Source organism: Bacillus sp. MSP13 (assembly GCF_000815295.1).
Lineage (GTDB): Bacteria > Bacillota > Bacilli > Bacillales > Bacillaceae > Bacillus > Bacillus vallismortis.
Genome location: NZ_JXAQ01000002.1, coordinates 115,344 through 171,773, shown reverse-complemented (window position 1 = coordinate 171,773; position 56,430 = coordinate 115,344). Strand labels below are relative to the sequence as shown.

Sequence of the window (56,430 nt, the reverse complement as noted above, 5' to 3'; positions counted from 1 at the left end):
GATTGAGCGACAAATATTGGACATGCCGCTCGTCAAAAACAGTTTGCTTCTCAGGCCAAGCTTGTGTTTCTTGAATGGTAAAACCGTTCATCTCCCCGGCTTGTTCAGAAAACACAAACTCCACTCGATCCAAAAAGGGCCGTCCCTTGAAGTAGCGCTCATTGGCTTCAAGCACCAGCATCCTGCCTTGATGCTGCATCACCCGAAAAGGCCCTGTTCCATTGATCCCGCCGCCCTGTTCCGCCGGCAGAATGGACAGCCGTTCATCACAAAGAACATACGGCAAAAGCTCGTTCGGCTTATCAAGCATGAGCTCCACACAATAAGGGCCTTTTTCTGAGACTTGTTTCACGCCATGTAACAGCCATTTATACGGGTTGTCAGCCTGTGTCAAAAAGCGCTGAAATGTAAACGCAACATCCCGCGCCGTCAACGGCTGCCCGTTATGAAAAAACACACCCTTTCGTAGAAAAAATCTCCATCGTTTTTCCCCTGCCTTTTCCCATCCATGAACCAAATGAGGCTTTGGCTCCCTTACAGCCGGATCAAAAGCGAGCAGTGTATCAAATATTTGTTTGACAAAATGCCCCTCAGACCGCAAAAAGATGCGGCACGGGTCCAGGCTGCTGACAGCTTCAGGAGCGATGAACAGCCGGAGCACATCTTTTTCTCCATCCCCGCCGGTCTCTGTCACAAAGCCGAACACCTCCGAAAACCACCTGTCATATTCGTTTTGAAGCCCGGGAAAGGAGGAGTGATACTGCTGAATCAGTTCCTTCGCCTTTTTTAGCTTGCCAGCCATTGTATATTCCTTTGCGGTTTGAAAAAGCAGTTCCTCAGGCCGTCGCAGAAACGCGATTTGGGATTTGCGGCCGCGTCCCGCTCCGCTTTCTCGTTCAATCCAATTCTTCTTCTCCAGCTTGTGTAATATAAGCTTTGCATTTCTTTCTGTACAGCATAGACTCTCAGCCATCTCAGTGAGCGTCATTTCATTCATTTGCCCATAAGCAGCGCGTCCAGTTTTTACAAGTGCCACGTAGTGGTCGATCAGCTTCAATCCCCGCACACCTCCCGACAAAAGGGGAAACTTTTTCTCTTCTTTTCTTCACTTTTTGGGGCGACTTCCCTTCTATACACTACTACTATATCAAAATGCGAAAGGCGGCGAACACATGTTATCCAGTTTTCAATCTATTAAATCGAGATACACCGCTCCCATTTGGCTCCGCTTTTTCGGTGAGATGCTGACAAGCCTGACAGGTGCAATGATGGGCCCTTTTATGGTGCTGTATTTGCATGAACAATTAAACGGGAGTGTCATGATTCCCATGTTGATCATCAGCCTTCAGCCATTTGCCGATATTTGCCTGACGCTCGTTGCAGGACGGGTGACAGACCGGCTTGGGCGGCGCACCGCGATCCTGATCGCATTGCTTCTGCAATCAGCCGCCATGACGGGGTTTGTGTTTGCTGAGCATGCGTATGTTTTCGCCATCCTCTATGTCATGAATGGTATCGGGAGATCATTGTACATTCCCGCCTCCCGCGCCCAAATTGCCGAAAGCACGCCGGAAAGCAGACGTTCAGAAGTGTTTGCGGTCATCAATGTGATCTATTCAGCCGGCCTGACGGCAGGGCCTGTGCTGGGAGTGCTGCTGTACAATCATAACCCCGTGTGGATATTCGCTTTAGATGCCGCGGCATTGTTCATCTATTTTCTGATCGCAGCATTGAAACTGCCGGAAACAAAGCCGACCATAACAGCTGGTGCATCGGCGTTTTCCGCGAGCTTTACGATATACAGGCCTGTACTGCTTCTTTTGCTGCTTTCTCTCCCCATCAGCATGTTATATGCGCAAACAGAAACAACTTACAGGCTGTTCAGCAAAAACATGTTTTCCGACTATCTATCCATGCTGACCATTTATTCGGCGGCCAAAGCCTTATTCAGCTTTGTTCTCCAGGTTCCCCTTGTCAAAGGAACCGAAAAGTTTTCAATGAAAACGATCCTTTTGATTACTTATATTTGCTATTCCCTTGCAGCCGTCGGCTTCGCAAGCTCAACCTCCGTGACAATGCTTTTGGTGACGGCAGCGGTGATGACGGTTGGCGAAAGCATTGGATTAACCCACATCCAGACCTTTATTTCGAAATTGGCACCGCCTCATCTGCTCGGCCGATTTTATGCGGTATACGGCCTGCATTGGGATATCTCCCGCTCAATTGGCCCCCTTGCAGGAGGGCTGTTCCTGACTTCGTTTGGCGGAGAAGTGATTTTTTATACTCTGGCCGTTTGTTTGCTGGCAACAGGTTTATGCCTGACTTACACAATAGAGAGGCTCGAGCAGAAAGTCATAAGAAAAGCGAATGAATAATAGCAAATATTTCATCATTTCTTTATCAACAAAAATATACTATAGTAATCATACATTCACTACATGAACAATCGGAGTGTTACGCGAAAAGGAAGAAGGGTTTTACATTGAAGAAAGACGAAAATCTCCTCAAAGATCTATGGTTTATCGCAATCAGTGCAGCCGGGGGATTTATGCTTTCATTAACCGGGATATCGATCGGGTGGATGATCGGAACGCTGATAGTCGCCTGCTGCCTTGCGATGATACGGCCTGCATGGCTGATGATGGCTCCGGACCAAAAAGGAATTAACCGCCGCTGGCTCGCTCTCGGACAGGTGATTCTCGGCATCGAATTGGGCCAAAAACTGAATATATCCGTTCTCTCTGTCCTCAAAGACCATTGGTTTTCAGTCGGCGTTATGCTGATATTGTCTATCCTTATGGCCATGCTGTCGGGATATGTGCTTTGGCGTTTCAGTAAAACGGATATGATGACAAGCTTCGTCGGCACAGCTCCCGGCGGGCTGTCCGCCATGCCCAGCATCGCACAGGAGGTCGGCGCCAACACCGCCATTGTCAGCCTCATTCAAATGATGCGTGTGCTGCTCGTTGTGCTATCCATCCCGTTTTTGGTCATCCTCATCTATACAAAACAAGATCGTTCCGCAAGTGCCGCAGCAGAAACGCTTTCCTCGGCAACGACGGATTTTAGGCTAGCTTCCGTTTTGTGGACCGCCGTTCTGATTCTCGCTGCCTGGGGCGCCTGCAAAGCTGCGAAATATTTAAAATTTCCAGCGCCATGGCTGCTCGGCAGCATGCTCGGTGTGGCACTTGTACATGTTGGCGGCGCTGCGGTGACAGGGCACGATTTGACGGCTTGGTGGCCGTCACAAGCCAATCATGTGTCGCAAGTATTTCTCGGGGCGACGATTGGCTCTAAGATGTATAAAAGCATGTTTGCCGGCGTCACCCGCATCATTATCGTCGGGTTTGTCTCGTCCGTCGGTTTAATTGCAGCTATGTTTTTGAGCGCCGTGATCGTTTCCAAGCTGACAGGCATCTCGCTCATCTCTTCTGTTCTGGCATTTGCCCCCGGCGGCATTGCAGAAATGGCGACAACATCTGTTACCTTGCATGCCGATTCCACCTTTGTCGTTGCGGTTCAGGTCATACGCGTCATCCTTGTCATTGCCCTTTTGCCTCCGTTTTATCGTCTGCTTCACCATCTCCATGGTGAAAAAAAAGGCAAAGAAGGCTCGATCAGCGGCAGTAATGCCTAATTGGAAAAACCATCCTCCCATGCTACACTTAAATGGGAAGGAGTGACTCTTTTGCTGCGCAACAATCCCGAGAAGGCAATGCACTTATATTATGGAATATGTTTAGCCATCTGGCTGATTTATAATGTGGTGACATCCGGCTCCCCTGGACTGCCGCTTATCATTTTAGCCGGAGGAAATTTGATTTACCTGACAATCTTGAAAAAGAAAGAAGAAACGTGAAAAAAACACGCGCCCTGTGCGTGTTTTTTTATTCAAAAACGCCGTGTATACCTCCCTCTATTTCTTCCGAGGACGGATACCACTTTGTCACCAAATCCCTCAACAGCCGTTCCGCAAATAAAATTTCCTCCTCTGTGTACCGATCAAAAAATGACAGAAAACGTTGTTCGACCTTCTGATGATAATATTTGTGCAGCCCATGCAGTTTTTTCCCGGCCGGTGTCAAACGGAAGTAGACCTCCTTTTTATTATCGCTGAGCTGTGTCCTGTGAAGGAAGCCTGCGCCGAGTAATTTTGTGCTGATGCGCGATACTGTTGCTTTTGTTGTGTTCATTCTAGATTTTTTCTCAACACTTTTATCCAAACCAGAAACAAAAAAGACGCCTCTTCAATTGGCGTCTTCTTTATTCATCAGCGGAAATCACACCGACAATCTTTTTATCTCTAATCGGCCCAAAGTGCCGGCTGTCGAAGCTGTATATGCGATTATCTCCAACGACAAAATATTGTCCTTTCGGCACCTTGCTTGTTCCTGTCACATCTTTCAACGTAAAATCACCCGTTACATGGCTTCCGGCAGAAACAGATTTCAAATGCTTCAAAAATGGCTCAGCAACCTGTTTTCCGTCCACATACAGCTGATCATCTTTATATTTAATCGATTCACCGGGCAGGCCGATCACCCGTTTAATCAGCACTTTTTGATCAGGGCCTTTAAAAAGGACGATATCAAAACGATGGATGGTTTTAAATCGGTGCGAGAATTTATTGACCAACAGCTCGTTCCCTTCCTGAAAGGTCGGGTTCATACTGACGCCTTCCACCTTGTAATCAATAAAGACGGCATTTTTCACCTGAATCGCGAGAACGACGGACACTACACCGGCAAGAAACCAAAACCGTTTTTTCATGTTACTGTCTCCCTCCATCATGCTCACGCTGACTGGCTCTCACATGCAGATACCGCTCTACCTTTTTGCCGACATACCATAATACAGCGATCACCAATACGGCAATGACCGTTCGAATCGGCTGTGTGATCAGCGCGTGCAGATCATATCCGATAAAGCTGATCATAAAAATCATGACAAGCTTCCCCGAGGCTGCCGCTAAAATAAACGGCCACGTTCCGATCCTTGACAAACCGGCAACAACATTCACCGCGGCTGACGGTGTAAATGGAAAACAAAGCAGAAGAAACATAGGGCCGAATCCGTGCCTCTCCACCCATAACATTAGCTTTCTAACCGATGGATGGCTGCGGATAAATCCAAGCAACCTTCTTTGCCCGTATTGACGGACAATCAAAAATACAAGTATAGATCCAGCCGTTGATCCGGCCCAGGACAAGATAAATCCTTCCCACAGGCCAAACGAGTTCGTATTCGCCACCACAAACACGATCAGCGGCAAAAACGGGAGAAATGCTTCAACTAAAGGAAGCAGCACAGCAATGAGCGGACCGAAAGCCCTATAGCTTTGAAATAATTCAGTTAGGTTTTCTTGTGTAAAATAGGATAAAAAATGATCCAACATTTATACTCCTTACCGGGTTTGTCTATCCTTATTCTACACATTATCAGCAAAAAACTAAAAAGTTTTGGCGATTTTTCTGTATTGAAACATTTCATCAGCCGATATAGAATAAAATAAGAACAAACGTTCCCGTCAGAAAGAAGGAGTCAGCATGCCGAATCTGCAAGAGGAAATATACGATTTCATTGAACGGGCTCTCTTTTTGCCCATGGCCATTACGATTTTAAATCGTGATCTCGCCGGAATTGAACAAAGCACATTAAAATTGAAGCTTCCTTATAAACAGCTTATCAGCGAATCATTAAAAATAGCACAAAAGGATTTGATTGAGGTTAGAAAAGAGCTGAGGAAAAGAAACATTACAATCCACGAGGCGGAACGTGATGAAGCCTTTACGCTTTATGTATTTGTGATTGATGGTTATGAAGAAAAGCACCGTTATTTTAATCCTAGAATCCGTGAACAGGTTAGCGATTTATTAACGTTTTATCTATTTGCGCCGGACAGGCCATGAGTCTTTTGAATCATTCTGCACTCCTCCGAGTCTGTCCCTTCCCTTTTCGGGCAATTCCAATAATAAAATTCAGACAATTCACACTATACAAACAAAATGATTTTATTTATAATTCGAACCACAGCCTTTCATCCCAAAAAATGACATGAACCCCATATTTGCGACATCATTTTCATTACGCTCGGGCTTGCACACCCCACCTTAAAACAGAAGGAGGATTCTATGAAACTGATTCACGTTCTCGCCGCTTTGCCCTTTATCGGAATCTTGCTCGGCATCCCTTTTGCTAATAAAGTGACTCCCTATGTGTTCGGCATGCCGTTTATTCTTGCCTATATCGTGATGTGGGCTCTTTTAACCTCTGCGTTGATGGCGCTTGTATATGTCCTCGACAACGAAAATAAAAAGGGGGAAGCGGAATGAACGCAGCTCTCATCATCATTTTCGGCGTCCTGCTATTGAGCATTTTTCTCGGCATACGCGCCCAAAAAGGGAAAGACATGAACCTTGAGCAGTGGACGGTAGGGGGCCGCGGCTTCGGAACCGTGTTCGTCTTTTTATTGATGGCAGGAGAAATTTATACCACATTTACATTTCTCGGCGGAAGCGGCTGGGCCTATGGGAAAGGCGGACCGGCCTTTTACATCATCGCCTACGGCTGTTTGGCTTACATCCTTTCCTACTGGCTTTTGCCAGCGGTTTGGATGTACGCGAAACAACATAAGCTGATGTCACAGTCTGATTTTTTCACCAAAAAATATAACAGTCCGCTGCTTGGCGTGCTCGTTTCATTGGTTGGCATCGCCGCTCTCATTCCGTATCTTGTGCTGCAGCTGAAAGGCCTCGGGCTGATTGTATCGGAAACATCGTATGGCAAAATCTCTCCGGCCGCCGCCATTTGGATCGGCGCCATTTCGATCACGGTTTATGTTATGGTATCCGGCATTCACGGGTCTGCTTGGATATCGGTTGTCAAAGATATCATGATTTTGGTTGTCGTTTTGTTTTTAGGTGTCTATCTGCCAATTCATTACTACGGCGGTTTTCAAGACATGTTTCAGCAGATTGAAACGGCAAAGCCGGGCTTTCTTACGCTTCCCGAAACAGGGCAAAGCACGGCGTGGTTCAGTTCAACCGTACTCTTGACAGCACTCGGGTTTTATATGTGGCCTCATACGTTTTCCGCTTCGTATTCAGCCGAAAACCCGAAAGTCTTTCGCAAAAATGCCATCATCATGCCTCTATACCAGCTGATCTTGCTCTTCGTCCTTTTCGTCGGCTTTGCGGCTATCCTGCAAGTTCCTGATCTGAAAGGCGCAGACGGAGATCTATCGCTCTTGAGACTGTCTCTGCAAACCTTTGACCCTTGGTTTGTCGGGATCATCGGCGCTGCCGGACTGCTGACCGCGCTTGTCCCAGGGTCTATGATCTTAATGTCCGCCTCCACGCTGTTTGCAAAAAATGTGTACAAAGTGTTCGCGCCCCGCACAACAGAACAGCAAATATCAGCGCTTGCTAAGTTTTTAGTGCCGGTAATCGCGCTGATTTCAGTTTATTTTACGTTCAAAGGCGGACATACCATCGTTACACTGCTATTGATGGGCTACAGCCTTGTCACACAACTGTTTCCCGCACTGCTGTTCAGCCTGTTCAAGCATCATATGGTGACGAAGCAAGGAGCCTTCGCCGGCATCATTGCAGGTGTCGGAGCGGTTTCTTATATTACATTGACAGAAACGACGATCGGCACTTTATTTCCGGCGCTGCCGCAGGCCGCAAAAGATGTAAATGTCGGCATAATCGCCCTGTTGCTGAACATTGCGGTCATGGCAGCAGTAAGCTTTGTGACAAGAAAAGAGAAAAGCACCGCGGCTGATCAGGCGGCATAATCAATAAAAGCAAAAGCATTTCTGGCTGTCAGATTGCTTTTGCTTGTTTAACGTTCGCAGGCGATATAATCTTTGTCGCGGTCTTTCTTTTTATTGGCATCATAAAGCGCCTTAGAGACGTAAGGCTTGTACTACGTTTTTCCGCCTTTATTTTTCACCTTCGACGAGCGGGCCACCCCGCCTTTGTATACTTTGTTTAACTCCTTGCAATTCTTATAGACCTTCACCTTTGTTTTGGCTTCCGCCACATGAATGGAAGAAGGGCTTGTTTTTTCAAGCCTTTCACGTCAAACTGCCAAAACATGTTTTTCTGAAAATGCTCAGGGGTACACATACGAATGTACACCAAACAAAAAAAGGAGTGTTGATGATGTCTGATTCAAATCTTAGCAATCCTTCAACAGCATTTTTTCATGATGAATTCCCTGAACAATATCAAGAGCCGCCCGGCCTGCAGCAGAACATGAAGCCCGTGCCTGATTGCGGAGAAAAAAGCTACAAAGGATCGGGTAAACTAACCGGAAGAAAAGCGCTTGTCACCGGCGGCGATTCCGGTATCGGCCGGGCTGCCGCGATTGCATATGCCCGGGAAGGCGCCGATGTGGCCATTAACTATTTACCCGCGGAACAGCCTGATGCTGAAAAGGTGAAAGAATTGATAGAAGCAGAAGGCCGAAAAGCAGTGCTGATTTCCGGAGACTTGAGCGACGAATCCTTCTGCCAGGATTTAGTCAAACAGGCGCATCAGGAACTCGGCGGCCTGGATGTGTTAGCGCTGGTTGCCGGCAAACAGCAAGCCGTCGAAAACATCGAAGATCTGCCTACTGAACAAATGTATAAAACATTTGAAGTGAACGTCTTTTCCCTTTACTGGGTTGTAAAAGCGGCGCTTCCGTTGTTGCCGGAGGGCGCATCCATTATTACGACCACCTCAGTTGAGGGCTACAACCCGAGCCCGATGCTGTTGGATTACGCAGCAACGAAAAACGCCATTATCGGCTTTACAGTCGGCCTGGGAAAACAGCTGGCTTCAAGGGGCATCAGAGTGAATTCAGTAGCGCCTGGCCCAATTTGGACGCCGCTGCAAATTTCCGGCGGACAGCCGACGGAAAACATTCCGAAATTTGGCCAAGGGACGCCCCCATCCCCATTAAATCGCGCTGGGCAGCCAGTGGAATTGGCCGATGTTTATGTATTCTTAGCTTCAGAGAATGCAAGCTATGTGACCTCCCAGGTATATGGCATCACCGGAGGAATTCCGACAGCCTAAAGCAGGAGAGAAGGAGCTGCCCTTATCGGCCAGCTCTTTTCTATTTTCTAATACCGCTCCCCCAACTCACGCAAAATAAAATCATAAATCATCTTCGTCCGCTCTTCCTTCGGGTACAGCATAAATTCCTGCCGTTTCGGCACGCGGTGTTCGACTCTGTCTTGGAATTTGGTTCTGAGCCATGCTGTCCGGTATACCTGGTTCTCGAACGAATTACAGGAGATCGGCAGCTCCATCGTTTTCCCGTTAGAAAACGTCACTTCCGTATCGTCGAATTCAGTCGGTTTGAATTCTTTCACATGCACATGGGAAATCCAGCCGCATTGGGGTCTTGTCGAAGAAAGTGTAGGGAATAAAAAGATTTGGTTCGAAGGGTCCACCATGATCGGCGGTTTGTGTGAAATTTTTGTTACTTCATAAGTTCCAGCTTTTCTTCCCGCATAGCTTGATCCAAAAAACCGGCAACTTCTGTCGACAATTTGCAGCGGTTTCATGCTGACGTAAAACACGCAGTCTTTTTCAATAATTTTGGAACAGATTTTGCCGTCGACTTCTTCTGGCAGCACAGCAATTGTTGCGCCATTCACTTCATACGATTCTAAAGGTGCGTCTGTTTTCTGACTCATATTATGGCCTCCATCCTTTTTCTGCAAAATTTATACTAATAATCTATCATCTGTTTTTATAAAACGACAGGTTTTTTTACCAAATAAGCTAAAATCATCTTTTAATGATATTTATTAGTACTAAGTAACTAGTAATAAACCGGTTTTACATGTGTAAGATCAACCGATTGACGGCATTTTGCAGGATATGTCGATAGATTGCCAAGCATTAGTTGTCTAAAAATTATAAAAATTTATTGATTTTTTCGACCGTTATCCATATACTATAAAAAAGGCATTGGGGGGATTCTTTATGAAAGAGAAAAAATCGTACACTGAGCTCATGAAGTCCCGCAACACGCAAAAAACAAAAGAATTTGATGTCACAATGGCGGATGTCTATATTCAAATGGTGCTTGATGAATCCTTATATAAGCGTCGGCTGGCTATGCTGACGGACCAAATCAACAAAGCCTTGGACGAAAAAGATAAAGATGCGTTTCTTACGCTCTCTAAAGAATATGCAGCGCTCAAGCAGAGCGAATAAGCCAATCCTCACAGGATTGGCTTTTTATTACCCATTCACAATTGTTCCGCCATTGACGTGAATCGTCTGTCCCGTGACATAGGTGGAATCGTCACTGGCAAGGTATAAATAGCTTGGCGCCACTTCCACCGGCTGTCCCGGGCGTTCCATCGGCACGTCTGAACCAAACACTTCCACTTCCTTTGCGGAAAAGCTGGCGGGGATAAGCGGTGTCCAAATAGGGCCCGGCGCTACTGCATTGACTCGTATGCCCTGCTGAACAAGCGACTGGGAAAGGGACCTTGTAAAGGTAACGATCGCGCCTTTAGTCGCTGAATAATCGATTAGCTTTTTATTGCCTTTATAAGCGGTAATTGAAGCGGTATTAATGATAGAACTTCCCTTTTTCAAATGAGGCAGCACCGCCTTTGTTAAGTAAAACATAGAGAAAATGTTCGTTTGGAAGGTTCTGACCAGCTGGTGGCTAGTGATTTTTTCAATGCCGGGCTGGACATGCTGCTCAGCTGCATTGTTGACCAATATATCAATCGATGGAAACGCTTGGCTTACCTGCATGACAACATCATTGCAAAACGCTTCATCCCCGATATCTCCCGCAATCAGCAGGCATTTTACCCCTTCCTTTTCAACATACTGCTTTGTCTCCTCGGCGTCCTGGTGCTCATTCAAATATACAATGACTACATTAGCCCCTTCTTTTGCGAATAACACCGATACAGCGCGTCCGATTCCGCTGTCTCCTCCGGTTATGATAGCGGTTTTGCCCTCTAATTTTCTCGCTTTCTTCGGCTTATCAAAAACCGGACGCGGATCCATAAGATATTCTAAACCCGGCTGCTGGTTCTGGTGCTGAGGCGGCAATGTTTTCTTTTTTTGATTCGCCAATGAAATCACTCCTTTTCAACCCTATTATGTTATGAACAATGCCTGCTTCCTATGTATGAAAAGAGATAATATGGAAAAATTAAGAATAAATCAGATTGGAGGTATCATGGCTTGTCTAATCCATATTTTGCAAAAGAAGCACCTGAAACATACTGGAAAACATCAACTGACCTGCCTTCTTTTCCGGCGCTTCAAGAGGATACGGAATGTGACGTCACTATTATCGGAGGCGGGATTACGGGAATCACAACGGCGTATGAACTCACGAAGAGAGGCTTCCGTGTCGTATTGATTGAAGCCAATCAGGTTCTCAACGGCACCACTGCCCATACAACAGCTAAAATTACCGCCCAGCATGACATGATATATGATGAGTTTATCCGCAATTTCGGATTGAATCATGCAAGGCTTTATTATGAAGCCAATCAAAACGCAATAGATTACATAAAAGGCATTGTGGATGAACATCAAATTGATTGCGAATGGACTGAACAAGATGCATATCTTTACACAGCAAAAGAAAACGCTGTGAAAAAAATCCGCACTGAACATGAGGCGTACACAAAGCTTGGCATTGAAAGAGACCTTATCAAGGACCTTCCGATTCCTTTAGGTTCTAAGCTGGCGCTTGTCATGAAGAATCAAGCCCAATTTCATCCGCTGCAATACTTAAAAGCGCTTCTGGAGCAGATCGTTCAAAAAGGCGGACGGATCTATGAAGAAACCGTTGCGCTTGATGTCAAAAAAGGCGAAAGGCCTGAAGTGATAACCAAAAGCCGGCACGCCATTAAGAGCCGCTTTGTCATATGCTGCTCCCACTTCCCTTTTTATGACGGAGGCGGATTATATTCTGCGAGAATGTACGCTGACAGATCCTATGTCCTCGCCATCAAGCCGAAGATCGACTATCCCGAGGGCATGTATTTGAGTCTCGATCAGCCGTCAGTGGCGCTCCGCTATACCCTTGTAAACGGAGAAAAACTGATTCTCTTCAGCGGAGAAGGCCATAAAACCGGCCAGGGAAAAGACATGTCAGCACATTACGAATCACTGAGAAAAGCGGCTGAAAGCACGATCGGCACCGAAAGCATCCCTTATTATTGGTCCACCCAGGATCTTGTGACAATCGACAAAATACCGTTTATCGGGCCGATGTCGGAACATGAGGACAATATTCTTGTAGCGACCGGGTTCAAAAAATGGGGCATGACGTCATCGGGTGTCGCGGCCACTCTATTGTCAGACCTTGTGGAGAAAAAAGACAATCCATACGAAAGCATTTTCACGCCGTCCCGTTTCCACCTGAATCCCGGACTGCAGAAAGTGATCTCTTATAATGCCGATGTCGCCAAGCATTTCATTAAAGGAAAGCTCGAAAAGCCTGACGTCCAGTTTGAAGAGATCGCGCCGGGTGAAGGAAAAGCCGTCACCATCAACGGCAGACGCGCAGGGGCATTCCGAGATGAAACAGGCTGCCTCCATCTCGTCGATACGACGTGCACCCATTTAGGCTGTGAGGTCGAGTGGAACGACGGCGAGCATACATGGGATTGTCCGTGCCACGGATCGCGCTTTAAGCCAACAGGAGAAATTGTTGAAGGTCCAGCCATCAAACCATTAAAACAAATAGACCTTGATTAAACCGTTCATTTTAGTGAACGGTTTTTTAAATATTTTTCATTTTCATCTTCATTCATGTTTCTCTTGGCCGATAAAAAAGAAAAAGGCTTAAAAAGCCAAAAAATGAAAATTATATTTTTCCCAAGGGGGATCATTGTATTGTTATTTAAAAAAGAGAGAAAACAAGAAGCAGCTTATTTTTCTGAGTCAAACGGACAGCAAAAAAACCGCGTTCAGCTCACAAACAAACATGCGGATGTCAAAAAACAGCTCAACATGGTCAGATTAGGAGATGCCGAGCTTTATGTTTTAGAGCAGCTTCAGCCATTAATCCAAGAAAACATCGTATACATCGTCGATGCGTTTTATAAAAACCTTGACCACGAAAGCTCTTTAATGGACATCATTCAAGACCACAGCTCAGTTGACCGCTTAAAACAAACGCTAAAACGGCATATTCAGGAAATGTTTGCAGGCGTTATCGATGATGAATTCATTGAAAAGCGAAACCGAATCGCCTCCATTCATTTAAGAATCGGCCTTCAGCCGAAATGGTATATGGGCGCCTTTCAAGAATTGCTTCTGTCAATGATTAACATTTACGAAGCGTCTATTACAAACCACCAAGAACTGCTGAAAGCGATTAAAGCGACAACCAAAATCTTGAACTTGGAACAACAGCTTGTTCTTGAAGCGTTTCAAAGCGAGTATAACCAAACCCGAGATGAACAAGAGGAAAAGACAAACCTTCTGCATCAAAAAATTCAAGAAACCTCTGGATCGATTGCAAATCTGTTTTCAGAAACGAGCAGATCTGTTCAAGAGCTTGTGGATAAATCTGAAGGCATTTCTGAAGCATCCAAAGCAGGTACAGTGACATCCAGCACCGTTGAAGAAAAGTCGATCGGCGGGAAACAAGAGCTTGAAACCCAGCAGAAACAGATGAACAAAATTGACACGAGCCTTGTCCAAATCGAAAAAGAAATGGTGAAGCTCGATGAAATCGCACAGCAAATTGAAAAAATCTTCGGCATCGTCACAGGCATTGCTGAACAAACAAACCTTCTCTCGCTCAATGCTTCGATTGAATCCGCCCGCGCCGGTGAACACGGCAAAGGCTTCGCCGTAGTGGCCAATGAGGTGCGGAAACTTTCTGAGGACACGAAAAAAACCGTCTCGACCGTGTCTGAGCTCGTGAACAATACGAATACACAGATCAACATCGTCTCAAAGCATATCAAAGACGTGAATGGGCTGGTCAGCGAGAGCAAAGAAAAAATGACGCAAATTAACCGCTTATTCGATGAAATCGTCCACAGCATGAAAGTCAGCAAAGAGCAATCAGGCAAAATCGACATCGATTTGCAGGCCTTCCTCGGAGGGCTTCAGGAAGTCAGCCGCGCCGTTTCTCACGTGGCCGCCTCTGTTGATTCGCTTGTTATTCTGACAGAAGAATAAATATCAAAACCGGTCTGCCGCGCAGCCGGTTTTTTTCTATAAACCTCATCATTGTCTGCCGCTGCGGCCATCGCAGCGGAATCGGTCTTGCTTTATGATGTATCATGATGGCATAGGCTTTTTCATAGGATGAGCGCTTTTGATTTAGTATAATAGCGATATGACCAAAGTCAGGAAGGGGATTTTATGACAGCCGTTTGCTTAGTAAGACATGGAGAAACCGATTGGAACCTGCAGCAAAAATGCCAAGGCAAAACCGATATCCCGCTGAATGCGACAGGTGAACGCCAGGCAAAAGAAACCGGAGAATATGTGAAGGATTTTTCGTGGGATGTCATCGTGACGAGCCCGCTGAAAAGAGCGAAAAGAACCGCCGAAATCATTAATGAATATCTGCATCTTCCGATTGTCGAAATGGATGATTTGAAAGAGCGCGATTACGGCGACGCAGAGGGCATGCTGCTGGAAGAACGGAAAAGGCGCTTTCCGGACAACATCTATCCGAATATGGAAACAGTAGAAGAACTCACTGACAGGCTGATGGGCGGTTTGGTCAAAGTCAATCACGCGTATCCAAACCAAAAGGTGTTAATCGTCGCGCACGGCGCAGCGATTCACGCACTTCTGACGGAAATATCCGGCGGTGATCCGGAGCTGCGGAGCACGCGCCTCGTCAACGCCTGCCTCAGCAACATTGAATTCGCAGAAGAGAAATGGCGGATTAAAGACTATAACATCAACAGCCACTTATCCAGCTTTATCAAATAAGAAAAAGACAGGCCGGCGCCTGTCTTTTCCTTTTATCGCATCTCTTGCTGAAGCTCATCCAAAATGGCATCCGCTCCTTCTACACTGCGGCGCAAAGACCACACGGCGCGGTCCACGTGGTACACATGGCCGTTTTTCACTGCCTTCAGCTTCTTCCAAAGCACATTCTTTTCGATCGGGCGTTTGCCGTCTGCGTCAATGTCATCTGTTTTTCCTGTCATCAGAATGATGACATCCGGATCTGTTTTCAGCAGCTGCTCAAGTGTCATTTTCATATTCACTGAATCGCCGCCGTTGCTAGATTCGTTGTTATCTGACGTGCTGATCGCATATTGATAACCGACCTGTGTTAAAAGTCTGGATGTAAAGAAATTTTCATCTCTGGCCATAATCGTATCGTTCGTATTTCCAATTAAAAGCACGGTCTCGCCTTTAGCACTGATTTCCCGTTTTGTCTCATTCAGTTTTTCCTCATGCACCGTCAGCTTTTTCTCCATTGCCTTCTCCTTGCCGACCGCTTTTGCAATCGTAAGTGAAACATCAATGGTATCTTGGTAATCAGCGTTTAAATTGTCAAGCGCGATCGTCGGCGCTATTTTTTTCAGCTGGTCGTATACCTTCTTATGACGGGTCGTGTCGGCAATAATGAGATCGGGTTTTAATGAAGCGATTTTTTCCATGCTTGGCTGTGAACGAGTGCCGACAGATGTGTAGCCTTCTATATTCTTCAGGACTTCCTCGTTCATCAACTGCTTCGCTTTATTGTCATCCGCCACCCCGACAGGTGTTATGCCAAGATCAAGAAGCGTGTCGATAAAACCAAGCTCAAGTACAACAACCCGCTTCGGATGCTCTGGCACATTTGTCTTTCCTAAATCGTGTGTTACCGCCACGTTATGTTCTTTGCTGTTTTGATTACCGCTTGAAGACGAGCAGGCCGCCGTTAAAACAAATAGAAGCAAAACTGTAAGCATAATCAGTGCTCTTTTCATATGGTCAAGTCTCTCCTGTATGTAGTTTCTAAGAATAAGATATCCAAGAAATAGTATAGCACGCAATGAGAATCATTATCACTAACTTTTTTACATTGAGGAGAGAACGTTCAGCTTCCATGTTCACTGTCATGTAGCAGGACGATCATAGGAAGAGATGAAAATCAACGGCAGTACACCAGATGAACATCATGTACACAAAAAAGCTTGCAGAATAGTCTAGCTTTCTCTGCAAGCTGATTCAGTTAAAGCTTTACAATGATTCTTCCTTGAATGCGGTTTTGCAAAATATCATGCAGCGCAGCCGGCGCTTCTTCCAACGATACTTCCCTATCCACAATGGTCAGCAGCTGATCAGGTTTTAGGTCAGAAGACATACGCTCCCACACAGCGGCTCTGACATCCATCGGGCAGTACACTGAATCGATTCCGAGCAGGCTGACCCCGCGAAGAATAAATGGATACACCGTTGCAGGAACTTCTCCCCCGCCCGTTAAGCCGCTGACTGCAACAGATCCGCCATATTGGATTTTGCTTAAAAGCGAGGCAAGCTGTTTCCCGCCGACAGGATCAACCGCTCCCTGCCATTGCTGCTTGGACAGCGCCTTAAGCGTTCCGTCATAGACATCTTCCCTGCTGATCACTTCGCTTGCCCCGAGCTTCTTCAAATAATCAGCCGCCTCCCGGTTTCCGGTGCTTGCCGCCACATCATAGCCCCGCTTGTTCAGCATCGATATAGCAATTCCGCCGACACCGCCGGTTGCCCCTGTGACTAGCACGCTCCCTTTTTCCGGAGACAGGCCGTTCTGTTCAAGCCGATGCACCGATAACGCCGCAGTAAATCCCGCTGTTCCGTTCACCATCGCTTCTTTCAATGACAGATTCCGGGGTAAAGGCACAAGCCAGTCACCAGGAACTGAAGCATATTCACTTAATCCGCCATCGCGGGAGACACCGAGCTCATAGCTTGTCGCAATTACTTCATCCCCCTCGGCAAAACGCGGATCATTGGAAGAGACCACTGTACCCGCTGCGTCAATGCCCAAGATAAGCGGATACTCTCTGACGATATTGCCGCCTGCTTTTCCGGCCAGACCATCTTTATAATTGATGCCGGAATAAGCAACTTTAATCAGGACACCGTCTTTCGGCAAATCCTCTGTTGACATGGTTTTCACATGGACTGAAACATCATTGTCATGTTTCTCTGCCATCAATGCTTGAAATAACGTTGACATTCGGCACACTCCTTTTCGTTTATATCGTAACCGAAGAACGTTCAAAAAACCAAATCATCAGTCTTCCATTTTCATTTCGCCGGCACATTGAGGTGATAATGGACAAATGCCATTTCCTCTTCATAGCCCTTTTGCTCATATCAACTCCTTGCCGTCCGGTTGTGGCGTTCCGTCTGAAGCGATAAACGGTTTGCCCCGTTTTCCGCAGCAAAATCCTTTGCGGCAGACAGCAGCTGCCCGCCGGCTCCCTTTGTCCCCTCATGGGGAGCGACGAATAAGTCATTTACTATGTACATGTTTTTCATAGCCACAGAAGAAAACGTTGGCTAGAGCTGGGTAAAGCCTATGAATTCAATTCTCCATTTTCTTCTGCTTCAAAATAATAGACTCGTCATTTTCCAGACGCGCTTTCAAAAAAGCCTCTGCTCCTTTCAGATCGGACACCTGTTTATAAAATTCCCGGTACTTGTTAAACAGCGGCGCAATGGCTGCTGCACCTGATGTCTTTGCTTGGCGAATGTTCATCTCATTTCTTTCTTCCTCTCTATAATCGTTTCATTCTATCTTTAGTAGAATTTTCTGCAAAGTTCATTTTTCAGAATACTTTTATCAGCATACCGAAAAAATATCACGATAATATCCATTGATCTTCCAAAAAGATATGCAGGTCATACGAACGAATTTTTCCGACAGGAATTTGCAAAGACTCAGGAGCATTTAACTGAAAAAGCATAGCATTTCAGCATAATGAACATTTACTCATGTCTATTTTCGTTCTTTTCTGTAAGAAATTAGTTATTTCGAGACTCTATAGATATGGAGAGAGATGATATACCTAAATAGAGATAAAATCATCGCAAAAAAATAGGTCTACTAAAATATGATTCCATCTATTACAATAAATTTACAGAATAGTCTTTTAAATAAGTCTAGTCTGAATTTTACAAAAGGAGAGGGTAAAGAGTGAGAAACAAAAAATTGTGGATCAGCTTGTTGTTTGCGTTCACGTTAATCTTCACGATGGCATTCAGCAACATGTCTGCGCAGGCTGCCGGAAAAAGCAGTACAGAAAAGAAGTACATTGTCGGATTTAAACAGACAATGAGTGTCATGAGTTCCGCCAAGAAAAAGGATGTTATTTCTGAGAAAGGCGGAAAAGTCCAAAAGCAGTTTAAGTATGTTAACGCAGCAGCAGCAACATTGGATGCAAAAGCAGTAAAAGAATTGAAACAAGATCCGAGCGTTGCATATGTGGAAGAAGACCATATTGCACATCAATATGCGCAATCTGTCCCTTACGGCATTTCTCAAATTAAAGCGCCGGCTCTTCACTCTCAAGGCTACACAGGTTCTAACATAAAAGTAGCCGTAATTGACAGCGGAATTGACTCTTCTCATCCTGACTTAAACGTCAGAGGCGGAGCAAGCTTCGTACCTTCTGAAACAAACCCATACCAAGATGGCAGTTCTCACGGCACACATGTAGCCGGTACGGTTGCCGCGCTTAATAACTCAATCGGTGTTTTGGGCGTAGCGCCAAACGCATCGTTATATGCAGTAAAAGTTCTTGATTCAACAGGAAACGGCCAATACAGCTGGATTATTAACGGCATTGAGTGGGCTATTTCCAACAAAATGGACGTGATCAACATGAGCCTTGGCGGACCATCTGGTTCTACAGCGCTGAAATCAGTCGTTGATAGAGCCGTAGCCAGCGGCATCGTCGTTGTTGCTGCAGCCGGAAATGAAGGCACTTCCGGAAGCGCAAGCACAATCGGCTATCCTGCAAAATATCCATCTACCATTGCGGTAGGTGCGGTAAACAGCAGCAACCAAAGAGGTTCATTCTCAAGCGTAGGTCCTGAGCTTGATGTGATGGCTCCTGGCGTGTCCATCCAAAGCACACTTCCTGGAGGCACTTACGGGTCTTACAACGGAACATCAATGGCGACTCCTCACGTTGCCGGAGCAGCCGCGTTAATTCTTTCTAAACACCCGACTTGGACAAACACGCAAGTCCGTAATCGTTTAGAGAGCACTACAACATACCTTGGAAGCTCTTTCTATTATGGAAAAGGGTTAATCAATGTCCAAGCAGCTGCACAATAATATCAAAAAGAAGCAGGTTCCTCCATACCTGCTTCTTTTTATTTGTCATGATCCGCTTCTCTCTCATTCTCTTCTTTTTCCGCGTGTTGAATCCGTTCCATGATTGAAGGATGGCTGCCTCTGAAGATTTTCACAAGCACCGGAGGATCAACCTGGCTCAGTCCCGTCACGGCCAAATCCTGAAACGTTTTGACAGCGGCTTCCCTGTTCTCCGTCAGCTCGATCCCATACCGGTCAGCCTGATTTTCTTGATAACGTGAGACCGCATGAGAAAAAGGCGTGACCGCAAAGCTCAACACAGACACCAAAAGCAATAACAGCGGCAGCGCTGCAAGGTCATGCCGTCCCTCTACATGAAACATGCTGCGGGTTAAACGGACCATCCGCTTATAAAGCTTATCAATGACATAAAATCCAGCGAGCGACACGAGCAAATAGCCAGCCAGTCCGATATAGACGTGCTTCATGACATAATGGCCCATTTCGTGACCCATAATAAAGAGAATTTCTGAATCATCAAGCTTGTTCAGTGTCGTATCCCACAATACAATCCGTTTGTTGGCTCCGATTCCTGTGACATAGGCATTAAGCGCATTTGTTTTTTCAGACATATTCACTTCATATACATGATCAGCCGGAATCTCGGCTTCCTCTGCCAGCTCTAAAATCTTGCTTTCAAGCTCTTTGTTTTTCAGCGGATAAAAATCATTATATAAAGGATCGATCATGACCGGCTGAATAAAAAACAGAAACAGCGAAAACGGCACAGTTAACAGCCAAGCATATAACCACCATTTTTTTTCATGCCTTTTAATCAGCCAATAAAAAGCGAGAACGCAAAGTGTAAAGATCGGAAAGCTGATCCAAAAGTCTATGACCTGATCCTTAGCCCAGCTGGCCGCTGTCTGCGTGGAAATGTCATAGTCAAGTGATACTTGATAGCCGATCCAATCTAAAGGCAGCGTCACCAACGTTGTGATCAGCGAAAGCACAAACACAAAACCAATGATCTGCAAAAAACGAAAAGGCACGGCGGCTTCCATCCATCCTTTGATTTTCTTTGAAGCGCCGCTGACCAGCAATACAAAGAACAGAAACCAATCAAGAGGAATCCCGATAAAAAACAAAAAATGTTTTACATTCGAATACTGCTCGGCCACTGCCAATTCAGACGGCTTCATGAAAGAAGCCGGATCAGCCTGCGTCCCTTTCACGGCCTCCGGCACTGCGGCATCACCGGACAGGAAAAAATACCAATAAAAAAACAGTCCGTACAGCACGTAAGCAAGCCCTGCCGCCGCAATCCACTTGCGCATAACGCCTCACTCCTCACATCAACCGGTTACTTCTATTGTAATCATAAATTTAAATTCTTAGAACCAAGCTGTATGCCGTACTTTTCCTCCCTTTTAAGCATGGAAAGCCCAATCAATGGGAAAAATAGTGTTTGGAGTGATGCAAATGAAAAAAATCGTGGCAGCCATCGTGGTTATCGGCCTTGTGTTTCTCACATTTTTCTATCTTTACAGCCGGTCAGGCGATGTGTATCAATCTGTAGACGCGGATTTGATCACGCTCTCTTCAAGCGGCCGGGAAGATATCGAAATCGAAAAAAGGCAGAACGTCAAAGATATGCTCGACATTATGAATCAGGGAAAACAGCTGAAGACAGAAAAGACATCAACCCCTGATTACGAAGGGACAATCAAGTTTCATAAAGACCGGTACGACTCATTCAGACTATGGGTTGACGGCAGCCAGCAAGCCGTTTATTTGAAGGATGGCACATACTACAAATTAAGCAAAAGAGACACAAAGGCGCTGCTGAACATTGTGAAAAAAGAAGCAAAGGATTGAAAATGAAAAAGCGAAGCTTCGCCGCTTCGCTTTTTCGTATTATTGGGGCAAAATGTCTCTTAGCGCCCGCCTGAGCATTTTCCCCGTCGCGTTTTTCGGAATGTCGTCAAGAAACGTTATGGCGGCAGGCCGTTTATATTTTGCCAGATGTGTTTCACAGTGCTGCATGATGTCCGCTTCTGTTACGCCAGAACGTTTCGGTACAATATACCCCTTTACCGCTTCTCCGCTTTGAGGATCCGGCACCCCGATGACAACCGCCTCCTTGACATCAGGGTGGCGGTACAGCACTTCCTCCACCTCACGAGGATACACGTTATATCCTCCGACAATGATCATATCTTTTTTCCGGTCAACGATGTAAAAATAGCCGTCCTCATCCCGTCTCGCCAAATCCCCCGTATAAAGCCACCCGTCTTTTAACGCATGCTTTGTTTCCATCGGCATTTTATAATAGCCCTTCATCACATTGGGGCCTTTTACGATCAATTCGCCGACCTCGTGCTCGGGCAGCTCGCGCCCGAGCGGATCTACGACCTTGTTTTGGACATGTAAGATACTTGTCCCGATGGAGCCCGGCTTTCTGCCTCTGTCAAAAGGGTTAAAGCATGTGACGGGTGAGGCTTCCGAGAGCCCGTAGCCTTCCAAAATAGTCACGCCGAATTTTTCTTCAAACGCCGTCAGCAGCGCGACTGGCATGGCAGCCCCTCCCGAAATGCACAGCCGGATGGAAGTAAAATCATCTGTTTTGCCGTTTTCATGCTGAAACAAGTAATTATACATCGTAGGCACACCGGCAAAAATGGTCGCCTGCCTCTCTTTCACAAGCTGAAATACAGATGCCGGACTGAATTGAGGTTCAATCAGGACTGTTGCGCCGCTCATCAGCGGGGCATTCATGCAGACCGTTAAACAAAACACGTGGAACATCGGAAGAGCGCAGACGACATTGTCCTTCTCATCCATTCCCAAATAGCCGGCGACATCGTTGGCATTGCTGTACAAATTCTGATGGGTCAGCATCGCGCCTTTTGGTTTTCCGGTTGTTCCTGACGTGTATAAAATAACCGCGGTATCATCAGGGACCAGCTTCGGGCTTTGTCTAGCGGCAAATGTCGGACGCGCTATTTTTGCAAACGTTGTCATTTTCATTCTGACCTCTGGGTCTGAAGCTTCCGGCTCTGACTCTCCCGTTTGGCATAAAATAACGAGCTCCACCTTAGGCAGTGATTCATGCATGCTTTCATACAGCGGCAAAAGCTGAGCTACACCCACGATCGCTTTTACATCGCCATTTGTCAGCATATAACCGATTTCTGTCGGCGTATACATCGGATTGATAGGCACGGCCACGATCCCGGCCTTTAACGCACCAAAAAACGAGATGACAAAATCCGGTGAATTGCCAAGCAGCAAAGCAAGGTGGTCTCCTTTCTCCATACCGGCTTCCTGAAGGCCGTCCGCAAATCGCTGAACGCTTTCATTCAGCTCCTGATACGTCATCATACGATCCTTAAACCTGCATGCGATGCTGTCGGGCTTCTTAGATGCTGTCTCTTCCAATTTCGAAACGAGATTCATTCTCCCACCCCTTAAAGTGAATGAATAGTCATTCATTATTGAAGATAAGCTTTCCCCTTCATTATAGAGAAACAGAAAAAAACACTCAAGAGCAAAAAGCCCCGAGTGTCAGTACTGTTATAGTTTCTTTAATGCTTCGGCAATCGGCGTATCTCCTTCTGTCAGATCAAAGGCCCGATTTTCCGTATTGGTTTCATCTAAAGAGGCAATGACTGTTTTCGCCACGTCCTCACGAGAAATGTATCCCCGCTCCAAATCGGCGGCGGCTGAAACAGTTTCCGTTCCAGGCTCATTTCGAAGGCCTCCCGGACGGATAATCGTATAGGTTAAACCGCTTGCTTCCAAAATTTTATCAGCATAATGCTTGGCCGCATAATAAGGTTTAAGTGATTCATTCCAATTTTCACGGTTGTGGGCTTGCAGGGCGCTAACCATGATAAACCGCTTGATGCCCGCGATATCCGCAGCTTCAATGGCTTTTGCCGCTCCGTCCAGATCCACCAGCAGCGTTTTATCATAGCCTGTGCTGCCGCCGGAACCCGCTGTGAAAATAATCGCGTCGCAGCCTTTCGCCGCGGCGGCGATTTCTTCCGGGCTGCCTTCCAGATTCGCAAGCACAGCTTCTGCACCGGCAGCTTCAAGAGACGCTTTCTGTTCTTCTTTTCTGACCATCGCTCTGACAGAATAATCAGGATTGTCTCGGAATAAAGAAACGAGTCTTTGTCCGATTTGTCCGTTCGCTCCGATTAACAACACTTTCATGTGAATCCCTCCTGCCACCATTATTTCAAAAGCACAACCGCTCTTTCAAACAATGTGTTTGGCCTTAATAAATCAGATCAAGGAAATCCTCTTTCGTAATGTTCCCAAAGTAATGCTTGAGATTCACATCTTCCAGCACATCAGCAATGACGCTGCGTTCATATTGTTTTCCGACCAGCAGGTTTTCGATTTCAGATACATCACCGACACCGAAGAAGTCTCCGAAGATTTTGCAGTCCTCAATTTTGCCTTTCTTGACTTCCAAGCGCAAATCAATCGACCCGATCGGATAACGTTTTGAATGATTAAGGTTAAATTTCGGCGAGCGGCCGTAGTTCCAATCCCAATTCTGATAACGCTCTTTCGAAATTTGATGAATGACCTCCCAATCTTTTTCCGTCAGCTTATACTCCGGCACATTTTGGATGTCATTTGTATTAAAAATATACCGAAGCAAATGACTGCGGAATTCCTCGGTGGTCATTTTCTCATGAAGAAACTCACTGATGTTTGCCACGCGGCTTCTGATCGATTTGATGCCTTTTGATTCAATTTTATCCTTTTTCACCTTTAATGCTGACACAACATGATCAATGGCTGAATCAAACATGAGGGTGCCGTGGCTGAAAATACGTCCTTTTGTCGAAAACTGGGCGTTTCCGGATATTTTCCGGCCATCCACTACAATGTCGTTGCGGCCGCTCAATTCCGCTTCAACCCCAAGCTGATGCAATGCCTGGATCACCGGCTCAGTGAACTTTTTGAAGTTATGAAAGCTGTTTCCGTCGTCCTTTGTAATAAAGCTGAAGTTTAAATTCCCCAGATCATGATAAACAGCGCCCCCGCCTGATAAACGGCGGACAACGGTAATCCCGTTTTCCTCTACGTATTTTGTATTGATTTCCTCGATTGTATTTTGGTTTTTCCCAATGATAATAGACGGCTGATTCACATAAAAAAGCAAATACTGTTGTTCAGGGTCTAAATGCTTTACACAGTACTCCTCGATAGCAAGGTTGATCTGCGGATCATTCATATTTTGATTGTCGATAAATAACATGGTGCTCCTCCTTTATCCTTCCCACACAAAACCTGATGTCGCAATATTCACTTCGCCGTTAAAAACGGTTTTCGTTTCTTTGCGAAGATTGTCATGAACGCCGAAATGAGGCAAATGCGTCAACAGCAGTTCTCGCGCCCCCGCTTCTTTTGCAATTCGCCCGGCTTCCAGGCTGTTCATATGGCCTGCGCTTGTCCCATCTTGATCAGCATAAAAATTACATTCAGAGATCAATAAATCGGCATTTTCCGAAAATGGGATAAATGAATCCTGGTAGCTGGAATCAGCGGTATAAACGACAGTATGGCTGCCGTCAGTAATGCGCATGGCATAGCACGTCACCGGGTGAATCGTTTTTAAAAAGGTGATCGTAAACGGACCGGCAGTCAGCGGCTGGTTTGGCTGATAGGCGATCCCTTTCGTATGTGTTTTATATGTAAGCTTTTGAAACTGTTCTATATCAGCATCATGTCCGTAAATCGGGAGCCTATGCTCGCCTTTGCCGAGAAACGAACCGACCTGCTTGGCAAATTGCAGCGGCCCGATGTCTGCGATATGGTCATGGTGGTAATGAGACAGAATCACCGCATCCAGCTTTTCAGCCGGCACATAGTTAAACAGCTTCGATAATACGGCACTGCCGCAATCAACAAGCAAAGAGTAATCACCTGACTGAAACAAATAGCCCGACGTCGCTTCATTGACGGCCGGAAAACCGCCATAGCATCCGATAACTGTAACTTTCATCATGTCCTCCTCTTTTCTCTAAAAAATTGATCCTCCTTCAATATACCCATTTTTCTTTAAAAAAGCATGTTTTAAACATTGTATCAAAACAGTTATTGATTTTTTGAATCTGTTATATTACAATGAAATCACTACAAAGAGGAAAGAGGGATTGGTTATGCTTGGGAAAATCACAGATTTTTTTAGAAACCTGCCTTCGAAAAAGTGCGCGGAATGCGGAAAAAAAATAGAAGAGCAGCATGAGTGTTATGGCAATACTTGCAATGACTGTATAAAAGTTAACGATTTATCATGAAGCGAAAATCCCGCGCAGCACGCGCGGGATTTTCTTTTAATTCATAATTCTTTATATCGAGATAATAGTCAGTTTAGGTCAAAGATCACCTGTTTTTAGAGAATTATGGTGATTTCAGTCCCAGTTTACAATATTATTTATTTTCTAAATATAATTTACTATAGACGAATTCATTTCCTATCTATTATAATTTGATCTAATAGTGAGATTAAATATATGTCAATTCATGATATATGTTGATACTTTGTTTTTTGGGAGGTAATCTATGAAAAGAATGAAGTTTGGATTAGCCACACAAATATTCGTTGGACTTATTCTAGGTGTCATTGCAGGCGTTATTTGGTACGGCAACCCAGCATTGCCTACTTACCTGCAGCCAGTCGGGGATCTCTTTTTACGATTAATCAAAATGATAGTGATTCCTATTGTTGTCTCTAGCTTAATCATCGGTGTAGCCGGAGCAGGAAATGGAAAGCAAGTTGGTAAATTAGGCTTCAGAACGATTCTGTACTTCGAAATCATTACGACTTTTGCCATCATTCTCGGACTCGCACTTGCAAACATCTTCCACCCGGGTACAGGAGTTAATATACACGAAGCTCAAAAATCAGACATCAGTCAATATGTCGAAACTGAAAAAGAGCAAAGTAATAAAACAGTAGCTGAAACGTTCTTACATATTGTACCGACAAACTTCTTCCAATCCTTGGTTGAAGGAGATCTTCTTGCCATCATTTGCTTTACGGTGCTATTTGCATTGGGTATTTCCGCGATCGGCGAAAGAGGAAAGCCTGTATTAGCCTTTTTTGAAGGTGTATCCCATGCCATGTTCCACGTTGTAAATCTCGTGATGAAAGTGGCTCCATTCGGTGTTTTCGCGCTTATCGGAGTGACTGTGTCTAAATTCGGGCTCGGTTCCCTTCTTTCTCTCGGAAAGCTTGTCGGATTGGTGTATGTCGCACTTGCTTTCTTCTTAATTGTCGTGTTTGGGATTGTCGCAAAAATTGCCGGCATCAACATTTTCAAATTCCTTGCTTACATGAAGGACGAAATCTTACTGGCGTTCAGTACGTCCAGCTCTGAAACCGTTCTTCCGCGCATCATGGAAAAAATGGAGAAAATCGGCTGCCCGAAAGGCATTGTGTCATTTGTCATTCCAATCGGATATACGTTTAACTTAGACGGTTCCGTTCTCTATCAATCGATTGCCGCGCTGTTTTTGGCACAGGTATACGGTATTGATTTGACGATTTGGCACCAAATTACGCTTGTCCTCGTCCTAATGGTCACATCTAAAGGGATGGCTGCCGTGCCCGGTACTTCTTTTGTCGTCTTGCTGGCGACACTTGGCACGATCGGCGTTCCGGCTGAAGGACTTGCCTTTATTGCCGGCGTAGACCGGATCATGGACATGGCACGCACAGTTGTCAACCTGACTGGTAACGCACTAGCTGCCGTTGTGATGTCTAAATGGGAAGGCATGTTTAATCCTGCGAAAGCAGAAACCGTCATGTCCCAAGCAAAAACAGATCAAAACGCAACCATTTCCGGTTAATGAAAAGCCTGCGGGGTTCGTGCCCCGCAGGCTTTTTTAATCATGAACAAGCTCAAACAGCTCTGTCAACAAAACGGTATCCTCATTCAGCTCTAGTTCACCGTTTTGGATCAGCTCCGCCCATGCCATCAGATGGTCTTCCTGAAACTCCTCAATTCGATCTTCATTTCCCTCTCCTTTGACTACCCTCATATCAGGCGCTCCAAAGGTCGTTTCAAATACATCTGTCACTTTTATATTGCATCTCGGATTACCATCCTTATCACAAACGGTCACAAGCTGCCCCGCTGTTAGATACACTTCACTCAATTCATCTTTGGAATATAATGATTTCGGCGCGCACGTGGCTGTTTTTTCGCCGGCTAGGATTTGCTGAATCAGCTGTTCCCCCAAGCCTTCATCACCGTCCCAGCCAAATGTGCTTTTCAGCTCACAAATCTTCATTCGCCCTCCCCCTTACACCATTTCTGACTGTACATAGTAATACAGAAGCTTGGCCGTATGGCGAAGAGATGATTGATGAGTGCGTTCAAACGCATGCGAGGCGTCAATTCCCGGCCCGATCAGGCCATGTACAATATCATGCCCGGATTTAATCGCCGCTGACGCATCCGACCCATAGTATGGATAAATATCAAGCTTATAGTCGATATGATGCTTCTCGGCTAAATGGACTAAATGCTTTCTCAGCTGATAATGGTACGGCCCGCTCGCATCCTTCACACAGATGGATACTGTATATTCATCTGTCGCCTGTCCGTCACCGATAGCCCCCATGTCGACCGCCAAATATTCGACTGTTTCAGGAGGAATATTCGAGTTGCCCCCGTACCCGATTTCTTCATTATTTGAAATCAGAAAATGAGTTGTATACGGAAGCTCAATGTCTTCTGTTTGAATGTGATGGATTAAGCGCAGCAATAAAGCAACGCTTGCTTTGTCATCCAAGTGGCGCGATTTAATAAATCCGCTTGATGTGATCTCGACGCGGGGATCAAACGACACAAAATCTCCCACGCCAATGCCGAGCTCTTCTGTATCTTTCCGGCAGTGAACAGGCTCATCCAGGCGGATCTCCATATTCTCTTGATTCCGTTCAGCTTTTCCTGCATCCTTGTAAACGTGTACCGACGTTTGATGCATTAAAATGGTGCCTGTATACGTTTTTCCCGAGGCGGTCTCAATTTGGCAATACTCCCCCTCAATCGAGTTGTAGCGGAAACCGCCGATCAAATCGATTGTCAGCCGGCCGTCAGCTTTAATTTCTTTCACCATAGCGCCGAGCGTGTCAACGTGCGCCGTCAGCATGCGGTGCCGGGATGTGTCGCGGCCTGGAAGGGTGGCAATTAAGCCGCCCTTATGATTCCGAACCGTTTCTACCTTCCATTCTTTTAAAAGGGTTTCAATATAATTGATCACCTCATATGTATTTCCTGTGGGACTTGGAATTGATACAAGTTCTTTAATGAGCTCCATCGTTTTACGTACGGACGTCATCGGGCATTCCTCCTTTTAGATTCCTATTTAAAATATACTCTTTTCCCGAGGGACCCGTCCAATCTTTTCCTATCAATCTCTCATATGCTGTAGAGAGCATGGGAATAGGAGGGATATCTATGTGCTGTCGTCATTCACATGAACGGAAACATCATTGTCACGATTGGTTTGATGCGTTTTGGTTCTTTGACGAGTGGTTCGATAAAGATTTCCACGACCCTTGCAAGAAAAAGAAAGAATGCCATGACCCTTGCGAGAAGAAGAAAAAGAAACACGATTGTTTCTCTTGTAAAAAACACAGACACTGTTGCTGCCATTGGTAAAGACTGAATCAGAAATATTCTGTTAACCCATGCTTCAGGTATATTTCTATCTGCATTTTTCCAAGCGGGCTTTGCTGCTGCTTGGACTTTTTATTGAAACAGCCTTTTTGCTTTCACAATCCAATAGACTGATACGGCAGCTATAAGAGCAATAATGATTTCAACAGCAGCGGCATGTTCGATGATTCTTTTTTGGTATAAAACCGCCGGTACATTAAAGAGCGCATGGAAAAGGATAGAAAACAGCAAAAACTGCGGCTGGCGGCTTTTAACCGCATACAGGACAACCAGGGACAACCCGATTTGGACAGCAATCGCACTGATTCTTTCTATTCCGCCCAGCAGCCATTCATACGAAGGCGTATGCAGCAGCTGTTCCTGAATCGGCAGAAGCGCCTGCTTGATATCATCATTGATGAAAAGCTGTTCAAATGTTCCGCTATTGATCGCAACTGCATAGACAATAAGTGAGATAGAGGACAAGCCTGTTATCAGGATGGCCTCAAGCCCGCCATGGCCTGCTCCGAAAGCCAGTCCATCCGCCCAAAAATAATGGCGTTTCATCAAAAAACGCATCATGATATACCTTCCGCATTCCTCAAAGATTCCGGCCATCAAGCAGCCGTAAATGCCATACCACAATGGGTTTCGCATAGCTTCTTTTGTCACTTCATTCACTTGCAGCACATAAACATGAACGCCGCCCTCCAACAGCTGAGCAAAAACAAAAAACGTGAGGGCGCCGATAAAAAACACCTTTAGCGAGGAGCCGTACTGACGCTTAAACCATACGATCAGTCCGATCGGCAACAAAAACGCAATAGCCCCCGATACTGCCATAAAGATTACTGCATCTTGACTGACCATTGTTCAGCCTCCTTTTTCTTATTTATAGATTCTCTATTTCACTTTTTTCTCTTTTTTTACGGAAAATCCTCCTTTTTAGTACCAGATACTAATATCTAGTGTTATAATCTGATCACAAGGAGTGATTCATATGTCAAAAGCAAACATTACAGCTATCGGCACCTATGCGCCGAGCAGGCGCTTAACCAATGCTGATTTAGAAAAGATCGTTGATACATCTGATGAATGGATTGTGCAGCGCACAGGAATGAGAGAACGCCGGATAGCAGATGAACAGCAGTTCACCTCAGATTTATGCATCGAAGCGGTGAAGAATCTCAAGAGCCGTTATGGAGGGACACTTGATGATGTCGATATGATTCTCGTTGCCACCACAACATCCGATTACGCCTTTCCGAGTACGGCATGCCGCGTGCAGGAATATTTCGGCTGGGAACACACAGGCGCTCTGGATATTAATGCGACGTGCGCAGGGCTGACATACGGCCTTCATTTGGCTAATGGATTGATCACATCCGGCCTTCATCAAAAAATTCTTGTCATCGCCGGAGAAACACTATCAAAAGTAACAGATTATACCGATCGAACGACATGCGTACTGTTTGGCGACGCGGCGGGTGCGCTGTTAGTTGAGCGAGATGAAGAAACGCCTGGGTTTCTTGCATCTGTCCAAGGAACAAGCGGGAACGGCGGAGATATTTTGTATCGTGCCGGGTTGCGGAATGAACTGAATGGAGTTCCCCTTGCCGAATCCGGAAAAATGGTCCAAAATGGCCGTGAAGTGTATAAATGGGCAGTGAGAACCGTCCCCCGCGAATTTGAACGCCTTTTGCAGCAGGCAGGTCTGACAAGCGGCGAGCTGGATTGGTTTGTCCCTCACAGCGCCAACTTGCGCATGATCGAATCAATTTGTGAAAAAACACCGTTCCCGATCGAAAAAACACTCACCAGTGTCGAATATTTCGGAAACACGTCTTCTGTTTCAATTGTTTTGGCACTTGATCTCGCAGTGAAAGCCGGGAAGCTGAAAAAAGATCAAACCGTGATGCTGTTTGGATTTGGCGGCGGATTAACCTATACAGGATTACTTGTCAAATGGGGCATGTAATAAAAAAGAACTTGTTTCGAGGAAACAAGTTCTTTTTCATTATGAAGCCGGCTGTTCTTCTGACGTTTCTTCCTTCCGGCTTAACATGACAAAATAAGTAATGCTCAGCAAAATCATAACGAGGGCGATGCCGATTAAGACGCCGGCCATCTGCCACATGTAGCCAAAATCCCCGTTTGAAATGACTGCTCTGAATCCGTTAATGCTGTAAGTCATCGGCAATACGCCGTGAATGACTTGATAGAAATTCGGAAGCAATTCTAACGGGAAGGTTCCTCCGCTCGCTCCCAGCTGCAGCACTAAAATAATGACTGCGATAAATCGCCCCGGATTGCCCATCGTTGTGGCCAAAAATTGAATCATTGCCAGGAATGCGAGACTCGTAATCATCGTAAACACGTAAAATCTCCACGCGCTCTCAACCTCGAGGCCGATTCCGAGCAAAAGAACCGTCGCCACAATGACCGATTGAATGATTCCAACGAGCATCATGACATTAAATTTGCTGAAGAACCACTCAAAGCCGTTTCTCGGACGTCCTGACGCTTCCTTCAGCGGGAAGACCACCGTGAGCATGATGCCGCCGACATACAAGCCCATTGACAGAATATAAGGTGTCAGCCCTGTACCGTAGTTAGGAACGGAATGAATGGCGTTGTCATCGGTTTTAACCGGATCAGCAAACATGCCGTATGTTTGATCGTCAGCATCGATATCACCTGTTTGATCTGCCGCGTCCTTCAGTTTACTAGACAGCTCTCCTGTGCCGTCCAACAGCTTGCCTAAACCTGTATCAAGAGATTCAGATCCGTCTGCGAGTTTTGATGATCCGTTTTGGACTTGTTTAGAGCCGTCTAATAGTTTCAGCAAGCCGCCGGATACTTGGCTGCTTCCTGTCACCAATTGCTCTGAGCCCGCTTTTGCTTTTGCAAACTGCTTATTATATTCACCGATACCGGCTGTCAGTTTATTTTGGCCATCTGTCAGCTGCTGTGAAGCCGTGTGTATCTTCTCAGCTCCCTCAGTTAATTTGTCAATCGCATCTTGAGTCGCTTTTGCGCCGTTATATAGCTTAGATGTAGCTTCCGGCATAGCTTTCAGCTGCGCCACCTGCGTTTTCACATCTTCCAGAGAGCTTTTCATCGCTGAAATGTCCGGCAGCTGATCAGCTGAAGGCATTTGGCTTAAGATTTGATCAAAATTAGGCGCATCCACCTGAGGAAGCTGTTTCTCAACAGAATGGATAAGCTGGCTTTTCTGTTCTGCTGTTAAAAAATCGCTTGAGTTGATGAGATTTTTAAATGCCTGATCACGGTTTTTCAAGCTGTTTTCAAAGTCGGTCAGCTGTTTATGGAATTCCTTCATCGCTGTTTCTGAATTTTCCAGGTTGTTCACTGCGGTTTCAAGCTTCGTTAAATCGAGCGCATTGATGATCTTTTCCGCTTTTGCTGCCTTCTCAGAACCTTCTTGGACTTTACTGTTGAGCTGATCCAGCCCGTTTGTCAGATTAGGCAATCCCTGCTGTACTTTCTGAAGGCCGGTATTAAGTTCATTCAGCTTGCCTGTTATCTTGCCTGATCCTGCCGCAAGCTTCCCTGAGTTTTCATAAATCGTATTGCTGCTGTCCTGGAATTTTCCAAGCGAGCTGTCAAGCGATTGGATGCCGCTTGTCACCTGTGCCGCTCCATCTGCAAGCTGCGCCGTTTTATCACTGATGGTGGCGGTGCTTTCCTTCAGCTTCTCCAGATTTTCTTTCAACTGGGCGCTTCCGTTTTTCGCATCCTTCGTGCCGTCATCAATTTTTTTCGCGCCGCTGCTCGCGTCGCTCAATCCTTTTGCGAGATCTTTAAAGTTATCAAAAATAACTTTCGTATATTGCTCGGTCACTTTTTTAGAAACAGAGGCTTTTAGTTTATCAATCGCTTTTTCACCGATCGTCGCCCCTACATAGTTCGAACCGGCATTCGTATGGTATTTCAGATCCAGCTTTTTGGGATTTTTATCCAATACCGTGCTGGCATTCTTAGAGAAATCCTCGGGAATCTCGACAACCAAATAGTATTTTTGATTTAATAAGTCCTTTAACGATTGGTCGAGATCACTGGAAAAATGCCATTCAAAGTTGTCATTGTCCTTTAATTCTTCGACCAGATCATCACCGATTTGGAGTTTTTCTCCTTCATAGGTTGCCCCTTTGTCTTGGTTGACGACAACGACAGGGAGCTGGTCAACTGTGCCGTATGGGTCCCAATAAGCCTTTAAGAACACACCGCTGTAAATAAGCGGGACAAACAAAATGGCAATGATGGGAATTAATAATTTTTTACTCGTTACGATGTCTTTCCACTGACTTCGTATTGTGTTCATCCTGATGCCTCCATTCTAAAACTGACTCATTATGAAAAATGGTCATTTTCTTACAAAAAGAAAGGATTATCTAGTTGGCTGACAATCCTTTCACAACATACAATTCAAGCAGTTCCGCAATTGTCTGTTTATCAAGCGGGGGATGATGTTTTTCCCAATCAAAAATGAGTGCGATATAAAGCTTCAGCATCACGAAAGCTGTCAGCTCAGGATCGCATGGCTTGATTGCACCGCTTTTGATCCCGTTTTCTATCTTATCTTTCATATAAGAGAGAATACCCCGCTCCATTTTTTGGATTACATCCTGAACGGCCATTGTACCAATTTCAGCGTTTTCTTGGAAAATCTTGATCGTCAGCTGATGTGTTTTCCTGAATTCAAGAATAGCAAACAGCGCTCTGTGCACATTTTCATGGAACGGAAGATCCGGCTCCATCGCTTCGTCCGCTTTCTGCTTCATTTCCTTCAATAAAGTTGTGAAAATCTCGTCAAACAGCTCTTCTTTGTTTTTGAAAAAGGTATAAATGGTTCCCTTCCCCACATTCGCAAGCTTCGCCACTAGGTCCATTGTTGTCGCTTTATAACCGAACTGCGTGAAAGACTTTGTGGCAGCCTCTAAAATGAGCTTTTTTCGATCTATTGACATTGTCTATCACCTCGAAACTGACCGTTTGAACATTTTAGTCATTAAGTACATATGCAAATGTATCATAACCCGATGATCAATTCAATCATTTTTTACACAATATTGACATCGCCCGCCAAAAAACCCTCCGCCGCAGCGGAGGGTTTTAGCTGAATAAATAGGTGAGCGCGTCAGACACGGCGGCTTTTCCTTGATCGATGCAGTCTGGTATTCCGACACCTTCAAAAGAAGCACCTGTCATATAGACACCCGGATATGCGGAGGCCAGTTCTTCGCGAAGCTCTTTGATGCGCTGTTTATGGCCGACATGGTACTGCGGCATGCTTTCATGCCAACGGGTGACACATGTCATTTCCGGCTCCCCGTTTATGTTCATGACTTTCTTTAAATCTTCTAACACAATGTTGATAATGTCGGTATCCGAGAGATCGACAATGGATTCGTCTCCGGCTTTCCCCACATAGGCCCGAAGCAGCGTTTTGCCTTCCGGCGCTGCGTGCGGCCATTTTTTGTTCGTCCACGTACAGGCTGTGATCGCGAAATCACTGTTTCTTGAGATCACAAAGCCCGTGCCCTCATGCTCCATTTGGACTGCGCCTTCAGGGAAGCCCAAGGCGACATTTGCCACGGATGTGGAGTGCATATGTTTCAAATTAGCAATAGCAGGAAGCTCTGAAAGCATTCCTGCAGCCGCTTTATGCGGAGCAGTCACAATCACTGATTCAGCATCAAGTGTGACGCCGTTATCCAGCTCGAGCGAGTAGCCAGTGCCGCCACGGCCGATCTTCATCACTTTTGTGCCTTTGACTATCTTCGTCAGCTTTAATTGCTTTTCGATCTCTTCGACAAGGGTCTGCAAACCGGTTGACAGGGTTTGAAACTGCCCTTGTTTTTTAGCCGTCAGCTGCTGGCCGGAGCCCTGAGGACGTGTTTTTTTCATGCCGAGAATCAAGCTTCTGTGCTTTTGTTCCGTCTCGTAAAATTGCGGGAATGTCGACATCAGGCTGAGCTTATCAATGTCGCCTGCGTAGATGCCTGATAGAAGCGGCTCAATTAAATTCTCTACCACTTCATCCCCAACACGTCTGCGGAAAAATTCTCCCAATGACTGGTCGTCTTTTGATTTGCTGGCGGGCAAAATGAAATCCATCGCGGCTCTTGCCTTCCCAGACACAGAAAACAGGCCGGTTGAAACGAACGGCGCGATTTTTGTCGGTATGCCCATCACGGCGCCCTTCGGCATCGGATGCAGGGTGCGGTTTACAAGCACATAGGATTGTCCGGTCGCATTGTTGACAAGCAAATGTTCAAGCCCTAGATCTTTGACAAGCTGCGGAGCGCTTTTCTTTCGTTCCAGAAATGAGTCAGGCCCTCGTTCGATGATATAGCCGTCTTTGTTGACAGTCTGAATTTTCCCGCCGACTCTCGGACTCGCCTCAACAAGCGTCAGCTCAATCGGCAGATCTTTTTCTTTGATTTCTTTTTCCATATAGAAGGCGGCGGCTAAACCGGTAATGCCGCCGCCGATGATGACTACATGTTTTTTGCCGTCACTCATGTTCATCGCCTTCTTTAACGTCCTAATTTTTTTAATACCACTGTTGCTAAAGCATCAATAAATTCAGGCTTGGCATTCGGCATTTCCGGCCTGTAGTAGCTTGCGCCGATATCGTCAGTGACCACTTTGCATTCATAATCATTGTCGTATAGCACTTCTAAATGGTCTGCGACAAATCCGACAGGGACATACACAAATGCCTGATATCCTTTTTGTTCGAATAAATCACGTGTTAAATCCTGTACATCAGGCCCGAGCCAAGGATCAGGCGTGTTCCCTTCGCTTTGCCAGCCGACAGCATATTCGGAAACGCCTGCGCCTTCAGCAATCAATTTCGCCGATTCATGAAGCTGATCCGGATACGGGTCTCCAAATTCTTTGATTTTTTCCGGCAGACTGTGCGCGGATACGATAAGCATCGCGTTTTCTTTTTCATTTTCAGGCATTGTGACATATGTTTCCTTCACTTGGTCAACCCAGTATTTCACGAACTTCGGTTCATCGTACCAGCTTTCAACAGACGTAATTGTCAAGCCGCCAAGTTTTTCAGCTTCTTCTTTGGCACGTTTGTTGTAGGACTGCACGCTGAACGTGGAGAAATGCGGTGCCAGCACGATGCTGACCGCTTCTGTTATGCCGTCCTTATGCATCTCTGCCACAGCATCTTCAATAAACGGCTCGATATGCTTCAGTCCGATATACGTTTTAAATGTAATCTCGTCCTGAATCTCATTTAAGTGCTGTTCAAGCTGATGCGCTTGTTCTTCTGTGATTTTGGCAAGCGGTGAAATGCCGCCAATTGCTTCATATCTGTCTTTCAAATCTTGAAGCATTTCAGGTTCAGGCTTTCTGCCTCTTCTAATATGTGTATAATAACGTTCAATATCTTCTTCTTTATAAGGCGTGCCGTACGCCATAACGAGAAGCCCCATTTTTTTTCTACTCACTGTTTACACCCTCTTTAATTAATCTGCTCCTAACATTTTGACAGGATATCATTCAGATACCAAAAGATATGCTTAGGAATATTGACTCGTTTTTTTGTTTTGTGAATATTTATGGACAAATGCTGTCAGTTTTTTCAAAACCTCAGGACTGACATCAGGAAATACCCCGTGTCCAAGGTTGAAAATGAAGCTGTCCGATTTCATGCCTTGATCCAGTATTTCCATCGTTTTCTTCTCAATAACATCCCATGGCGCAAGCAAAATGGACGGGTCCAGGTTGCCCTGCACTGTTTTCGTGATGCCTTTTGCTCTGGCTTCATCAATGCCGAGTCTCCAATCGAGCCCGACAACATCGAGAGGAAGGTCATGCCAATCCCCTGCCAGATGGCTGGCGCCGACACCAAACATGATCAGCGGCACATTCTCCTCTCGAAGATCTGAAAAGATCCGGCTCATCACGGGTTTAATGTATGTTCTGTAGTCCGCTTGATTCAGCGCGCCGACCCACGAATCAAAGATTTGAATCGCTTTTGCGCCTGCCTTAATCTGCGCTTTCACATACACGATAACCATATCGGCGAGCTTATTCATCAACAGGTTCCATGCATCTGGCATGCTGTACATGAAGGCTTTTGTTTTATTATAGTTTTTCGACGGACCGCCTTCGATCATGTAGCTGGCAAGCGTAAAAGGCGCACCTGAGAAACCGATGAGCGGGACGTTCAGCTGCTCATTGACAAGCAGTTTAATCGTCTCTAGCACGTACGGCACGTCCTGTTCCGGATCAATCTGGCCCAGTTTTTCAATGTCCGCCAGAGACTGGATCGGCTGATCAATCACAGGCCCGATCCCGTTTTTGATTTCAACATCCACTCCGATTGACGGCAGCGGCGTCATGATATCCTTATAAAGGATTGCGGCATCGACTCCGTATTGCTCAACCGGCAGTCTTGTGACATATGCACAAAGTTCGGGCTGATGGGTAATCTCGAACAATCCGTATTTTTCCTTCAGCTTACGGTACTCAGGCTGTGAACGCCCTGCTTGTCTCATATACCATACGGGCGTGTGGTCCGCTTTTTCTCCCCGTGCAGCTTTTAAAAACGTTTCGTTAAACGTTTCTCGTTTACTCATCTGATTTCCACCTTTCATCCTGCAACCATACGTTCGTGTTTCTTGACCATTACACTATACCGCGTTTTGGGCAAATGGTATAGAAATGAGGCTCAAAGTTCAAAAAATCGCCGAATTCCCATTCCATTAAGAGGAAAACAATTTCGGCTGAACGTAATCGGTTCCTTCCCCTTCTCTTTTTGTCTGTGTATTATAAGGCACAATTTTATAAGAAGCGTCCGAAAATAAGTTGGCATAAGGGATTTCATAGCTTCCCTTTCCTTCGACTGAATCAAGAATCGTCTCCGTGCCATCCTTATTGACATAAATTCTGTATACTGTCCGATCATCCTTTTGCGCATCCCACCTTAATTCAACGGTAAACAGCCCCGCGGCTTTGAATGTGTAATCCGCTGTCAATGTTTTGACCGGTTCCAGCTTAATCGGGCTTTCCAGTTCTTTGACGTTTTTAGGCTTCGTAAATACTTCGCCGGTTTCTCCAGCTTGTGTCAAAATATCTTTATACAATCTCGTCGGATACGCGCTCCCGCCTTTTAAATAATGGTCATGATCCGTTTTGTCATAGCCCATCCAGACAGCCCCGGTTCGTTTTGGCGTATAGCCGGCAAACCAAGCATCCTTCGTCGCGCCGGAGACACCTGTATAAGAAGTAGAACCTGTTTTCCCCGCCAGGTCGCCGTGATAAGTTCCTGACGTAGCCGTTCCCTCTTTAACCACCTGCTGCAGCATTCTCGTCATATTCCAGGACGTCTGCTTGCTGAATACCCGCTTACCTTCTTCTTTATGGTCAGCTATCGTTTCTCCGTCTTCATCCTCTATGCTGGAAATAAAATACGGTTCAGTATACATTCCATTCGCGGCAAACGTATGAAACGCGCCGGCAAGCTGGAGCGGTGAAACGCCTTTTTGCAAACCTCCGAGTGCAAGGGCAAGCCCTTCATCAGGGATATCGATGCCATTTGCTTTCAAATAAGACTTCCCCGTTTCGACTCCAATCTCATGCAGCGTCCAGACAGCGGGCGCGTTTTTGCTGTACGTGATAGCGTCAGACATGGTCACTTCGCCCTCATACCGGCTGTCATAGTTTTTCGGTGTATAATCTCCGTATGATTGCAGCTCATCCTTCAATAGAGAATATGGCTTGACTTTCTTTTCCTGCATCGCAGGTCCGTATACCGCAAGCGGCTTAAATGTGGAACCTGGCTGGCGTGCAGCTGTGACGCGGTTATATCCTTTGGATGTGTATTCCCTTCCGCCGATCGCCGCTTCCACACCGCCTGTCTTATTATTGATAAAGACGGCGCTTCCTTCAGCATTCTGATCTGTTCCGGGATAATAACTACCCTGCTTCATCACCTGATAAGCCGTCTTCTGAAGCTTCGAATCAAGCGGCACCTTGATCGTGTATCCGCCTTGAAGAAGCTGCTCTCCGGAAATCGAGTACTTGTCCGCCGCCTCTTCAATCACCAGATCAATATAGCTGTCAAACCAAGGGGTTTCCGACTGTTTCTTCACATTCAGTCCGAGCGTCCGGCCCTGCGCGCTGACAGCCTCTTTCGCACTGATGTAGCCTTGGTCATTCATCATGCCGAGAATTGTATCACGCCGCTCCTTGCTTTTATCAGGATGCAAAACAGGAGAATACGTGGAAGGCGCCTTCGGAATAGCCGCCAACACTGCGCCTTCGGATACAGTTAAATCTTGTACTTCTTTATTGAAGTAATAATGGGACGCCGCTTGTATGCCGTAGACCCCATGCCCGAAGTAGAGCTGGTTCAAATACATTTCCAACAGCTTGTCCTTGCTGTAATCCCGTTCAAGATTGATCGCAATGATCACTTCTTTTGTTTTTCTTAAAAACGTTTTGTCGTGTGTCAGAAAAATATTTTTGGCAAGCTGCTGGGTAATCGTGCTTCCGCCTTCCACCTTTCCGCCTGCTAGGATATCGCGGTACACCGCCCTTCCGACAGATTTCGCATCAATGCCGTGATGCTCATAAAACCTTTTATCCTCAACAGCGATAAACGCTTCTCTGACCTGCTCCGGAATCTCATTGATCGAGACAGGCTCACGATTTTCTGTATACAGGCTGGCAACCTCAACTCCGTCTTGATCGACAATTTTTGAAGAGGCATGAAGAATCAGCTTCTTTTCATCTATGACATAATGTCCGAGAAAAATAATTGAAATATATCCTATTAAAGCGAGAAAAGCAGTTAACATTAAAATAATCATGGGTATAAATAGTTTCTTTTTCTTCACCTTAAACATGAACTCACCTCGCCTTTCTAAAAGGTAGTATGGGAAAAATTGTTTGGAATTATGTTCAAAGCACTCGCCAATAGAAACTTATACCATTGTTTTGGTATACTAGCAAGCAGGAGGTGGCTGATATGAAGGTATATATTACATATGGGACAGCCGATTTTTTACAAACGATCGTAAAGAAGCATCCCTCGGAACATATCCTTTTGATGCAGGGGCAGGAAAACGCGATTTTGATCCACGAAACAAACGGAGATACCGTTTTTCAGGCCCCCCATGCTTATGAAGTGATTGACCAAGCCGGCGAGATGAAAAACCCGGGTTTTGCCGTCTTGAACAATATTGCTGTCACTCAGGAAGGGCGTCCGCTGTTTGAAAACAGATTTAAAAACAGAGCGGGAAAAGTCGAAAATGAGCCCGGTTTTGAAGCAATTCGTGTGCTCCGTCCGCTTGACAGTGATACGTACGTCATTCTGACCTTGTGGGAAACAGAAAGAGCCTTTCAGGACTGGCAACAGTCAGGCTCATACAAAGAAGCCCACAAAAAACGCGGCACGTCTGCCGGTATTGACACCACGTCGATCTTCTCCCGGCCTTCGTATGTCACCACATATTTCGCTGTCGAATAGCTGCCGGCATATCCGGCACCTTCAGCGTGTCGACAAACCCTCGCATTCGTTGTCAGGCCTGCGCGTCGGTGCTCACGAATTCCTACATTCGCTGTGCTCCGATGCTCGTCCTTCCTAGACTTCAAGGGTTTTCAATCACGCTGATAGATGACAAAGTCATAAAACAAAAACCATATGTCTTTGTCAACAATCTGTAGCTGCCGGCATGTCCGGCAGCTTTTTTATTGGGAGGAAAGCAAAATGAACTATGCTTGCCCAGTCTGCGGCTTTCATGGACTGACTGAACCGGCATATGATAGACAAGGGCACCATTCTTATGAAATTTGCCCTTGCTGCGGTTTTCAGTTCGGATTTGACGATTATGAGATGCAGCGGGAGGATGGTTCCTATTTAGAGCCATCGGAAAGCATCATCGCCTACAGAAAGAATTGGCTTGCTGATGGCTCCGTTATTTTTTCTCCTGAAAGCTTCCCGAAGCATCAGCAAAAAGCGAATAGAGTGTTAAAACAGCAGTTGCTTGAGCAGCTTAAACAAATCAATGTTCATGATCTCCCATTATAACCCCGCCTTCTGTCCCGCACCTTCCGCCCGCCTATGAATAATCTGTAGGAAGCGGAAGGAGTGATCAATGATGGAAGTCGGGATTTTGCCTGTCCACGTTCTTTATGTGATTTTTATCGGGGCGATTATCCTATTTATGCTGCTGCGGAAAGATACAACCTTTATTTCCTTATTCGGCATATTTATGATATCGCTATGGTCCAGCCATTCACTTTCAGCTTCTGTCAGCAGTTTATTCCATAGCCTTATCTACGCGGCCGGTGAACTGCTACCCACGATTTTCATCATTTGTTTTATCGTCTCGATGAGTGATTTGTTAACAAAAACAGGGATAAATGAAGCGATGATTTCCCCTTTTACAAGCCTTGTGAAAGGTCCTGTAACAGCCTACTGGCTAATTGGCGGCCTGATGTTCGCCATTTCTCTCTTCTTCTGGCCTTCTCCGGGTGTCGCTTTGATCGGCGCCGTCCTGCTCCCGGCCGCCGCCCGCGCCGGGTTGCCGCCAATCGCCGCCGCCATGGCCATGAATTTATTCGGGCACGGTTTTGCTCTGTCCGGAGACTTTGTCATTCAGGCGGCACCGAAACTGACAGCCGATGCGGCAGGCATTCCAGTCGGTGATGTCCTCTCAGCGAGTATTCCCCTTGTGCTGATTATGGGCGTGACCACTACAACTGCAGCTTTTATCATGATTCAGCGCGAACGCAAAAAACAGCTGGGTCCGGCTTCTATTTCCCCCGGACATTCCGAAGAACAAGACACCTCGATGTACTTGCCAAAACGCCTTCGGTCCATATTGGCTTTTTTGATTCCGCTTGTCTTTCTTGGCGATATCGCCTGCATGCTTCTGGTTAACCTGCAGGGAAATGCGGCGACGGCGTTAATCGGCGGGACTGCGATCTGCATCCTCCTGACCGTCCATTTTCTCGTGTATAAGCAACAAGGGCTTGAAAAAGTCACCGGTTATTTTATTGATGGGTTCCAGTTCGGCTTTAAGGTTTTCGGTCCCGTCATTCCGATTGCCGCTTTCTTTTACCTTGGCGACTCAGGCTTTGAAAGCATACTGGGCACTGCACTCCCTACCGGTTCCCACGGTATTGTCAATGATCTCGGTTATGCTTTATCCCACATGATGCCTATGTCAAAGGAGCTTGCCGCTGTTGCTTTAACTGCCGTTGGAGCAATAACCGGTCTCGACGGATCAGGGTTTTCAGGCATTTCTCTAGCCGGCTCTATCGCCAGCCTCTTTTCGTCCGCTCTTCATGCTGATCCAGCCATTCTGACAGCACTCGGACAAATATCTGCCATCTGGGTGGGCGGCGGAACTCTGGTCCCATGGGCGCTGATTCCCGCCGCGGCCATTTGCAGAGTTGATCCTTTTGAGCTTGCCAGAAAAAACTTCATTCCCGTCGCAATTGGCCTTTCAGTGACAACCATCGCAGCCATTGCATTGCTTTGAAATCAAGTTGAAATATTCAGTCTTTTTCTATACAATCATGGAAAAGCAGAAAAAGGGGGAAGCGGTTTTGTCTATATCCACACTGCAGAAAGAAATAAATAAACAGCTCGACGGCTGTTTTGAAGAAATGGTCGAGATCAGGCGCCATTTTCATATGTATCCTGAGCTCTCGTTTCAAGAAGAAAAAACCGCCGCATTTATTGCGTCCTATTATGAATCATTAGGAGTCCCGATCCGTACGAACGTTGGCGGCAGAGGGGTTTTGGCATATGTAGAAGGAAGCGAACCCGGCCCTACCGTGGCGTTGCGGGCCGACTTTGACGCCCTTCCCATTCAAGATGAAAAAGATGTTCCTTACGCCTCCAAAGTGCCAGGTGTCATGCATGCATGCGGCCATGACGGCCATACGGCAGCTCTTCTCGCAGTGGCGAAGGTCCTTCACCAAAATAGGCATGAGCTGAAGGGAACATTTGTGATGATCCACCAGCATGCGGAAGAATATCATCCGGGAGGCGCAAAGCCCATGATTGATGACGGCTGTCTCGACAACGCGGATGTGATATTCGGCACGCATCTTTGGGCGACTGAGCCGCTCGGAACCATTCTTTGCCGCCCCGGCCCCGTGATGGCGGCGGCAGACCGATTTACGATCAACATTTACGGGAAGGGCGGCCATGGCGCTCACCCGCAAGATACAAAAGACGCCGTCCTGATCGGCTCGCAAATCGTTTCCTCTTTGCAGCACATTGTCAGCCGCAAAGTCAATCCGATTCAATCCGCCGTCATTTCGGTTGGCTCTTTCATCGCCGAAAATCCGTTTAATGTTATCGCAGACCAAGCAACACTCATCGGCACAGCGCGTTCGTTTGACGACAATATCCGCAGCATGCTGGAGAAAGAAATTGAAGCCGTTGTTAAAGGGGTGTGCAGCATGCACGGCGCGTCCTATGAGTACAATTATGAACGAGGCTATCCGGCAGTTGTGAACCATCCTGCCGAAACGAGCCACCTAGCCAGCATCGCCAAAAACATCGAGGGCGTTCAGCAGGTCATTGACGGTGAACCGCAAATGGGCGGTGAGGATTTTGCTTATTACTTACAAAACGTCAAAGGGACTTTTTTCTTTACAGGAGCCGCCCCTGAACAGCCGGAGCGCGTCTATTCCCATCATCATCCGAAATTCGATATCAATGAAAAAGCAATGCTGACAGCAGCAAAGGTGCTTGCAGGTGCCGCGATCACCTATTATAAGCTATAAAAAAACAGCCGGCGTGTTTAGTCTCCGGCTGTTTCCTTTACCATTCTCAGATGAAAAACGTGTCTTGCCGTCTCCCCAAGCTGAGAAAGCAGCTTATAATTGGCAATTCCGCCGACTGCCGCACCTACTCCGGGCAAAAGCTGCAAAAGCTTTATGACGTCGATATAATCGCGATATTCCTGCTGAAACACTCTCCAGTCGATACCTTTTTTCTCCGTCTCCCAATTGTCGATGACAGCAAACAGCGATTTGCGGCAGTCATCACTCGAAAACGCAAGCTGAAACACAAGAAGCAAAAACATTCTTTCCTGTGCACCCTTCACATCAAAACCGTAAATGGAGGATAAGGTAAATAAACACTTCATCTTAATAGAAAGCAGCAGCGGAAAATCGGCCATCCCTAAAAAAATGCCGCCCGCACCGGTGCCAACCCCCTCAGCAGCCGCCACTTTTTGATACGAAGCAATCGTTTTTTTCGCCAGCTCATTTTTTTCACTGAGCGAAAGTGCGCTTGTATCCTTCTTATAGGTAATGATATTGGAGCCGGCCATCGTCGCTTCTACCATTTTTTTCACACTCTCGGTAACGACCGTATGGATTTTTTCAGGAATCCGCTCATTCACCTTCGTTTGTATACGCTTTGAAAAGCGCTCAAACATGGAATCCTTACGCAAAAAATGCATTTTCCATTGAAGGGCTTCCTGGATCAGAAGCTGATTGTCTGTCATTCGACTACCCCTTTTTATACTCACAGCTTTCCATGTTTTTTCAGTCTTGTTGTCATATAAGACGGCAGGATAACAAAGATCAGGATAGCAGAAGCGATCAGCGCGTACAGAAAACCTGTCAAGCCGGCAGCGTAGGCAGAAGCCGCAGACATCAACAGCGCTTGTACGCTAAGTGCTGTTTTTAATAGAGAGAAATAGCTTTTCCGCTGCGTTTCTTTTTTCACAGGGTAAAGCTCTTGAAGCGCCAAATGGTCAAAGTGGCCGAACAGCGGCAGAAGCTGAACCCCCGTAATGAAAATGGCAAACACAGTCAGAACACCTGCTATGAGCGGGCTTGCCGATACATACATAATGATCAGCGCGAAAATGACCGTCAATCTGACGAGGATGCCCAAATAATCACTTGAACGCAAAAAAGCGCGGGTGAACATGTAGGCAAACGTTTTGCGCTGTTCAAACGGCACGAGACGCAGCAAAAAGTCGAGATACGCCCTGCGTTTCGCTTGCTTTCGTAAATGCGGCACATCAGTGAACAGGTTGGCAATCCGATAGAATCGCTGTTTCCGTTTCAATTCGGACTCAATATGGCTCTCCCATTTAAACGTTTTCTGTTTTGCTGCCGAAGACATATACAGATATAGAGCTGCCATAATGACATAAACAACAAGCGCATACATATAAGCAGACTGGAAAACGAAGTAAAGAACAAGTGTATTCGCCGCAAAGCGAATGATGACATCCATCCGTTTCATGCCTCGGTCATTTTGGAAGGTCGCACGCCATTCCATCACCTGATTCCACGCTTTCAGCAGCAAAAGCTGGACGAAGACTGCCGCATACGATGCGAACGAAGCCCCCGGTGCGACAGCGAAATATAGCGGCATCGCAACGATGCTCAGTGCAATTAGCGGAAACAGCTGAGACACATAACTATAAACAAACGCCTGCTTCAAGTAAGGCTCCATTTTGGATTCCAGCGGCAATAAGAAGACAAGGTCAGCCTCCTTCAAAAGCGTCCGTACATAAGAGCTTGTCAACACGAGCGAAAACAGCACGGCCATCACCCAGAAGGACGGGAATTGAGCGGGAATGTCCCGTATCCATTTGCTGTACCAGCTTGCGGCGCCCGCGAGAAAAAAGATCAAAACAATGACGAGGTGATCATTGAGCATATATTTCATATACATCCTTGTTTCTTTTATATGCTCCTGCAGCCGCGACTGCCAAATATCTAGCATATTATTCATGGCCAGCGTCTTCCTTCGTAAGCTCAAGGTACAAATCGTCCAGCGCCGCGTCCTTCATTCCAAACTGCTCTCTCAGTTCGGACAGCGTGCCGCGCGCCCGCACCTCGCCGTTATGTAAAATAATAAACGAATCGCAATAGCGCTCAGCCGTTGCCAAAATGTGTGTTGACATCAGGACGCTCGCCCCGCTTTTTTTCGCTTCATTCATCCGCTCAAGCAGCGCGTTAATCGCAAGCGGATCAAGCCCTAGAAAAGGCTCGTCTATGATGTAGAGCGCAGGCTCTGCCAAAAATGCGCACATGATCATCACCTTCTGCTTCATTCCTTTAGAAAAATGAGCGGGGAACCACTTCAGCCTCTTTTCCATTCGGAATTCCTTTAAAAGCGGCGGCAGCCTTTTCTCCATTGTTTCTTTTGAGATACCGTATGCCATGGCTGTTAATTCAAGATGTTCCATTAGCGTCAGCTCTTCATATAAAACGGGTGTTTCAGGTATATAAGTGAATTGTGAACGGTAGCCTTCCGGATCCTCAGCAAAGGTTTTCCCATTTAATTCAATTGATCCTTTATGCGGGTCCATCAGCCCGATGATATGTCTGATTGTTGTACTTTTGCCGGCACCGTTCAGCCCGATTAAGCCGACAATTTGATTTGGTTCAAGGGTGAATGATACACGTTTTAAAACCGGATTTCTTGTATATCCGCCGGTCAAGTCTTTTACCGATAGCAGAGACATAATTTCTCCCCTTATATTGTTTTTCTTCATAGTACCAAAAACAAAGCCTGATTTGAAACAATTCCCTTTTTACAAATCGTGAATTTGCTGTCATAAAGAGACAGGTTTCTGGACATGATAATAGTTGTAGAGGAAAAGCATATCAACTGAAAAATGAGGTGTTTGTCAAAGACGTCTTAGATACAGTTGGATAGAAAATAAACATGTCCAATGCTCAAACCGTTTCTCTTCACTGAACTTGATGAATTCTTCTATGAAGCAAATTGTCAAATGAGGTGTTTATCGCAGGAATCGTTAAGCATTAACAAGTCTTCATTTTATCGACAAATGAGGTGCTTACCAAAGGCATATCACATTTTCTTCACATAAGCTCTTCCTCTGCATTCAGGGTGAACGCTCGCCGTTCATCCTGTTTTCTATTTTCTGCATTTCTGTGGTACGATGAGTGTATACATACGAAACAATTTCATAAGGAGGAACCCTCATGCATTGTGAAGAGAATTGCATCTTTTGTAAAATTATCGCTGGCGACATCCCGTCCGCAAAGGTGTATGAAGATGAGCATGTACTGGCTTTTCTTGATATCAGCCAAGTGACTAAGGGCCATACGCTTGTCATTCCGAAAACACATATCGAAAATGTGTATGAGTTTACCGATGAATTAGCAAAACAATATTTTCACGCTGTTCCGAAAATCGCCCGCGCTATTCGGGATGAATTCGAACCGATCGGCTTAAATACGCTGAATAATAACGGCGAAAAAGCCGGACAATCTGTTTTCCATTACCATATGCATATTATCCCGCGCTACGGAAAAGGAGACGGATTCGGAGCGGTTTGGAAAACACACGCTGAAGACTACAAACCGGAGGATCTGCAGAGCATCTCTTCCTCTATCGCGAAACGCCTGGCCTCATCATAAGATGAGGTTATTTTATTTGTGAACATTTCGCAAACACCCGTCAATTTCTTTTGATTATTCTAATTTTTTATCAAAAAACTGAATTTTTGTGATAGGATAATTGTATTATTTTATACATTAACGTGGAAAACAGGGAGAGGATCATGATGGAACGTACAACGAATTTTAACGCAGGTCCTGCAGCGCTGCCATTGGAAGTTCTGCAAAAAGCACAGAACGAATTTATTGATTTTAACAACTCCGGCATGTCTGTTATGGAGCTTTCCCACCGCAGCAAAGAGTATGAAGCGGTGCACCAAAAAGCGAAAAGCCTTTTAATCGAACTGATGGGCATCCCGGAAGATTACGATATTTTGTTTCTTCAAGGCGGGGCAAGCCTTCAATTCTCAATGCTTCCGATGAACTTTTTAACACCTGAAAAAACCGCGCATTTTGTGATGACCGGGGCTTGGTCCGAAAAAGCTCTCGCTGAAGCAAAGCTGTTTGGGAACACCTCTGTGACAGCTACAAGTGAAGCCGACAATTACAGTTTTATTCCTGAAGTTGACCTTACAGATATAAAAGACGGCGCGTATGTCCATATCACGTCCAACAATACGATTTTCGGCACACAGTGGCAGGATTTCCCGAATTCCCCAATCCCGCTCGTCGCCGACATGTCCAGCGATATTTTAAGCAGAAAAATCGACGTGTCCAAGTTTGACGTGATCTACGGAGGCGCCCAAAAGAACCTTGGCCCTTCCGGTGTGACTGTTGTCATCATGAAAAAAACGTGGCTAGAAAAAGAAAATGCGAACGTTCCAAAAATCCTGACGTATTCAACACATGTCAAAGCGGATTCACTTTACAACACGCCGCCGACATTTGCGATTTATATGCTGAGCCTTGTTTTGGAATGGCTGAAAGAAAACGGCGGTGTAGAAGCTGCTGAACAGCGTAATGAACAAAAAGCGCAGGTTCTCTACAGCTGTATTGATGAAAGCAACGGATTCTATAAAGGGCATGCCAGAAAGGACAGCCGCTCACGCATGAATGTTACCTTCACGCTTCGTAAAGACGAATTAACGAAAACTTTCGTTCAAGAAGCAAAAGAAGCAAAAATGATCGGCCTCGGCGGACACCGTTCAGTAGGAGGATGCCGCGCTTCCATTTATAATGCTGTGTCCCTAGAAGACTGTGAAAAATTAGCTGCGTTCATGAAGAAATTCCAGCAGGAAAATGAGTAAAAGGTCTGGCTATGCAAACCGTTCGTTTGGTATACTGTTTGCATAATACATTCTTTAAGCCTTCGCAATAAATGACGAGCATATTATTGGAGGGCAAAAAGCTTAGCAGAGGAGAGCATAGATATGAAAACGAAAGAGTTAGTTATTATGGCTCTGTTTGCCGCAATCGGCGCAGCGCTTCATTCCATTATTCCGCCTTTTTTAGGCGGCATGAAACCAGATATGATGTTAGTCATGATGTTCCTGGGCGTCCTTCTGTTCCCGCGGGTGCAAAATGTACTCACTATCGGGATTGTCACCGGAATCATTTCCGCGCTTACAACCGCATTTCCAGCCGGACAGATTCCCAACATCATCGATAAACCCGTGTCCGCGTTTCTGTTCTTCACCCTGTTTCTCATGTGCAGAAAGAGCCAGAAAACAGGTGCAGCCGCTGTGCTGACAGCGATCGGGACCATCTTATCGGGAATTGTTTTTTTATCGTCAGCTTTATTGATCGTCGGTTTGCCTGGCGGTTTCGCCGCATTGTTCGCGGCTGTTGTTCTGCCGGCCGCTGTACTGAATACAATCGCGCTGATCGTGATGTATCCGATAGTACAATCCATTTTAAGACGTTCGAGCTTTATGGAAGCTGCTGAATAATTGTCACCCAAAACCTCTTCCGCTTCCGGGAGAGGTTTTTTTCGACAGAGAGTCCGCAGCACGTCAGCATGTTTTAAGCAAAGAGTTTTGTGAAAAAGATAAGACATAGTGTAAAGGCGGTTCCGGTTGAACAAACGAGCGCTTTCTGCCGGATGACCTTCTTGGGCGGATAAGAAGCAGCCTGGCTGAGGAGTCTGAGATAGTAAACAGCGCCCGAAGCGAAGGCAAGGGTGATGCAGGATAACACAATCGTAAAGACAGACAACCTTCTCCCTCCTTTTCACTTAAAAAATATGCTAAAATAAAGCAAGCTATGTATAGAAGTTCAAGCTTTCAACAAAAATGAAACATACTGAATGAATCCTATTTTCAAGAAAAAGACGGGGTGATTGTAATGGCGGACGGACGTTCTCTGCTAACAGGACTATTCGTAGGCGGCATTATCGGAGGGGCAGCAGTTCTTCTTACTGCACCTTCTTCAGGAGCGCAGCTGCGTGAAAAAATGAAAACCAATTATGATTCTTTCGAGGAAACAATCAAACGCTTAAAATCGGACGGGCTTGCGTTAAAAGACCAGCTGATCAAAGCGGCAAAAGAAAGCACAGATGTCATTAAAGATGTGAGCGGCGAGCTTCAAACGTCAATTAAAAAATGGCAGGAAGAGATCAAACCTCATCAGCAGGATCTGCAAAAAGAAATCGCTGATATTGAAGAAAAGATCAAACAGCTGGAGAAAACCTTACAAAACTAATATCCTATTCAAAAGAAAAAAATGCGGGCCAAAATGGGCCCCGCATTTTTTTTTGCCTAAAAAGCCTCTCATAGCAATGGATGGAGAATTTATTAAAAAATTCTTACATTTTCATCTTTATTAATCTTTATTTTATTGGCATAATAGAGAAAAAGAAAAAGAGAAGCAGGTGACGTAATGAATCGAGTGGAACCGCCATATGATGTGAAAGAGGCTCTGGTCTTTACCCAGAAAATGGCTCAGCTTAGCAAGGCTCTTTGGAAATCGATCGAGAAGGATTGGCAGCAATGGCTTAAACCGTATGACCTGAATATTAATGAGCATCATATTTTATGGATTGCGTATCAATTGAATGGAGCTTCCATTTCTGAAATCGCGAAATTCGGCGTCATGCACGTATCAACCGCATTCAACTTTTCAAAAAAGCTGGAAGAGCGAGGATATTTAAGGTTCTCCAAACGGCTGAATGATAAACGGAACACATACGTCCAATTGACTGAGGAAGGAACTGAGGTATTCTGGAGCTTGCTTGAGGAATTTGATCCGACTCGCAACGCGGTTTTTAAAGGGTCACAGCCACTTTATCATTTATTCGGAAAATTCCCTGAAGTGGCAGAACTGATGTGTATGATACGCCATATCTACGGCGATGATTTTATGGAAATTTTCGAAACGTCACTCACCAATATTGACCATGACTTTGAAAGCGAAAACGGAAAACTGAAGAAAAAAGCAAAGGACAGTGCTGCGGATGAACCGGCAGAAGAACTCGAACCTGTAAACAGTTAATCAAAGTGCTTCATGATGCCGATAAAGACTTCCATCAGCTCTTGATAAAGCCCCTGCTCGTACAGGGCAAAAATCGTTTCATGAACATCTAATTTTTCATTCAGCTGTCCGGCAAAAAGCGCAAGGAGCTTATCGAAGGTTACAAATCCTTGCGCTTTTTGTGCTGCCAGCTCTTCTGACAATTCAACGCATATCCTTATCACCTCTTCCCCTTCTTCCCTGCTCAGCCCTTTGTCAATGAGAAGCGCATAGAAAGGGTACCTGTCCATATCTACTGTTTTCACTAATAATTGTATGTAATATTCTAATCGCTCAATGCGATGATCCATCGAATCCATCCACACCACTTCTTTCTATCTTTAATCTTATTTTAGCTGATAATTCACTGAGAAGAAAGTTCTAACCCTATATTTCGCTGTTTGTTTGCCTATTTCAAAAAAATACCTTCCGGATGATTTTTTTTCTTAAAAAGCATTGATTTTTTCTCATAGGAGGAGTAAATTATTTTGAGATTCTATTCAAGATGTATGGAAGGATGACTTTAATGAATTGCTGGAAGACCATAAATCTCATGAAGGATTATGGCGCCGTTCGCCTCATACTAATTGCTGTATGTTTTATGATTTTTGTTTTTATATCGACCTTTTTAGCATTTGAGCTGCTTCGCCCCGGCACCAGCTTAAGCGATGAATATGTAGCTTTATTCGGCGGTTTGCTCGTCGTTATTTTATTTGTACATAAAGTCATCCATGTCCTGCCGATCATCTGCAAAAAAAGAAAATTAGATAAAAAGTTTTCCATCTTGCGCATGCCCGCATGGAAACGGGTACCAAAAACGACAATGCTGATTTCACTCGTAAGCCCGTTCTTGCTGATAACGCCTGTATTGTTTTACGCCGCGCTGGCTTTTCCGAATCACGCTCATTATTTCTGTATGATTTCGGGCATCCATGCCGGCTACTGTCTGCCTGATTTCTTGCTGGCCCTCAAGCTCATACAAGCGCCGAAAGCCGCTTTCATTGATCAGGAAGCAGATGGCTTGGATATTCTTGTTGAAAAGTAGCCAAACCTTGTCGCTAGCGGCGATTTTTCAATTTGCATTCTATCTTTTTTAATAAATATTTGGTAATGTAATATGGGACAGTTCAGAGAGAGGGGGAATCTCCCATCATTTTATTCTATTTTATCGTGGCTGCCGTGTTTATTTTATATTTCATAAACAGGCTCACCAATACATTATGCCTTGTCAGAGAGATTCCTGAAGAACGGCAGGATAAGGTATTCCGTTTTATCAATATATCTATATTAATTTTACTGATCTCTTCATTCGTCGAGATCTCCTTTACTGTGTAATTATGTATGAAAGAAAGCATAGCTGCTGATTTTGCAGCTATGCTTTTTATTTTGATTAGTACAGCCAAGAAGCGCCGATGATAATCAATAAAATAAATAACACAACCAATAAAGCGAAACCGCCTGCAAATACTTCACCCATCTTAAAAAGCACCTCCTGTAAAAAGCTTTATTTTCCAATTACATCTTATGCAATTCACGATTGAAACGATTAGGCGCTAGGAAAATAAAGGATCGCTTATCTTGCAAGCGATCCCTGGGCTGCTTAGTAGATGTATGCTGCACCTACGATGATAAGCAAAATGAACAGTACGACAAGCAATGCGAAACCGTTAGAGTATCCTCCGCTCATGTTACATACCTCCTTTTCTTGATCAATATATAAGTATGCCATCAGCAAAAGTTTGACTAGACGAATGCCCGTTATTTAAAATCTTTTTACAGGTAGCTACAATGTGTTATGATACGCTTAGGTAATTTAATTTGGAATGATTAGGAGTGTTTGAAAAAAATGAAAAAAATCGCAATAGCAGCTATCACCGTGACAAGCATCCTCGCTCTCAGTGCTTGCAGCGGCGGCGACAAAGAAGTTATCGCAAAAACAGACGCAGGTGATGTAACCAAAGGCGAGCTTTACACAAACATGAAGAAAACAGCTGGTGCAAGCGTTCTGACACAGCTGGTGCAAGAAAAAGTATTAGACGAGAAATATAAAGTAACAGATAAAGAAATTGACAAAAAGCTGAAAGAATACAAAACACAGCTAGGCGATCAATATACTGCCCTTGAAGAACAATATGGAAAGGATTACCTTAAAGAGCAGGTAAAATATGAATTGCTTACACAAAAAGCGGCTAAAGATAAAATCAAAGTAACGGATGCTGATATCAAAGAATACTGGGAAGGCTTAAAAGACAAAATCCGCGCAAGCCATATCCTTGTCGCTGATAAAAAAACAGCTGAAGAAGTAGAGAAAAAGCTGAAAAAAGGCGAGAAATTTGAAGACCTTGCGAAAGAATACTCTACTGATACCAATTCTGCTTCACAAGGCGGCGACCTTGGCTGGTTCGCAAAAGATGGTATGGTGGAAGAATTCAGCAAAGCTGCATTTAAACTAAAAACAGGTGAAGTCAGTGATCCTGTCAAATCACAATACGGCTATCACATTATTAAAAAGACAGAAGAACGCGGCAAATACGATGACATGAAAAAAGAACTGAAATCTGAAGTTCTTGAACAAAAGATAAATGACAACGCAGCCGTTCAGGAAGCTGTTCAAAAAGTCATGAAGAAAGCTGACATCGAAGTAAAAGATAAAGATCTGAAAGACACATTTAAAACACCTTCAGAAAGCGACAGCACTTCTAGTTCTAAATAATAAAAAAAGCTGTGCAGACTCAATGAGCTGCACAGCTTTTTTTATGCGATGGAATGGTTTTGATTTTCGTCCTCAGTCTGCTGAGAACTGCGGCGCTCTCTCTCCTTTTCCATCCTCTCCATATATATCTGCCCTTCTTTTTCAATAAAGGACTGATCTGCTTTTTCTTCCTCTTTGGCTGCCGCCACAAGTTTATATGCGCTGAAAATGATGCCTACAATACAAAGATATACCCACCACGGAAAAAATAACACGGGCTCCTCCCCCTTTTGCATAGATTCTTTATTCTTAAATGTATGCGGGAATGAGACGAGTTATGAGCGGCAAACGCGCATAAAAAAGGACTGACCTGAATGGTTCAGCATCAGTCCTTTTTGGTTATTTGTGAAAAGTCGGTTTGTAAAAGGAACGATTTTCCAGCGCAAAAACACGTTCAGTATACTCACCCGGCTTCGCGCGCTCGAGCGCTCTGTCCATCATATTCATTTTTGCATCCAGGTTGTCGATATAGTGCAGGATTTCCGCTTCTTTCACCATCGGCGGTTTCGGGCTGCCCCATTCCGCTTTGCCGTGGTGGCTCAAAATCAAGTGCTGAAGAATTAACACCTCTTCAGAATCAATTTGAAGCTCCTCAGCCGCTTTTGACAGCTCTGTGACCATAATCGAAATATGGCCGAGCAAATTGCCTTCGACCGTATACGACGTGGAAACAGGGCCGGACAGCTCTTTCACTTTTCCGAGATCATGCAGGATCACGCCGGCATAAAGAAGATCACGGTCAAGAGACGGATATAAATCCGCAATCGATTTCGCCAGATTCAGCATAGAGACAACATGATACGCTAAACCTGAAACAAACTCATGGTGGTTTTTCGTAGCCGCTGGATAATCCATAAACTCTGCTTCGTGTTTTTTGACCAAAAACCTTGTGATCCGCTGGATATTCGGATTTTTCATTTCAAATATATATTGAGTGATGGTATCCATCATTTCATTTTTCGGAATCGGCGCGGTTTCTAAAAAATCATCAATACTGACGTTTTCATGCTCGCCCGCCGGCCTGATATTTCTCAGCTTCAGCTGGGTGCGCCCGCGGTAATGGTGGACATCCCCCACGACCTTCACAATCGTCTGCGGCGCATAGGTCACTTCGTCACTTTGCTTGGCATCCCACAGCTTCGCTTCAATATCGCCTGACTGGTCTTGCAGCATCAGCGTTAAAAACGGTTTCCCGTTGCTGGCAATCCCTTTCGTCAAGGATTTAATCAATAGATATTGGTCCACCTGTTCGCCAACCTCATGTAGCATAATCCCTTTAGCCATTCTATTAAAGCTCCCTCCGTATCTTACATAATATCAGTATATCACATACCGATTGACAGCTATAGAACCTCTTTTATAGCCCCAAATCAATGATTTGGCTGCTTTGAAACGCATTCTTTACATGCTCATGGCAAGTAAAATACAAAATTTGCCTTCCTCCTATAGATAGATTATATAAAACGTCTACTACACGTTTGAGCCTTTCCTGATCAAAATGAACAAAGCTGTCATCAAGCTGGAACGGGAGCATTGCCTCATCCTGACGCGTAACCGCCAAAGCAAATCGGATCGCTGTATACAACTGCTCACACGTTCCCTGCGACAGCTCTTCCGCATGATAGACAGTGCCATCACTATGCATGACCATCATGGAATCATCGGTTTCAGAAAAATAAATCGTTCGGTAGCTTCCGTCTGTCAGCGGGCGGAAAAATTCTCCCGCCGTCTCCAGAAGGCGCGGGAGCTCAACTTTTTTATGCCGCTCCAATTTGTTTCGGATCACTTGTTTGATCATTTGGATTGAAGCCCATTTTTTAGCTGTGTCTTTCACACGTTCTTTTTGCATTTCCATTTGCAGCTTGAGATCTGAAACCAATCCTGAGGCCTCTAATTGTTCTTGTTTAACGAAGAGCATTGCGGCCTGACTGCGAAGCTGCTCGATCTCTTCAGTCAGCTGCGCTGTTCTTTCACTCTCAATGATTTTCTTGCTTTTCAATTCAGAAAGTGTATGGGAAGCTGCCAATTCAAGCTCCTCCGGGTGTCCGCCTTGAAGCTGCGCGTTTACGTGATGGAGCTTGTTCTCTGTCTCCTTCAATTGCCTGCTGATATCAGCTAAAGCACAAAACTCATTTCTGTCTTTCGCACCCGCCGCGGAAAATAACTGTTCGATCCGCGTTTGAAAATACTGTGTTTCTTGTTCAAGCTCCAGCAGCTGCTCCCTTGCATACTGACTATCTGTTTCCATTCCCTTTTTCTGCTTCTCCATTTCTTTTTCACGTTCAACATTGTTCCGCAATGTATGTAGAGCGTCCGAGATGGAGATATGCTCACTCTGATCAGCAGGAAGAAGCTTGTTGACCCGCTCCTCAAAGATTCGACGGTGCTTTTTCAGCCTGCCTGCTTCAATTGTCAGCTCATGCTTTTTCTTCACTTCTTTTTTGACATCCTTCATCAAATTGTATGCATCAAGCAAAAAAGACGGATCTTCCTTGAATCTGAGCTCCTTCATAAAACGCTCGACCTGGGCAAAGGACGGGGCCATATCGGCTTCCCACTGTTCAAACTGCTGGATAACCCTTTCATAAGCCGCCTCTTTTTGCTGGAGCACTGCCCGCTGTGTGATGAGATGCTGTTTATTTCGGTCATCCTCCCATAACGCTTCTCTAAGCGCTTCGGCTTCTGCCGGCGGCATATCCGCCATTGGCTGTCCGTTCTCCCGGCTGTTTCGGGAAGACGGTGTTTGTTTACCTGATACAAACCAATACACAATAAGTGCAGCGCCGATGCAGATGGCGGGAATCCATTGCTGCAGCAGCAGAAAGAGAACAATGAACAACATACCAGCTGCCA

General features: G+C 45.4%; 59 protein-coding genes and 4 pseudogenes (2 of these 63 running past the window's edge). 29 read left to right on the top strand and 34 right to left on the bottom strand.

The features are described from left to right. Positions 1-1,057, bottom strand: the 5' portion of a protein-coding gene (locus SC79_RS00975; RefSeq protein ID WP_039073477.1) for an SgrR family transcriptional regulator. Its footprint begins 671 nt before the window's first position; the window shows 1,057 of its 1,728 coding nt (coding positions 1-1,057); the start codon lies at positions 1,055-1,057; the stop codon falls past the left edge of the window. Positions 1,058-1,172: 115 nt separating this feature from the next. Between SC79_RS00975 and SC79_RS00970 the strand changes: the two genes are divergently transcribed. The 3 genes from SC79_RS00970 to SC79_RS20845 all read left to right on the top strand — a co-directional run bounded on the left by SC79_RS00970 (position 1,173) and on the right by SC79_RS20845 (position 3,859). Beyond that, positions 1,173-2,375, top strand: coding sequence for an MDR family MFS transporter (locus SC79_RS00970; protein ID WP_039073476.1), 1,203 nt, complete (start codon positions 1,173-1,175; stop codon positions 2,373-2,375). A 107-nt stretch (positions 2,376-2,482) separates the two neighbouring features. Beyond that, positions 2,483-3,637, top strand: a complete 1,155-nt coding sequence (locus tag SC79_RS00965) for an AbrB family transcriptional regulator (protein WP_039073475.1) — start codon at positions 2,483-2,485, stop codon at positions 3,635-3,637. A gap of 51 nt (positions 3,638-3,688) precedes the next feature. Then, complete coding sequence (locus SC79_RS20845; RefSeq protein ID WP_010329295.1) at positions 3,689-3,859, top strand: hypothetical protein; 171 nt, start codon at positions 3,689-3,691, stop codon at positions 3,857-3,859. A 28-nt stretch (positions 3,860-3,887) separates the two neighbouring features. Here SC79_RS20845 and SC79_RS00960 read toward each other — a convergent pair. The 3 genes and pseudogenes from SC79_RS00960 to SC79_RS00950 all read right to left on the bottom strand — a co-directional run. Then, positions 3,888-4,196, bottom strand: a pseudogene (locus SC79_RS00960) (MarR family transcriptional regulator); the annotation flags it as partial. 67 nt (positions 4,197-4,263) lie between these two features. Next, positions 4,264-4,770, bottom strand: coding sequence for a signal peptidase I (lepB, locus tag SC79_RS00955; RefSeq protein ID WP_039073474.1), 507 nt, complete (start codon positions 4,768-4,770; stop codon positions 4,264-4,266). 1 nt (position 4,771) lies between these two features. After that, a complete protein-coding gene (locus tag SC79_RS00950) occupies positions 4,772-5,395 on the bottom strand; it encodes a TVP38/TMEM64 family protein (protein ID WP_082022488.1) in 624 nt (207 codons plus the stop codon). A gap of 151 nt (positions 5,396-5,546) precedes the next feature. Between SC79_RS00950 and SC79_RS00945 the strand changes: the two genes are divergently transcribed. The 3 genes from SC79_RS00945 (at position 5,547) to SC79_RS00935 (ending at position 7,798) form a co-directional block, all read left to right on the top strand. Next, the gene (locus SC79_RS00945) at positions 5,547-5,909 is read left to right on the top strand and encodes a hypothetical protein (RefSeq protein WP_039073473.1); all 363 of its coding nucleotides are present in this window, start codon (positions 5,547-5,549) and stop codon (positions 5,907-5,909) included. A 222-nt stretch (positions 5,910-6,131) separates the two neighbouring features. Continuing rightward, the gene (locus tag SC79_RS00940) at positions 6,132-6,332 is read left to right on the top strand and encodes a DUF3311 domain-containing protein (protein ID WP_039073472.1); all 201 of its coding nucleotides are present in this window, start codon (positions 6,132-6,134) and stop codon (positions 6,330-6,332) included. Then, complete coding sequence (locus SC79_RS00935) at positions 6,329-7,798, top strand: sodium:solute symporter family protein (RefSeq protein WP_039073471.1); 1,470 nt, start codon at positions 6,329-6,331, stop codon at positions 7,796-7,798. Before SC79_RS00940 ends, SC79_RS00935 begins: the two co-directional genes overlap by 4 nt. Positions 7,799-7,845: 47 nt before the next feature. Here SC79_RS00935 and SC79_RS19675 read toward each other — a convergent pair. Then, a pseudogene (locus SC79_RS19675) lies at positions 7,846-8,052 on the bottom strand (excalibur calcium-binding domain-containing protein). Positions 8,053-8,168: 116 nt separating this feature from the next. On the opposite strand from SC79_RS19675, the gene SC79_RS00930 reads away from it, so the two are divergent. Next, complete coding sequence (locus SC79_RS00930) at positions 8,169-9,068, top strand: SDR family oxidoreductase (protein WP_039073540.1); 900 nt, start codon at positions 8,169-8,171, stop codon at positions 9,066-9,068. Positions 9,069-9,115: 47 nt separating this feature from the next. Here the strand turns inward: SC79_RS00930 and comK are convergent, their stop codons facing one another. Then, positions 9,116-9,694, bottom strand: coding sequence for a competence transcription factor ComK (comK, locus tag SC79_RS00925; RefSeq protein WP_010329287.1), 579 nt, complete (start codon positions 9,692-9,694; stop codon positions 9,116-9,118). 292 nt (positions 9,695-9,986) lie between these two features. Between comK and SC79_RS00920 the strand changes: the two genes are divergently transcribed. Next, positions 9,987-10,220, top strand: coding sequence for an IDEAL domain-containing protein (locus SC79_RS00920; protein WP_039073470.1), 234 nt, complete (start codon positions 9,987-9,989; stop codon positions 10,218-10,220). Positions 10,221-10,247: 27 nt separating this feature from the next. On the opposite strand, the gene SC79_RS00915 is transcribed toward SC79_RS00920, so the two are convergent. Next, the gene (locus SC79_RS00915) at positions 10,248-11,105 is read right to left on the bottom strand and encodes an SDR family oxidoreductase (RefSeq protein ID WP_039073469.1); all 858 of its coding nucleotides are present in this window, start codon (positions 11,103-11,105) and stop codon (positions 10,248-10,250) included. 111 nt (positions 11,106-11,216) lie between these two features. Here SC79_RS00915 and SC79_RS00910 point away from each other — a divergent pair, with 111 nt between their 5' ends. From SC79_RS00910 to SC79_RS00900, 4 genes and pseudogenes are all read left to right on the top strand, one after another. Further along, a complete protein-coding gene (locus tag SC79_RS00910) occupies positions 11,217-12,746 on the top strand; it encodes an FAD-dependent oxidoreductase (protein WP_039073468.1) in 1,530 nt (509 codons plus the stop codon). Positions 12,747-12,800: 54 nt separating this feature from the next. After that, positions 12,801-13,427, top strand: a pseudogene (locus tag SC79_RS21630) (protoglobin domain-containing protein); the annotation flags it as partial. Positions 13,428-13,667: 240 nt separating this feature from the next. Next, a complete protein-coding gene (locus SC79_RS21625; protein ID WP_371807362.1) occupies positions 13,668-14,183 on the top strand; it encodes a methyl-accepting chemotaxis protein in 516 nt (171 codons plus the stop codon). A gap of 186 nt (positions 14,184-14,369) precedes the next feature. After that, on the top strand, positions 14,370-14,951 hold the full coding sequence (locus tag SC79_RS00900) for a histidine phosphatase family protein (RefSeq protein ID WP_039073466.1): 582 nt from the start codon (positions 14,370-14,372) through the stop codon (positions 14,949-14,951). A 32-nt stretch (positions 14,952-14,983) separates the two neighbouring features. Here SC79_RS00900 and SC79_RS00895 read toward each other — a convergent pair whose 3' ends face one another. From SC79_RS00895 to SC79_RS00885, 3 genes and pseudogenes are all read right to left on the bottom strand, one after another. Beyond that, entirely contained in the window at positions 14,984-15,943 is a 960-nt protein-coding gene (locus SC79_RS00895; RefSeq protein WP_039073465.1) for an ABC transporter substrate-binding protein, read from the bottom strand. A 245-nt stretch (positions 15,944-16,188) separates the two neighbouring features. Then, on the bottom strand, positions 16,189-17,181 hold the full coding sequence (locus tag SC79_RS00890) for an NADPH:quinone oxidoreductase family protein (RefSeq protein ID WP_039073464.1): 993 nt from the start codon (positions 17,179-17,181) through the stop codon (positions 16,189-16,191). 71 nt (positions 17,182-17,252) lie between these two features. After that, a pseudogene (locus SC79_RS00885) lies at positions 17,253-17,706 on the bottom strand (GNAT family N-acetyltransferase). Between the two features lie 438 nt (positions 17,707-18,144). On the opposite strand from SC79_RS00885, the gene SC79_RS00880 reads away from it, so the two are divergent. Then, positions 18,145-19,290 carry a S8 family peptidase gene (locus SC79_RS00880; RefSeq protein ID WP_039073463.1) on the top strand — a complete coding sequence of 382 codons (1,146 nt, stop codon included), beginning with the start codon at positions 18,145-18,147 and terminating at the stop codon, positions 19,288-19,290. Between the two features lie 38 nt (positions 19,291-19,328). Here the strand turns inward: SC79_RS00880 and SC79_RS00875 are convergent, their stop codons facing one another. After that, entirely contained in the window at positions 19,329-20,606 is a 1,278-nt protein-coding gene (locus SC79_RS00875; RefSeq protein ID WP_039073462.1) for a M48 family metallopeptidase, read from the bottom strand. A gap of 145 nt (positions 20,607-20,751) precedes the next feature. Here SC79_RS00875 and SC79_RS00870 point away from each other — a divergent pair, with 145 nt between their 5' ends. Beyond that, positions 20,752-21,147 (top strand): hypothetical protein, encoded by a 396-nt coding sequence (locus tag SC79_RS00870; protein ID WP_039073461.1) that lies wholly within the window; start codon positions 20,752-20,754, stop codon positions 21,145-21,147. 39 nt (positions 21,148-21,186) lie between these two features. On the opposite strand, the gene SC79_RS00865 is transcribed toward SC79_RS00870, so the two are convergent. The 4 genes from SC79_RS00865 to SC79_RS00850 all read right to left on the bottom strand — a co-directional run bounded on the left by SC79_RS00865 (position 21,187) and on the right by SC79_RS00850 (position 25,297). Next, on the bottom strand, positions 21,187-22,728 hold the full coding sequence (locus SC79_RS00865; RefSeq protein ID WP_039073460.1) for a fatty acid--CoA ligase family protein: 1,542 nt from the start codon (positions 22,726-22,728) through the stop codon (positions 21,187-21,189). 117 nt (positions 22,729-22,845) lie between these two features. Further along, entirely contained in the window at positions 22,846-23,490 is a 645-nt protein-coding gene (locus tag SC79_RS00860) for an SDR family oxidoreductase (RefSeq protein ID WP_039073459.1), read from the bottom strand. Between the two features lie 64 nt (positions 23,491-23,554). After that, the gene (gene lplJ / locus SC79_RS00855; RefSeq protein WP_010329274.1) at positions 23,555-24,550 is read right to left on the bottom strand and encodes a lipoate--protein ligase LplJ; all 996 of its coding nucleotides are present in this window, start codon (positions 24,548-24,550) and stop codon (positions 23,555-23,557) included. A 12-nt stretch (positions 24,551-24,562) separates the two neighbouring features. After that, on the bottom strand, positions 24,563-25,297 hold the full coding sequence (locus tag SC79_RS00850; RefSeq protein ID WP_039073458.1) for an MBL fold metallo-hydrolase: 735 nt from the start codon (positions 25,295-25,297) through the stop codon (positions 24,563-24,565). 157 nt (positions 25,298-25,454) lie between these two features. On the opposite strand from SC79_RS00850, the gene yhfH reads away from it, so the two are divergent. Together yhfH and gltT are read left to right on the top strand one after the other, a co-directional pair. Then, positions 25,455-25,592 (top strand): protein YhfH, encoded by a 138-nt coding sequence (gene yhfH / locus SC79_RS19670; RefSeq protein ID WP_010329272.1) that lies wholly within the window; start codon positions 25,455-25,457, stop codon positions 25,590-25,592. Positions 25,593-25,857: 265 nt separating this feature from the next. Further along, a complete protein-coding gene (gene gltT, locus SC79_RS00845; RefSeq protein WP_010329271.1) occupies positions 25,858-27,147 on the top strand; it encodes a glutamate/proton symporter GltT in 1,290 nt (429 codons plus the stop codon). 36 nt (positions 27,148-27,183) lie between these two features. On the opposite strand, the gene SC79_RS00840 is transcribed toward gltT, so the two are convergent. The 3 genes from SC79_RS00840 to SC79_RS00825 form a co-directional block, all read right to left on the bottom strand. Continuing rightward, positions 27,184-27,591, bottom strand: coding sequence for an ASCH domain-containing protein (locus SC79_RS00840; RefSeq protein ID WP_039073457.1), 408 nt, complete (start codon positions 27,589-27,591; stop codon positions 27,184-27,186). A gap of 12 nt (positions 27,592-27,603) precedes the next feature. Further along, the gene (locus SC79_RS00835; RefSeq protein WP_039073456.1) at positions 27,604-28,644 is read right to left on the bottom strand and encodes a M42 family metallopeptidase; all 1,041 of its coding nucleotides are present in this window, start codon (positions 28,642-28,644) and stop codon (positions 27,604-27,606) included. A 413-nt stretch (positions 28,645-29,057) separates the two neighbouring features. After that, positions 29,058-29,834, bottom strand: coding sequence for a YhfC family intramembrane metalloprotease (locus tag SC79_RS00825; RefSeq protein ID WP_039073454.1), 777 nt, complete (start codon positions 29,832-29,834; stop codon positions 29,058-29,060). A gap of 130 nt (positions 29,835-29,964) precedes the next feature. Here SC79_RS00825 and fabHB point away from each other — a divergent pair, with 130 nt between their 5' ends. Next, positions 29,965-30,942 carry a beta-ketoacyl-ACP synthase III FabHB gene (gene fabHB, locus SC79_RS00820; protein WP_039073453.1) on the top strand — a complete coding sequence of 326 codons (978 nt, stop codon included), beginning with the start codon at positions 29,965-29,967 and terminating at the stop codon, positions 30,940-30,942. Between the two features lie 39 nt (positions 30,943-30,981). Here fabHB and SC79_RS00815 read toward each other — a convergent pair whose 3' ends face one another. The 6 genes from SC79_RS00815 to SC79_RS00790 form a co-directional block, all read right to left on the bottom strand. Beyond that, positions 30,982-33,309, bottom strand: a complete 2,328-nt coding sequence (locus SC79_RS00815) for a YhgE/Pip family protein (protein ID WP_039073452.1) — start codon at positions 33,307-33,309, stop codon at positions 30,982-30,984. A gap of 70 nt (positions 33,310-33,379) precedes the next feature. Then, on the bottom strand, positions 33,380-33,955 hold the full coding sequence (locus tag SC79_RS00810; protein ID WP_039073451.1) for a TetR/AcrR family transcriptional regulator: 576 nt from the start codon (positions 33,953-33,955) through the stop codon (positions 33,380-33,382). Positions 33,956-34,100: 145 nt separating this feature from the next. Beyond that, positions 34,101-35,513, bottom strand: a complete 1,413-nt coding sequence (gene hemY / locus SC79_RS00805) for a protoporphyrinogen oxidase (RefSeq protein ID WP_039073450.1) — start codon at positions 35,511-35,513, stop codon at positions 34,101-34,103. Positions 35,514-35,527: 14 nt separating this feature from the next. Then, positions 35,528-36,460, bottom strand: a complete 933-nt coding sequence (gene hemH, locus SC79_RS00800; RefSeq protein WP_039073449.1) for a ferrochelatase — start codon at positions 36,458-36,460, stop codon at positions 35,528-35,530. 72 nt (positions 36,461-36,532) lie between these two features. Next, positions 36,533-37,594 (bottom strand): uroporphyrinogen decarboxylase, encoded by a 1,062-nt coding sequence (gene hemE, locus SC79_RS00795; RefSeq protein WP_039073448.1) that lies wholly within the window; start codon positions 37,592-37,594, stop codon positions 36,533-36,535. A 126-nt stretch (positions 37,595-37,720) separates the two neighbouring features. Then, complete coding sequence (locus tag SC79_RS00790) at positions 37,721-39,865, bottom strand: transglycosylase domain-containing protein (protein WP_039073447.1); 2,145 nt, start codon at positions 39,863-39,865, stop codon at positions 37,721-37,723. A 122-nt stretch (positions 39,866-39,987) separates the two neighbouring features. On the opposite strand from SC79_RS00790, the gene hmoB reads away from it, so the two are divergent. From hmoB to SC79_RS00770, 4 genes are all read left to right on the top strand, one after another. Continuing rightward, positions 39,988-40,488, top strand: a complete 501-nt coding sequence (gene hmoB, locus SC79_RS00785; protein ID WP_039073446.1) for a heme-degrading oxygenase HmoB — start codon at positions 39,988-39,990, stop codon at positions 40,486-40,488. A 240-nt stretch (positions 40,489-40,728) separates the two neighbouring features. Beyond that, positions 40,729-41,049: a hypothetical protein gene (locus SC79_RS00780; protein WP_039073445.1), complete on the top strand. Its 321-nt coding sequence runs from the start codon at positions 40,729-40,731 to the stop codon at positions 41,047-41,049. Between the two features lie 67 nt (positions 41,050-41,116). Continuing rightward, complete coding sequence (locus tag SC79_RS00775) at positions 41,117-42,508, top strand: hypothetical protein (RefSeq protein WP_082022486.1); 1,392 nt, start codon at positions 41,117-41,119, stop codon at positions 42,506-42,508. A gap of 67 nt (positions 42,509-42,575) precedes the next feature. After that, the gene (locus SC79_RS00770; RefSeq protein WP_039073443.1) at positions 42,576-43,766 is read left to right on the top strand and encodes a M20 family metallopeptidase; all 1,191 of its coding nucleotides are present in this window, start codon (positions 42,576-42,578) and stop codon (positions 43,764-43,766) included. Positions 43,767-43,783: 17 nt separating this feature from the next. Here SC79_RS00770 and SC79_RS00765 read toward each other — a convergent pair whose 3' ends face one another. From SC79_RS00765 to ecsA, 3 genes are read right to left on the bottom strand one after another with little or no spacing between them, the layout of a single operon-like run. Beyond that, positions 43,784-44,494: an EcsC family protein gene (locus tag SC79_RS00765; protein WP_039073442.1), complete on the bottom strand. Its 711-nt coding sequence runs from the start codon at positions 44,492-44,494 to the stop codon at positions 43,784-43,786. A gap of 20 nt (positions 44,495-44,514) precedes the next feature. Then, positions 44,515-45,741 (bottom strand): ABC transporter permease, encoded by a 1,227-nt coding sequence (locus tag SC79_RS00760; protein WP_039073441.1) that lies wholly within the window; start codon positions 45,739-45,741, stop codon positions 44,515-44,517. Further along, entirely contained in the window at positions 45,734-46,477 is a 744-nt protein-coding gene (gene ecsA, locus SC79_RS00755; RefSeq protein WP_010329253.1) for an ABC transporter ATP-binding protein EcsA, read from the bottom strand. Before ecsA ends, SC79_RS00760 begins: the two co-directional genes overlap by 8 nt. 484 nt (positions 46,478-46,961) lie before the next feature. Here ecsA and SC79_RS00750 point away from each other — a divergent pair, with 484 nt between their 5' ends. The 3 genes from SC79_RS00750 to SC79_RS00740 all read left to right on the top strand — a co-directional run bounded on the left by SC79_RS00750 (position 46,962) and on the right by SC79_RS00740 (position 49,267). Continuing rightward, positions 46,962-47,399 carry an HIT family protein gene (locus SC79_RS00750; RefSeq protein WP_010329252.1) on the top strand — a complete coding sequence of 146 codons (438 nt, stop codon included), beginning with the start codon at positions 46,962-46,964 and terminating at the stop codon, positions 47,397-47,399. A 146-nt stretch (positions 47,400-47,545) separates the two neighbouring features. Continuing rightward, positions 47,546-48,625: a phosphoserine transaminase gene (serC, locus tag SC79_RS00745; RefSeq protein WP_010329251.1), complete on the top strand. Its 1,080-nt coding sequence runs from the start codon at positions 47,546-47,548 to the stop codon at positions 48,623-48,625. 123 nt (positions 48,626-48,748) lie between these two features. After that, positions 48,749-49,267, top strand: coding sequence for a tryptophan transporter (locus SC79_RS00740; protein ID WP_039073440.1), 519 nt, complete (start codon positions 48,749-48,751; stop codon positions 49,265-49,267). A gap of 73 nt (positions 49,268-49,340) precedes the next feature. Here the strand turns inward: SC79_RS00740 and SC79_RS00735 are convergent, their stop codons facing one another. Next, positions 49,341-49,532: a hypothetical protein gene (locus SC79_RS00735; RefSeq protein WP_010329249.1), complete on the bottom strand. Its 192-nt coding sequence runs from the start codon at positions 49,530-49,532 to the stop codon at positions 49,341-49,343. Positions 49,533-49,661: 129 nt separating this feature from the next. Here SC79_RS00735 and SC79_RS00730 point away from each other — a divergent pair, with 129 nt between their 5' ends. Further along, positions 49,662-50,018, top strand: coding sequence for a YtxH domain-containing protein (locus SC79_RS00730; protein WP_010329248.1), 357 nt, complete (start codon positions 49,662-49,664; stop codon positions 50,016-50,018). Positions 50,019-50,195: 177 nt separating this feature from the next. After that, positions 50,196-50,807 (top strand): HTH-type transcriptional regulator Hpr, encoded by a 612-nt coding sequence (locus tag SC79_RS00725; RefSeq protein ID WP_010329247.1) that lies wholly within the window; start codon positions 50,196-50,198, stop codon positions 50,805-50,807. Here SC79_RS00725 and SC79_RS00720 read toward each other — a convergent pair. Then, positions 50,804-51,145, bottom strand: a complete 342-nt coding sequence (locus SC79_RS00720; protein WP_039073439.1) for a YhaI family protein — start codon at positions 51,143-51,145, stop codon at positions 50,804-50,806. The genes SC79_RS00725 and SC79_RS00720 overlap by 4 nt on opposite strands. 206 nt (positions 51,146-51,351) lie before the next feature. Between SC79_RS00720 and SC79_RS00715 the strand changes: the two genes are divergently transcribed. Both SC79_RS00715 and SC79_RS20330 read left to right on the top strand, forming a co-directional pair. Next, the gene (locus SC79_RS00715) at positions 51,352-51,870 is read left to right on the top strand and encodes a DUF3267 domain-containing protein (protein ID WP_039073539.1); all 519 of its coding nucleotides are present in this window, start codon (positions 51,352-51,354) and stop codon (positions 51,868-51,870) included. Between the two features lie 107 nt (positions 51,871-51,977). Next, the gene (locus tag SC79_RS20330; protein ID WP_082022485.1) at positions 51,978-52,160 is read left to right on the top strand and encodes a hypothetical protein; all 183 of its coding nucleotides are present in this window, start codon (positions 51,978-51,980) and stop codon (positions 52,158-52,160) included. A 55-nt stretch (positions 52,161-52,215) separates the two neighbouring features. Here SC79_RS20330 and yhzE2 read toward each other — a convergent pair whose 3' ends face one another. Together yhzE2 and yhzE1 are read right to left on the bottom strand one after the other, a co-directional pair. Then, on the bottom strand, positions 52,216-52,302 hold the full coding sequence (gene yhzE2 / locus SC79_RS00710) for a sporulation protein YhzE2 (RefSeq protein ID WP_003155248.1): 87 nt from the start codon (positions 52,300-52,302) through the stop codon (positions 52,216-52,218). Positions 52,303-52,425: 123 nt separating this feature from the next. Next, on the bottom strand, positions 52,426-52,512 hold the full coding sequence (yhzE1, locus tag SC79_RS20325) for a sporulation protein YhzE1 (protein WP_003327753.1): 87 nt from the start codon (positions 52,510-52,512) through the stop codon (positions 52,426-52,428). Between the two features lie 159 nt (positions 52,513-52,671). Here yhzE1 and SC79_RS00700 point away from each other — a divergent pair, with 159 nt between their 5' ends. Further along, the gene (locus SC79_RS00700) at positions 52,672-53,538 is read left to right on the top strand and encodes a peptidylprolyl isomerase (protein WP_039073438.1); all 867 of its coding nucleotides are present in this window, start codon (positions 52,672-52,674) and stop codon (positions 53,536-53,538) included. Positions 53,539-53,579: 41 nt separating this feature from the next. Here the strand turns inward: SC79_RS00700 and yhaL are convergent, their stop codons facing one another. From yhaL to SC79_RS00685, 3 genes are all read right to left on the bottom strand, one after another. Continuing rightward, positions 53,580-53,792 (bottom strand): sporulation protein YhaL, encoded by a 213-nt coding sequence (gene yhaL / locus SC79_RS00695; protein ID WP_010329243.1) that lies wholly within the window; start codon positions 53,790-53,792, stop codon positions 53,580-53,582. 124 nt (positions 53,793-53,916) lie between these two features. After that, positions 53,917-54,861 (bottom strand): 3'-5' exoribonuclease YhaM, encoded by a 945-nt coding sequence (gene yhaM, locus SC79_RS00690; RefSeq protein WP_039073437.1) that lies wholly within the window; start codon positions 54,859-54,861, stop codon positions 53,917-53,919. Between the two features lie 73 nt (positions 54,862-54,934). Beyond that, positions 54,935-56,430: the 3' portion of an ATP-binding protein gene (locus tag SC79_RS00685; RefSeq protein ID WP_082022492.1), read on the bottom strand. Its footprint extends 1,402 nt past the window's final position; 1,496 of the gene's 2,898 nt are visible here — the last part of the coding sequence; the start codon falls outside the window, past its right edge; it ends in the stop codon at positions 54,935-54,937.

Bases quoted from the DNA above. Each gene is read 5' to 3' on its own strand.
- SC79_RS00920 (WP_039073470.1), top strand. From the start codon at position 9,987: ATGAAAGAGAAAAAATCGTACACTGAGCTCATGAAGTCCCGCAACACG.
- SC79_RS00865 (WP_039073460.1), bottom strand. From the start codon at position 22,728: ATGAATCTCGTTTCGAAATTGGAAGAGACAGCATCTAAGAAGCCCGAC.
- yhzE1 (WP_003327753.1), bottom strand. From the start codon at position 52,512: ATGAGCGGAGGATACTCTAACGGTTTCGCATTGCTTGTCGTACTGTTC.
- SC79_RS00700 (WP_039073438.1), top strand. From the start codon at position 52,672: ATGAAAAAAATCGCAATAGCAGCTATCACCGTGACAAGCATCCTCGCT.
- yhzE2 (WP_003155248.1), bottom strand. From the start codon at position 52,302: ATGGGTGAAGTATTTGCAGGCGGTTTCGCTTTATTGGTTGTGTTATTT.
- SC79_RS00930 (WP_039073540.1), top strand. From the start codon at position 8,169: ATGTCTGATTCAAATCTTAGCAATCCTTCAACAGCATTTTTTCATGAT.
- SC79_RS00720 (WP_039073439.1), bottom strand. From the start codon at position 51,145: ATGGATTCGATGGATCATCGCATTGAGCGATTAGAATATTACATACAA.
- SC79_RS00840 (WP_039073457.1), bottom strand. From the start codon at position 27,591: ATGAAGATTTGTGAGCTGAAAAGCACATTTGGCTGGGACGGTGATGAA.
- SC79_RS00970 (WP_039073476.1), top strand. From the start codon at position 1,173: ATGTTATCCAGTTTTCAATCTATTAAATCGAGATACACCGCTCCCATT.
- SC79_RS00940 (WP_039073472.1), top strand. From the start codon at position 6,132: ATGAAACTGATTCACGTTCTCGCCGCTTTGCCCTTTATCGGAATCTTG.
- SC79_RS00950 (WP_082022488.1), bottom strand. From the start codon at position 5,395: ATGTTGGATCATTTTTTATCCTATTTTACACAAGAAAACCTAACTGAA.
- SC79_RS00730 (WP_010329248.1), top strand. From the start codon at position 49,662: ATGGCGGACGGACGTTCTCTGCTAACAGGACTATTCGTAGGCGGCATT.
- SC79_RS00740 (WP_039073440.1), top strand. From the start codon at position 48,749: ATGAAAACGAAAGAGTTAGTTATTATGGCTCTGTTTGCCGCAATCGGC.
- SC79_RS00810 (WP_039073451.1), bottom strand. From the start codon at position 33,955: ATGTCAATAGATCGAAAAAAGCTCATTTTAGAGGCTGCCACAAAGTCT.
- SC79_RS00860 (WP_039073459.1), bottom strand. From the start codon at position 23,490: ATGAAAGTGTTGTTAATCGGAGCGAACGGACAAATCGGACAAAGACTC.
- hemY (WP_039073450.1), bottom strand. From the start codon at position 35,513: ATGAGTGACGGCAAAAAACATGTAGTCATCATCGGCGGCGGCATTACC.
- SC79_RS00725 (WP_010329247.1), top strand. From the start codon at position 50,196: ATGAATCGAGTGGAACCGCCATATGATGTGAAAGAGGCTCTGGTCTTT.
- lplJ (WP_010329274.1), bottom strand. From the start codon at position 24,550: ATGTTATTTATCGACAATCAAAATATGAATGATCCGCAGATCAACCTT.
- SC79_RS00765 (WP_039073442.1), bottom strand. From the start codon at position 44,494: ATGACAGACAATCAGCTTCTGATCCAGGAAGCCCTTCAATGGAAAATG.
- ecsA (WP_010329253.1), bottom strand. From the start codon at position 46,477: ATGTCTCTGCTATCGGTAAAAGACTTGACCGGCGGATATACAAGAAAT.
- hmoB (WP_039073446.1), top strand. From the start codon at position 39,988: ATGAAGGTATATATTACATATGGGACAGCCGATTTTTTACAAACGATC.
- SC79_RS00900 (WP_039073466.1), top strand. From the start codon at position 14,370: ATGACAGCCGTTTGCTTAGTAAGACATGGAGAAACCGATTGGAACCTG.
- SC79_RS00825 (WP_039073454.1), bottom strand. From the start codon at position 29,834: ATGGTCAGTCAAGATGCAGTAATCTTTATGGCAGTATCGGGGGCTATT.
- SC79_RS00945 (WP_039073473.1), top strand. From the start codon at position 5,547: ATGCCGAATCTGCAAGAGGAAATATACGATTTCATTGAACGGGCTCTC.
- yhaM (WP_039073437.1), bottom strand. From the start codon at position 54,861: ATGGCTAAAGGGATTATGCTACATGAGGTTGGCGAACAGGTGGACCAA.
- SC79_RS00850 (WP_039073458.1), bottom strand. From the start codon at position 25,297: ATGAAAGTTACAGTTATCGGATGCTATGGCGGTTTTCCGGCCGTCAAT.
- SC79_RS00895 (WP_039073465.1), bottom strand. From the start codon at position 15,943: ATGAAAAGAGCACTGATTATGCTTACAGTTTTGCTTCTATTTGTTTTA.
- SC79_RS21625 (WP_371807362.1), top strand. From the start codon at position 13,668: ATGAACAAAATTGACACGAGCCTTGTCCAAATCGAAAAAGAAATGGTG.
- SC79_RS00750 (WP_010329252.1), top strand. From the start codon at position 46,962: ATGCATTGTGAAGAGAATTGCATCTTTTGTAAAATTATCGCTGGCGAC.
- yhfH (WP_010329272.1), top strand. From the start codon at position 25,455: ATGCTTGGGAAAATCACAGATTTTTTTAGAAACCTGCCTTCGAAAAAG.
- SC79_RS00890 (WP_039073464.1), bottom strand. From the start codon at position 17,181: ATGTCAACGTTATTTCAAGCATTGATGGCAGAGAAACATGACAATGAT.
- SC79_RS00780 (WP_039073445.1), top strand. From the start codon at position 40,729: ATGAACTATGCTTGCCCAGTCTGCGGCTTTCATGGACTGACTGAACCG.
- SC79_RS00715 (WP_039073539.1), top strand. From the start codon at position 51,352: ATGAATTGCTGGAAGACCATAAATCTCATGAAGGATTATGGCGCCGTT.
- SC79_RS00935 (WP_039073471.1), top strand. From the start codon at position 6,329: ATGAACGCAGCTCTCATCATCATTTTCGGCGTCCTGCTATTGAGCATT.
- SC79_RS00790 (WP_039073447.1), bottom strand. From the start codon at position 39,865: ATGTTTAAGGTGAAGAAAAAGAAACTATTTATACCCATGATTATTTTA.
- serC (WP_010329251.1), top strand. From the start codon at position 47,546: ATGGAACGTACAACGAATTTTAACGCAGGTCCTGCAGCGCTGCCATTG.
- lepB (WP_039073474.1), bottom strand. From the start codon at position 4,770: ATGAAAAAACGGTTTTGGTTTCTTGCCGGTGTAGTGTCCGTCGTTCTC.
- SC79_RS00835 (WP_039073456.1), bottom strand. From the start codon at position 28,644: ATGACGTCCGTACGTAAAACGATGGAGCTCATTAAAGAACTTGTATCA.
- comK (WP_010329287.1), bottom strand. From the start codon at position 9,694: ATGAGTCAGAAAACAGACGCACCTTTAGAATCGTATGAAGTGAATGGC.
- hemE (WP_039073448.1), bottom strand. From the start codon at position 37,594: ATGAGTAAACGAGAAACGTTTAACGAAACGTTTTTAAAAGCTGCACGG.
- gltT (WP_010329271.1), top strand. From the start codon at position 25,858: ATGAAAAGAATGAAGTTTGGATTAGCCACACAAATATTCGTTGGACTT.
- SC79_RS00875 (WP_039073462.1), bottom strand. From the start codon at position 20,606: ATGCGCAAGTGGATTGCGGCGGCAGGGCTTGCTTACGTGCTGTACGGA.
- SC79_RS00775 (WP_082022486.1), top strand. From the start codon at position 41,117: ATGATGGAAGTCGGGATTTTGCCTGTCCACGTTCTTTATGTGATTTTT.
- fabHB (WP_039073453.1), top strand. From the start codon at position 29,965: ATGTCAAAAGCAAACATTACAGCTATCGGCACCTATGCGCCGAGCAGG.
- SC79_RS00760 (WP_039073441.1), bottom strand. From the start codon at position 45,741: ATGAATAATATGCTAGATATTTGGCAGTCGCGGCTGCAGGAGCATATA.
- SC79_RS00870 (WP_039073461.1), top strand. From the start codon at position 20,752: ATGAAAAAAATCGTGGCAGCCATCGTGGTTATCGGCCTTGTGTTTCTC.
- SC79_RS00815 (WP_039073452.1), bottom strand. From the start codon at position 33,309: ATGAACACAATACGAAGTCAGTGGAAAGACATCGTAACGAGTAAAAAA.